The 57671-nt window shown below is 35.1% G+C and carries 45 protein-coding genes and 1 riboswitch (1 of these 46 running past the window's edge); of the genes, 20 read left to right on the top strand and 25 right to left on the bottom strand.

What is annotated here, in order from left to right:
- The 6 genes from L3049_RS20455 to glmM form a co-directional block, all read right to left on the bottom strand.
- Positions 1 to 303, bottom strand: partial view of a calcium/sodium antiporter gene (locus L3049_RS20455; RefSeq protein WP_275111700.1) — the beginning only. 633 nt of this gene lie to the left of the window's left edge; 303 of the gene's 936 nt are visible here — the first part of the coding sequence; it begins with the start codon at positions 301 to 303; its stop codon lies off the left edge, out of view.
- A gap of 57 nt (positions 304 to 360) precedes the next feature.
- A complete protein-coding gene (gene tatA, locus L3049_RS20450; RefSeq protein ID WP_275111699.1) occupies positions 361 to 588 on the bottom strand; it encodes a twin-arginine translocase TatA/TatE family subunit in 228 nt (75 codons plus the stop codon).
- 135 nt (positions 589 to 723) lie between these two features.
- Complete coding sequence (gene secDF, locus L3049_RS20445; protein ID WP_275111698.1) at positions 724 to 3708, bottom strand: protein translocase subunit SecDF; 2985 nt, start codon at positions 3706 to 3708, stop codon at positions 724 to 726.
- A gap of 126 nt (positions 3709 to 3834) precedes the next feature.
- Entirely contained in the window at positions 3835 to 4284 is a 450-nt protein-coding gene (locus tag L3049_RS20440) for a retropepsin-like aspartic protease (RefSeq protein ID WP_275111697.1), read from the bottom strand.
- Between the two features lie 168 nt (positions 4285 to 4452).
- Positions 4453 to 5391, bottom strand: coding sequence for a malate dehydrogenase (mdh, locus tag L3049_RS20435; RefSeq protein ID WP_275111696.1), 939 nt, complete (start codon positions 5389 to 5391; stop codon positions 4453 to 4455).
- Between the two features lie 433 nt (positions 5392 to 5824).
- Positions 5825 to 7213 carry a phosphoglucosamine mutase gene (gene glmM / locus L3049_RS20430; protein WP_275111695.1) on the bottom strand — a complete coding sequence of 463 codons (1389 nt, stop codon included), beginning with the start codon at positions 7211 to 7213 and terminating at the stop codon, positions 5825 to 5827.
- Between the two features lie 207 nt (positions 7214 to 7420).
- On the opposite strand from glmM, the gene L3049_RS20425 reads away from it, so the two are divergent.
- Positions 7421 to 8746 carry a pseudouridine synthase gene (locus L3049_RS20425; RefSeq protein ID WP_275111694.1) on the top strand — a complete coding sequence of 442 codons (1326 nt, stop codon included), beginning with the start codon at positions 7421 to 7423 and terminating at the stop codon, positions 8744 to 8746.
- A gap of 97 nt (positions 8747 to 8843) precedes the next feature.
- Here L3049_RS20425 and ribH read toward each other — a convergent pair whose 3' ends face one another.
- The 5 genes from ribH to L3049_RS20400 all read right to left on the bottom strand — a co-directional run bounded on the left by ribH (position 8844) and on the right by L3049_RS20400 (position 13112).
- The gene (gene ribH, locus L3049_RS20420) at positions 8844 to 9305 is read right to left on the bottom strand and encodes a 6,7-dimethyl-8-ribityllumazine synthase (protein WP_275111693.1); all 462 of its coding nucleotides are present in this window, start codon (positions 9303 to 9305) and stop codon (positions 8844 to 8846) included.
- A 75-nt stretch (positions 9306 to 9380) separates the two neighbouring features.
- On the bottom strand, positions 9381 to 10628 hold the full coding sequence (locus tag L3049_RS20415) for a bifunctional 3,4-dihydroxy-2-butanone-4-phosphate synthase/GTP cyclohydrolase II (RefSeq protein WP_275111692.1): 1248 nt from the start codon (positions 10626 to 10628) through the stop codon (positions 9381 to 9383).
- Between the two features lie 34 nt (positions 10629 to 10662).
- Positions 10663 to 11322 carry a riboflavin synthase gene (locus L3049_RS20410; protein ID WP_275111691.1) on the bottom strand — a complete coding sequence of 220 codons (660 nt, stop codon included), beginning with the start codon at positions 11320 to 11322 and terminating at the stop codon, positions 10663 to 10665.
- Between the two features lie 40 nt (positions 11323 to 11362).
- Entirely contained in the window at positions 11363 to 12469 is a 1107-nt protein-coding gene (gene ribD / locus L3049_RS20405; protein ID WP_275111690.1) for a bifunctional diaminohydroxyphosphoribosylaminopyrimidine deaminase/5-amino-6-(5-phosphoribosylamino)uracil reductase RibD, read from the bottom strand.
- A 113-nt stretch (positions 12470 to 12582) separates the two neighbouring features.
- Positions 12583 to 12697, bottom strand: a riboswitch (FMN riboswitch).
- A 169-nt stretch (positions 12698 to 12866) separates the two neighbouring features.
- Entirely contained in the window at positions 12867 to 13112 is a 246-nt protein-coding gene (locus L3049_RS20400) for a hypothetical protein (protein ID WP_275111689.1), read from the bottom strand.
- 213 nt (positions 13113 to 13325) lie between these two features.
- Here L3049_RS20400 and L3049_RS20395 point away from each other — a divergent pair, with 213 nt between their 5' ends.
- From L3049_RS20395 to L3049_RS20370, 6 genes are all read left to right on the top strand, one after another.
- Positions 13326 to 13661 (top strand): GTPase, encoded by a 336-nt coding sequence (locus L3049_RS20395; protein WP_275111688.1) that lies wholly within the window; start codon positions 13326 to 13328, stop codon positions 13659 to 13661.
- Between the two features lie 19 nt (positions 13662 to 13680).
- Entirely contained in the window at positions 13681 to 14202 is a 522-nt protein-coding gene (era, locus tag L3049_RS20390) for a GTPase Era (RefSeq protein ID WP_275111687.1), read from the top strand.
- 69 nt (positions 14203 to 14271) lie between these two features.
- Positions 14272 to 15579 (top strand): ribosome biogenesis GTPase Der, encoded by a 1308-nt coding sequence (gene der, locus L3049_RS20385; protein ID WP_275111686.1) that lies wholly within the window; start codon positions 14272 to 14274, stop codon positions 15577 to 15579.
- Positions 15580 to 15709: 130 nt separating this feature from the next.
- Positions 15710 to 16969, top strand: a complete 1260-nt coding sequence (locus L3049_RS20380) for a tetratricopeptide repeat protein (protein ID WP_275111685.1) — start codon at positions 15710 to 15712, stop codon at positions 16967 to 16969.
- Between the two features lie 225 nt (positions 16970 to 17194).
- Positions 17195 to 17923, top strand: coding sequence for a hemerythrin domain-containing protein (locus L3049_RS20375; RefSeq protein WP_275111684.1), 729 nt, complete (start codon positions 17195 to 17197; stop codon positions 17921 to 17923).
- A gap of 12 nt (positions 17924 to 17935) precedes the next feature.
- On the top strand, positions 17936 to 18529 hold the full coding sequence (locus tag L3049_RS20370; RefSeq protein WP_275111683.1) for a response regulator transcription factor: 594 nt from the start codon (positions 17936 to 17938) through the stop codon (positions 18527 to 18529).
- Here the strand turns inward: L3049_RS20370 and L3049_RS20365 are convergent, their stop codons facing one another.
- The 3 genes from L3049_RS20365 to rlmH form a co-directional block, all read right to left on the bottom strand.
- Complete coding sequence (locus tag L3049_RS20365; RefSeq protein ID WP_275111682.1) at positions 18530 to 19306, bottom strand: MBL fold metallo-hydrolase; 777 nt, start codon at positions 19304 to 19306, stop codon at positions 18530 to 18532.
- A gap of 10 nt (positions 19307 to 19316) precedes the next feature.
- Positions 19317 to 22982 carry an ATP-binding protein gene (locus L3049_RS20360; RefSeq protein ID WP_275111681.1) on the bottom strand — a complete coding sequence of 1222 codons (3666 nt, stop codon included), beginning with the start codon at positions 22980 to 22982 and terminating at the stop codon, positions 19317 to 19319.
- A gap of 130 nt (positions 22983 to 23112) precedes the next feature.
- Complete coding sequence (rlmH, locus tag L3049_RS20355; protein ID WP_275111680.1) at positions 23113 to 23586, bottom strand: 23S rRNA (pseudouridine(1915)-N(3))-methyltransferase RlmH; 474 nt, start codon at positions 23584 to 23586, stop codon at positions 23113 to 23115.
- Between the two features lie 278 nt (positions 23587 to 23864).
- Between rlmH and L3049_RS20350 the strand changes: the two genes are divergently transcribed.
- Positions 23865 to 24266: a DUF4783 domain-containing protein gene (locus tag L3049_RS20350; RefSeq protein ID WP_275111679.1), complete on the top strand. Its 402-nt coding sequence runs from the start codon at positions 23865 to 23867 to the stop codon at positions 24264 to 24266.
- 266 nt (positions 24267 to 24532) lie between these two features.
- Positions 24533 to 25858: an ammonium transporter gene (locus tag L3049_RS20345; RefSeq protein ID WP_275111678.1), complete on the top strand. Its 1326-nt coding sequence runs from the start codon at positions 24533 to 24535 to the stop codon at positions 25856 to 25858.
- Positions 25859 to 25961: 103 nt separating this feature from the next.
- On the opposite strand, the gene L3049_RS20340 is transcribed toward L3049_RS20345, so the two are convergent.
- The 4 genes from L3049_RS20340 to L3049_RS20325 form a co-directional block, all read right to left on the bottom strand.
- Positions 25962 to 27470: a glutamine synthetase family protein gene (locus L3049_RS20340; protein ID WP_275111677.1), complete on the bottom strand. Its 1509-nt coding sequence runs from the start codon at positions 27468 to 27470 to the stop codon at positions 25962 to 25964.
- Positions 27471 to 27986: 516 nt separating this feature from the next.
- On the bottom strand, positions 27987 to 28772 hold the full coding sequence (locus tag L3049_RS20335) for a DUF6515 family protein (protein ID WP_275111676.1): 786 nt from the start codon (positions 28770 to 28772) through the stop codon (positions 27987 to 27989).
- Positions 28773 to 28987: 215 nt separating this feature from the next.
- Entirely contained in the window at positions 28988 to 30316 is a 1329-nt protein-coding gene (locus L3049_RS20330) for an NAD(P)/FAD-dependent oxidoreductase (protein ID WP_275111675.1), read from the bottom strand.
- 240 nt (positions 30317 to 30556) lie between these two features.
- Positions 30557 to 30907, bottom strand: coding sequence for a RidA family protein (locus tag L3049_RS20325; RefSeq protein WP_275111674.1), 351 nt, complete (start codon positions 30905 to 30907; stop codon positions 30557 to 30559).
- Between the two features lie 110 nt (positions 30908 to 31017).
- On the opposite strand from L3049_RS20325, the gene L3049_RS20320 reads away from it, so the two are divergent.
- Positions 31018 to 31383, top strand: coding sequence for a hypothetical protein (locus L3049_RS20320; protein WP_275111673.1), 366 nt, complete (start codon positions 31018 to 31020; stop codon positions 31381 to 31383).
- Positions 31384 to 31454: 71 nt separating this feature from the next.
- Here the strand turns inward: L3049_RS20320 and L3049_RS20315 are convergent, their stop codons facing one another.
- A complete protein-coding gene (locus tag L3049_RS20315) occupies positions 31455 to 34076 on the bottom strand; it encodes a valine--tRNA ligase (protein ID WP_275111672.1) in 2622 nt (873 codons plus the stop codon).
- Positions 34077 to 34359: 283 nt separating this feature from the next.
- Here L3049_RS20315 and L3049_RS20310 point away from each other — a divergent pair, with 283 nt between their 5' ends.
- Positions 34360 to 35559: a pyridoxal phosphate-dependent aminotransferase gene (locus L3049_RS20310; RefSeq protein WP_275111671.1), complete on the top strand. Its 1200-nt coding sequence runs from the start codon at positions 34360 to 34362 to the stop codon at positions 35557 to 35559.
- 74 nt (positions 35560 to 35633) lie between these two features.
- On the opposite strand, the gene L3049_RS20305 is transcribed toward L3049_RS20310, so the two are convergent.
- The gene (locus L3049_RS20305; RefSeq protein ID WP_275111670.1) at positions 35634 to 36215 is read right to left on the bottom strand and encodes a thioredoxin family protein; all 582 of its coding nucleotides are present in this window, start codon (positions 36213 to 36215) and stop codon (positions 35634 to 35636) included.
- Between the two features lie 153 nt (positions 36216 to 36368).
- Positions 36369 to 37586, bottom strand: a complete 1218-nt coding sequence (locus L3049_RS20300; protein WP_275111669.1) for an exo-beta-N-acetylmuramidase NamZ family protein — start codon at positions 37584 to 37586, stop codon at positions 36369 to 36371.
- Between the two features lie 71 nt (positions 37587 to 37657).
- On the opposite strand from L3049_RS20300, the gene L3049_RS20295 reads away from it, so the two are divergent.
- Entirely contained in the window at positions 37658 to 38902 is a 1245-nt protein-coding gene (locus L3049_RS20295; RefSeq protein WP_275111668.1) for an ABC transporter permease, read from the top strand.
- Positions 38903 to 38946: 44 nt separating this feature from the next.
- Here the strand turns inward: L3049_RS20295 and L3049_RS20290 are convergent, their stop codons facing one another.
- On the bottom strand, positions 38947 to 41100 hold the full coding sequence (locus L3049_RS20290) for a glycoside hydrolase family 2 protein (RefSeq protein ID WP_275111667.1): 2154 nt from the start codon (positions 41098 to 41100) through the stop codon (positions 38947 to 38949).
- A gap of 137 nt (positions 41101 to 41237) precedes the next feature.
- Here L3049_RS20290 and L3049_RS20285 point away from each other — a divergent pair, with 137 nt between their 5' ends.
- A complete protein-coding gene (locus L3049_RS20285) occupies positions 41238 to 42428 on the top strand; it encodes a hypothetical protein (protein WP_275111666.1) in 1191 nt (396 codons plus the stop codon).
- Positions 42429 to 42431: 3 nt separating this feature from the next.
- Here L3049_RS20285 and L3049_RS20280 read toward each other — a convergent pair whose 3' ends face one another.
- On the bottom strand, positions 42432 to 45890 hold the full coding sequence (locus tag L3049_RS20280) for a DUF5752 family protein (RefSeq protein ID WP_275111665.1): 3459 nt from the start codon (positions 45888 to 45890) through the stop codon (positions 42432 to 42434).
- A 221-nt stretch (positions 45891 to 46111) separates the two neighbouring features.
- On the opposite strand from L3049_RS20280, the gene gdhA reads away from it, so the two are divergent.
- The 7 genes from gdhA to L3049_RS20245 all read left to right on the top strand — a co-directional run bounded on the left by gdhA (position 46112) and on the right by L3049_RS20245 (position 54037).
- Positions 46112 to 47467 (top strand): NADP-specific glutamate dehydrogenase, encoded by a 1356-nt coding sequence (gene gdhA, locus L3049_RS20275; protein WP_342753467.1) that lies wholly within the window; start codon positions 46112 to 46114, stop codon positions 47465 to 47467.
- Positions 47468 to 47608: 141 nt separating this feature from the next.
- Positions 47609 to 48508, top strand: coding sequence for a CPBP family intramembrane glutamic endopeptidase (locus L3049_RS20270; protein ID WP_275111664.1), 900 nt, complete (start codon positions 47609 to 47611; stop codon positions 48506 to 48508).
- Between the two features lie 5 nt (positions 48509 to 48513).
- The gene (gene blaOXA / locus L3049_RS20265) at positions 48514 to 49314 is read left to right on the top strand and encodes a class D beta-lactamase (protein ID WP_275111663.1); all 801 of its coding nucleotides are present in this window, start codon (positions 48514 to 48516) and stop codon (positions 49312 to 49314) included.
- A 16-nt stretch (positions 49315 to 49330) separates the two neighbouring features.
- Positions 49331 to 49804: a DUF2059 domain-containing protein gene (locus L3049_RS20260; protein WP_275111662.1), complete on the top strand. Its 474-nt coding sequence runs from the start codon at positions 49331 to 49333 to the stop codon at positions 49802 to 49804.
- A gap of 101 nt (positions 49805 to 49905) precedes the next feature.
- Positions 49906 to 51879 carry a Glu-tRNA(Gln) amidotransferase subunit GatE gene (gene gatE, locus L3049_RS20255; RefSeq protein ID WP_275111661.1) on the top strand — a complete coding sequence of 658 codons (1974 nt, stop codon included), beginning with the start codon at positions 49906 to 49908 and terminating at the stop codon, positions 51877 to 51879.
- Positions 51879 to 53261 (top strand): Glu-tRNA(Gln) amidotransferase subunit GatD, encoded by a 1383-nt coding sequence (gene gatD / locus L3049_RS20250; protein ID WP_275111660.1) that lies wholly within the window; start codon positions 51879 to 51881, stop codon positions 53259 to 53261. The genes gatE and gatD overlap by 1 nt, the downstream gene beginning before the upstream one ends.
- Positions 53262 to 53377: 116 nt before the next feature.
- Positions 53378 to 54037, top strand: coding sequence for an NUDIX hydrolase (locus L3049_RS20245; protein WP_275111659.1), 660 nt, complete (start codon positions 53378 to 53380; stop codon positions 54035 to 54037).
- Here L3049_RS20245 and L3049_RS20240 read toward each other — a convergent pair.
- Both L3049_RS20240 and L3049_RS20235 read right to left on the bottom strand, forming a co-directional pair.
- On the bottom strand, positions 54014 to 55441 hold the full coding sequence (locus L3049_RS20240) for an MltF family protein (protein WP_275111658.1): 1428 nt from the start codon (positions 55439 to 55441) through the stop codon (positions 54014 to 54016). The genes L3049_RS20245 and L3049_RS20240 overlap by 24 nt on opposite strands.
- 91 nt (positions 55442 to 55532) lie before the next feature.
- Positions 55533 to 57518: a putative porin gene (locus tag L3049_RS20235; protein WP_275111657.1), complete on the bottom strand. Its 1986-nt coding sequence runs from the start codon at positions 57516 to 57518 to the stop codon at positions 55533 to 55535.
- Positions 57519 to 57671 lie beyond the last annotated feature (153 nt).

Here is a 57671-nt window from a genome sequence, read left to right as displayed (position 1 = left end):
GAATTTTATGGAGTTACTTCGAACTGGTAAAGGCATTAAGATAGCCGTAAACCCGAGAACAAGAGCAATATTCGCGATATTAGAACCGATAACGTTGCCAATGGCAATATCAGGGCTACCATGTAGAGCAGCATCTAAACTCACAAAAAGTTCAGGTGCAGATGTTCCAAACGAAACTACTGTAACCCCAACAACTAGAGTTGAAATCTTAAAATGTGAAGACAGTGCTACACCACCTTTCACTAATAAATCTCCGCTATACAAAAGGATAACGAAACCTAAAAATAGATATAAATAGTCCATTGGAATAAAAAAAATTCCACACATTTCTGCTGGAATGATAAAACCTAAAAAATAGGATTATAACTTTTTGGTAAGGTCATCTTTAAAGTCTTTGATATTATCAAGAACTTCAGTTTCCTTTTTAATCTCGCTTTTGATATCATCGGTTGCACGCTTGAATTCTTTCATTCCCTTCCCAAGCCCTTTAGCTAATTCAGGAATCTTCTTTGATCCAAACAACAGCAAAACTACAACCAATACAATTACGATCTCGGCGCCACTTATAAATAATAGATTACTCTCCATTTGATTGATATTTTAAACAAATATACCGAAGAAAATTCAAATCAAGAATATAGATAAGCATTCCATTTGATAAAGAGCAAAAAAAATCCCTCGAATCAGTTGATTCGAGGGAAGATTTATATAATCGTTTTTAGATTACTTCTTTTTAGCAATTACTTTCTGAATACGTAGTTTCGTATCGTAAGCAATAGGTGTTGCAATAAATAGTGAAGAGTATGTACCAACTACAACACCGACAATTAATGCAAAAGTAAAGCCTTGGATTGATGTTCCTCCGAAGAAGAAGATTGCTAACAATACAACTAATGTAGAAAGAGAAGTACTAAATGTACGACGCAATGTACTATTCAATGCACTGTCGATAACCCCTTCCGGATCGCGCTTAGGATGTAATCCCAAGTACTCACGAATACGGTCAAATACAACCACGGTATCATTAATCGAATAACCAACTACAGTTAGAATCGCTGCAATAAAGGCTTGGTCAATCTCAAGTGAGAATGGTAAGAGACCTTTGAATATTGAGAAGATACCCAATACAATAATTGTATCGTGAGTTAGGGCTGCAACAGCACCTAAACCATATTGCCAGTTAGAGAAACGAACCATGATGTAAAGGAAGATCACGATTAATGCAAATAAGATAGACAAAACTGCTGACTGACGAATATCATCGGCAATAGTAGGACCTACTTTTTGTGACATCTTACGGTTATTCTCAAGGAATGATTCAAGAGTCGTTCCGGTTGGAAGATATTGCTTTAATCCTTCGAATAGTTTAGCTTCTACTTCATCATCAATTTCGATTCCTTCTTCGTCAATCTTGTACTTAGTAGAAATTTTAACTTGGTTATTACCACCAAATGTTTTCACCTCAGGAGCGTGTCCGTAAACAGCATCAAGAGACTTAGAAATTTCTCCAACAACTACCGGCTGATCGAAAGCTACAACGTAAGTTCTACCTCCTTTAAAGTCGATACCTTGATTTAAACCACGAGTTGATAAGGATCCAATTGAAACAACAATAGCAATAGCTGAAATCACATAGAATACTTTTCTTTTCTGGATGAAAGTAATTGCAGTATTACGCAACCAGTTATCAGTAAGCTTAGTCGTAAATGTAATATTGCTCTTACGCTTAAGGCGTCCTTCGAAGAATAAACGAGTAATGAAAATTGCTGCGAATAATGAAGAAATAATACCGATTACAAGTGTGGTAGCGAAACCTTTAATTGGACCTTCACCAAAAATGTAAAGAATAATACCCGTTAAAAGAGTTGTTAAGTTACCATCGATAATCGCAGAATAAGCGTTCTTATATCCATCAGAGATAGCTAAACCTAAACCTTTACCCGACTTCATCTCTTCTTGAATACGCTCGAAAATAAGTACGTTCGCATCGACCGACATACCAATGGTTAAGACGATACCCGCAATACCCGGTAGTGTTAATACTGCACCTAATGAAGCAAGGACTCCAAAGATGAAGAATAAGTTGGTGATCAAAGCGACGTTTGCTGTAAGACCAGCGCCCTTGCTATAGAAGAAGAACATGTAAACCAAGATCAATAAGAAGGCGATGATGAATGACCACATACCTTTTTCAATTGACTCTTGTCCCAATGATGGTCCAACAACTTCGTCGGCAATAATGTGTGCAGGAGCAGGCAACTTACCTGACTTAAGAATATTTGCAAGGTCTTTCGCTTCAGCAATAGTAAAACCACCACTAATAGAAGAAGAGCCACCTTTAATTTCTGATTGTACAGTTGGAGCAGAATAAACATAGCCGTCAAGAACAATAGCAATAGCTCTTTGCAGATTATCTTTAGTCATACGTGCCCAAATTTTAGCACCTTCACCGTTCATACTCATCGATACTTCAGCGCTTGCTGTTTGCTGGTCGATTTCTTCACGAGCCGAAGTTACCACATCACCATCAAGTGGTGCTTTACCATCGCGGCTTGTTACTTTAATAGCATATAACTCAAAGAAGTTTCCACCTTTGTCCATTGATTTAACATCCCATAATAACTTTAAGTTACGTGGGAGTATAGACTTAACGGCTGGCATTGCGAAAATATTATTTACGCGAGCTGTATCTTTAATATGAGACATTCCAACAACAGCTTTCGAAGATCCTCTTTGAGTAGGATTTAATTTCGAAAACAAAGGATATTTTTTTGCAATTTCTTTTGCATTCTGAAGATCTGATAAAGAATCTTGAGCACCTTCTTCAATTTTATCTAAAAGAGCAACATCTTCGTCAGCTTTAGCTTCTTTCTTAACTTCTTCAGCAACTTCTTCTTTTACATCTGAAGAAAGATCTGAAGCAGCGTTGATCCCAGCTAATTTTTCGTTCGCTACATTTAAGTATTGAGTTACTTCGCTAGCAGTATAGGTTTCCCAGAACTCAAGACTTGCAGTTCCCTGAAGTAACTTACGAACACGAGCAGCATCTTTAATACCTGGAAGTTCGATGATGATACGACCTGAAACATCAGCTTTCTGAATGTTAGGTTGTGCTACACCAAAACGGTCGATACGAGAGCGCAAGATGTTGAACGTATTGTCAATAGCTGATTCAGTTTCAGTCTTAAGAACCTCAAGAACCTCATCGTTAGTTGCACCAAAAGCAATTTTGTCTTTTAACTCAAGAGTTCCGAAAATATCTGGTGAAGATAACTGAGCGCTAGGGTTGATTTCGCTGAATGCTTTTCCAAAAAGTGTTACGAAGTCATCCTGAGAGTTAGCTTGCAACTGCTTAGCCTTTGCAATAGCAGCAACGAAAGTTTCGTCCTTACTATTGTTAGCCATAGCCTTAATGATGTCAACAACAGAAACCTCCATGGTAACGTTCATCCCACCCTTAAGGTCAAGCCCTAAGTTCATCTCAAGCTCTTTACACTCTTTGTAAGTATAACCTCTTAGTCCTAAGAAACTATACACTTTTTCTCCTCGAATTGAATCCAGGTAAGTTTGTTCTTTTTTGATATCGCCTGCACCAAACAGACGAGCATCTTTCTCAACTTTCTTTGTTACATAGGTAAAAGTCAATTGATACAAACTCACTAGGGCAAATACAATAGCGAGAAGTCTAATCGCTCCTTTATTTCGCATGTGTTTAGGTTTAATAAATTCTTATTATGTGATATTTTTAATTTTCACCTCAAATTAACGCACAAATATATTATTTTTTTTCAAATTACATTGTTCAATAATTCCTCGAGACACTTGAATTTTATGTCATTCAAGAAATTCAGGCATATTATTTTTCTCTAAAGAAAGTATTCGTCTTTCGTAATTGATAACTGCCTTGTACTTCAAAAGAAAGTCACTTCCCAATAAACCACAAATTTTGCGGTTGCAATGTTGCTGATACATTTCATTTATTCCAGACAAATCAATTAATGCACATTGTAAATCTTTCATAAAAAAACCTCCTAATTGGAATGAATCTATCTTAACCATTTCAGTATTTAGACTTCCCTCACCCAATCCTCGAGACTGCATTTCTGAATCTTGATCTTCAAGTACTGTATAGCTTGGTACAAAATTTCGATCCAAAACTGTTTTCGAAGCGCCAGTATCTATTACTAAATCTCCTTCTTCAAAACCATTCACCTTACACCTGATTAACAAGTGAAAACTCTGACTTTCAAGCTCTATTATTTCTATGGGAATCTCTAATTTCATCGACATTTTCTACAAAGGATAGCAAATATACCAAAAGAACAGATATTTATATCATAAACCCCTACTGAATATCACAATTCACTTTTTAACCAAGACTATTAATTCAAAAGCAAAAAAAAGCTTGTCTTCAAATGAAGACAAGCTTTGTATTTTAATTATGAGTTGTTCTTAGTTAAGAACGTTCATTTCATCAAGAACTTTCATTACTGATTTCACTGCAGTTGCAGATCCTTCAAGAAGTTCCTTTTCTTCCTTATTCAATTTTACTTCAATCACTTTTTCAATACCGTTCTTACCAAGAACTACAGGTACGCCTAAGTAGATATCATTCATGCCATACTCACCATTAAGAAGAGCACAAACAGGGAAAATTCTCTTTTGATCGCGAACAATAGCTTCAACCATTTGAGCAGCAGCAGCACCTGGTGCATACCAAGCAGAAGTTCCCATAAGATTTACTAGTTCTCCACCACCTTTTTTAGTTCTCTCGATAATAGCCTCTAACTTATCAGCTTCGATTAACTCAGTTACAGGAATTCCGGCAACAGTTGTGTAGCGAGGAAGTGGAACCATAGTATCACCGTGTCCACCCATCAATAACGCTTGAATATCCTTAGGAGAAACGTTTAATTCCTCTGCAAGGAAGGCACGGTAACGAGCTGTATCAAGCACACCAGCCATACCAAATACTTTATTCGATGCTTTTTTAGCAGTCAAGAAAGCTGCGTAAGTCATCACGTCAAGTGGGTTCGATACGATAATGATGATTGCGTCAGGAGAGTGCTTCACAACGTTCTCAGTAACCGATTTTACGATTCCTGCGTTGATAGAAATTAAGTCATCGCGACTCATACCCGGCTTACGTGGAAGACCTGAAGTAATCACAACAACTTCTGAACCAGCAGTAGCAGTATAATCATTAGTTACACCTTTTACGCGGGTATCGTAATAATTAATTGGAGCAGTTTGCCACATATCAAGAGCTTTACCTTCTGATAAACCATCTTTAATGTCAACCAAGATAACCTCGTTTGCCAATTCTTTTTGAGCGATGCAATTTGCACATGTTGCGCCAACATTACCTGCGCCTACAACAGTTATTTTCATAAGGCTTAATCTTTTATTATAATGTACGTATTTGTTTTCAATGAAGAATTTTTTCTCTAATTCGCTAGCAAATATATACACAATGCTAGAAAATGAATTACAAATAAACCTGCTTTTCAGCAGTAACTCTTAAATATATAAAAATTAAAATATAATTATCTAAACTCTGACATATTTAACTACTTCAAAATTGGGTATAAACACCCATACAGGGACTTCGCTTCAATACCGATATACAGATCTCTTATTCAGAAGCCACATTACACAAGGGAAACGCAATTTATTTTTAAAAATATAAATTCTATTTTTCTCAAAAAAAAACTTCATTTTTAGCAAAATGAATCTACGCAAACGATTACGGAATTATTTCTTTTATGCAAAAAAAAAGGTGCAAAAGAAAAACCTTCTGCACCCTTAAAAAACTATTTTTTTTCTACTTAATGATCTCTTTAATTTCCGAGATAATTTTCTCAGCTAGAGCGTTAGCTTTTGCTTCGTCTTTACTTTCAGAGTAGATTCGAATAATGGGTTCTGTATTCGATTTACGAAGATGAACCCATTCTTCAGCAAAGTCGATCTTCACACCATCAATATCATTGACTCTTTCGTTCTTGTACTTCTCTTTCATTGCAACCAAAATGGCATCAACATCAATTTCAGGAGTCAACTGAATTTTATTCTTAGAGATGAAATAGCTTGGATATTCAGCACGAAGTTCAGACACTTTTTTACCATTTTTAGCAAGCTGAGTTAGGAATAATGCAATTCCAACCAATGCGTCACGACCGTAGTGAGATTCCGGATAGATGATACCGCCGTTACCTTCACCACCAATAATTGCATTCTTAGCTTTCATTTCGGTAACCACATTTACTTCACCAACTGCTGAAGCTGTATATTCACCCTTGTGAGCATTTGTCACATCAGCCAAAGCACGGGTTGATGACATATTTGATACGGTGTTGCCAGGAGTGTTTGCCAATACGTAATCAGCTACAGCAACCAAAGTATATTCTTCGCCAAACATGCTACCATCTTCACAAACCATAGCCAAACGGTCTACGTCAGGATCTACTACAAATCCAACATCAGCTTTACCTGATTTCATGACATCGGCGATTGCCGTTAAGTGCTCAGGCAATGGCTCCGGGTTATGTGGGAAATGACCATTGGGTTCGCAGTAAAGTTCGATCACATTTTTAACGCCCAATGCTTTCAAAAGTTGAGGTAGTACAACACCACCTACAGAATTTACGGCATCGATAGCTACTGAGAAATTCGCTTTTTTGATGGCTTCAACATCAACCAATTTAAGATCTAAAACTTCTTGAATATGTCTTTCATTATAATCAGTTACATGAGTAACCTGTCCCAAATCGTCAACATCTGCAAAGTGAAAGTCTTCCTTATCAGCAATTGATAAAACGAGTTTTCCATCTTCATCGTTAAGAAATTCTCCTTTTTCGTTTAATAATTTAAGGGCATTCCATTGTTTTGGATTGTGACTTGCTGTTAGAATGATTCCACCATGAGCGTTTTCGTTTGTCACAGCAATTTCAGTTGTTGGCGTAGTAGCTAAGCCAATTTCAACCACATCAATACCTAATCCCATTAGTGTACCAACTACAATTCTGTCAACCATCTCACCCGAAATACGAGCATCGCGGCCAACAACAACTTTTACACGCTTGCCTGCGTGACGTCTGATTGCCCAAGTTCCGTATGCTGCTGTAAATTTTACAATGTCCAGAGGACTTAAGCCATCGCCAACTTGCCCGCCAATGGTACCTCTAATTCCTGATATCGATTTGATTAATGCCATATTTAAAGAATAATAGTGTGTATTTATCAAATTCGATATGCCGCCATGTAAAATAACAACATCATCTATTGTTTTAGATTTTGATCAAAAGTAATAAAACAAAACCTCTCCTCGCTCAAATAAATTGAAGTTTTTAAGCAGCTAACTAATATATTCTTTGATATTTAATACCTTTGCAGGTTCAGAACATTGATCAGCAATTCAGAAATGGAAGAAAAAAAATACGGTAAAGAAAGAAGAGACAGAGCTTCTTTTGGATCTAAAAAGGATAACGAAAGAAGGCCTGATGGCAGAAACCCTAGATTTAATAGGGATTCAGAATCACGCGATGATGATAAGGAAGGAAAATCAGAATTCCCTAGAAAACGTAGAGAGAGTTCGGACAAACCTTACCAAAGAGACGATTCAAGATCTAGATCTCCAAGAAAATTTGAAGATTCAGACCGAAGAACTAATCGTTCAGACGATTCAAGATCACCAAGAAGATCTGACGATGACCGATCAGGAAGAAATTCTGACAGAAGAAGAGGTCGTTCAGACGACTCTAGATCAAGATCGCCAAGAAGAGATGAAGATGACTTTTTTGGACAGGATTCTGATAAAAGAAGACACAGAAGAGATCAATCGAACCCTAGATTTAGAAAAGATTCCAATTCCGGTGATCGCAACAGAAGAAATTCTGACGAATCGAATGAAAATCAGGAAGAAAACAAAAAGCCATTTGATCGATTTGAAAACAAACCAAATCGTGAAACACTTCAGAAAAAGCATTACAGCAAGAAAAAACAACTTGCTCACGCAAAAATTTCAGGTCCTGAAGATGGCATTTTAAGATTAAATAAATTTATCTCAAACACAGGTGCATGCTCTAGAAGAGAAGCAGATATTCGCATTGCTGACGGCCGTATAACTGTTAACAATAGAATTGTTACTGAAGTTGGGACAAAAGTAAACATAAAGGATGTTGTTTGTATGGATGGCAAACAACTACAAGCCGAAGCAAAAGTTTATTTGGTTTTAAACAAGCCTAAAGATTTTGTGACGACACTTGATGATCCAATGGGAAGAAAAACCGTTTTGGATTTAATTAAACATGCTTGTGACGAAAGAGTTTATCCTGTAGGAAGACTGGATCGTATGACAACTGGTGTTTTGCTCTTCACCAACGATGGTGATTTAACAAAGCGTTTGACTCATCCTAGTTACAACAAGAAAAAGATTTATCACGTATTTCTTGACAGAGAGATTTCTCAAGAAGAATTGGATCAAGTATCTGCAGGTTTGGAATTAGAAGATGGTGAGATTAAAGCTGATGCAATTAGCTTTGCCGATTCGAAAGATAAAAAACAAGTTGGTATTGAGATTCACTCTGGAAGAAATAGAATTGTACGTCGAATTTTTGAACATTTAGGATATGAAGTTGAAAAATTAGATCGTGTATTTTTCGCAGGAATTACCAAGAAAAACATTCCTCGTGGAAAATGGAGATTCTTAAGCCAAAAAGAAGTTCAAATGCTTAAGATCTATTCATAATAGTATATTCAAGTTCTAGCATACAAAAAATCCCAGCATCACTGCTGGGATTTTTTTTGATTTTATATCTATGTGCAAATATGCATTTAAAATGACATTAGAATTGCTTCAATAAATTAGCCATTTCAATTGCAGAAGCTGCAGCTTCGAAACCTTTGTTTCCAGCTTTTGTTCCTGCACGCTCAATTGCTTGCTCTATGGTATCAGTTGTTAAAACACCAAAGATTACCGGTACTTCCTGATCTAATGATACAGAAGCCACACCTTTAGTTACCTCACCTGAAACATACTCGAAGTGTGGCGTAGATCCTTTAATAACAGCACCTAAACAGATAACCGCGTCATATTTTCCTGATTTAGCTAATTTTTTAGCAACCAATGGAATTTCGAATGCACCCGGCACCCAAGCAACATCAACATCATCTTCCGAAGCACCATGACGCTTAATTGCATCTAAAGCACCTTCCAGAAGTTTACCTCCAATAAATTCGTTGAATCGTCCAGCAACAATACCAAACTTTAAACCTTCAGCAATTAACTTTCCTTCAATTGTATTCATTTTCTTGTTTTTTATAGTATTCGAATATCTAGAAAATGTATCGGGATGTTAGGCATCCCAATACCATTCAACAAATTATTTTGCTCCTTTAATTTTTTTATCATCGTTCTGCATGTTCCATTTTACATCCTGATGTAAGATGTGTCCCATCTTTTCCATCTTAGTATGCATGTAAAATTCATTTTTTTCGTGGCAAGTCATTTCAATTTCTTCACGACCTACAACTTCAAGATTGTAACCTTTCAATCCAGCTATTTTTAGAGGATTGTTTGTCATTAATCTTAGTTTTTTAACGCCCAGGTCAGATAAAATAGCGGCACCAATACCATAATCACGAAGATCAGCCTTAAAACCTAAAGCCAAATTAGCTTCAACAGTATCCAAACCTTCATCTTGCAATTGGTAAGCCTTAAGCTTGTTCATCAAACCTATTCCACGTCCTTCCTGGCGCATATATAGTAATATACCTTTTCCTTCTTCCTCGATTCGACGTAAAGCTTCTTGTAGCTGATCTCCACAATCGCAACGCATAGATCCAAATGCATCACCTGTTAAGCACTCAGAGTGAACACGAACTAAGACTTCATCATCAAGACTAACATCTCCTTTTACCAGTGCAACATGATGTTCGCCATTTATTTTATTGATATAACCATGAGCTCTAAATTCACCATGCTTCGTTGGCATTGCCGTCTCGGTAATCTTTTCAATCATCGACTCAGTCTGACGACGATATTCAATCAAATCAGCAATAGTGATCATTTTCAAATCATGCTTTCTGATGTATTCATGAAGCTGAGGAACGCGAGCCATAGTACCATCATCATTCATAATTTCACAGATAACACCCGATGGATGTAAACCAGCCATACGAGCTAAATCTACAGCAGCTTCGGTGTGCCCAGCACGTACCAAAACACCATTTTTACGAGCTACCAATGGGAAAATATGTCCTGGACGCGTAAAATCTTCAGCCTTAGCCTTAGGATCAACAACCAATTTGATAGTATGTGCTCTTTCGTGAGCAGAAATACCCGTCGTACAATCTGCAGCATCAATACTTACAGTAAAAGCAGTTTGCTTTGCATCCGTATTCTTCTGCACCATCATGTCAATATTCAACTCATCCAAACGTTCTTGAATAATTGGCATACAAATTAAACCTCCAGCCTGACGGGCCATAAAATTAATCGCTTCAGGCGTCACCATTTCGGCTGCCATTAACAAGTCACCTTCATTCTCACGATCTTCATCATCAACCACCACAATCATTTTACCGGCTTTGATATCTTCAATCGCTTCTTCAATGGTATTAAATTTCATAGTTTTATGTATTGTTGTTTGTTTTGTTTTTTTATTAAGCAAAGCCATTTTCTTTCAAAAAATTCATCGAAATATCAGATTTTTCAGCCTTTGCTGATTCTTCATCCTTATGAAACATGAACTTCTCAATATACTTGGCAGTCATATCGCATTCTAAATTTACGAGGCTCCCGATTTTCTTCGAAACTAAAGTTGTATCATCCTGAGTCAAAGGAATAATTGAAACCTTAAATTGCTTATCATCCACATAAGCTACAGTCAAACTGATTCCATCAATAGCAATTGATCCCTTTTCAATCACATATTTTAGAATGTTTTTAGGAGCTGCAATACTCACCCAAATCGCATTATCATCCTTAGTTTGAGAAATAATCTCACCAAGCCCGTCAACGTGTCCGCTTACCATATGACCACCCATTCTATCACCAACGCGAAGTGCTCTTTCTAAGTTTACCCGAGCGCCCTCTTTTTGCTGATGAAAACTTGAACGATTCATTGTTTCCGGCATCACATCAGCAGAAAAACCATTTGAGTTAAAATCTACAACTGTCAGGCAGATACCATTAGTTGCAATACTATCGCCTAGCTTTACATCATCCATGATTTTATTGGCAGCAATACTCAATCGAATTGAGTTTCCGCCTTTTTTCATGGCTTTTATATGTCCTATTTCCTCTATTAGTCCTGTAAACATCTCTACAAATATCAGTTATCAGTAAACAGTTGTAACTATTTTACTTCTTTATAATTTTCCCGGTCAGCATCAGATCATTTCCAAGCTGTTCTATTTCTATATTCTCTAATTCGATAGCATCCTTCATCTTTTCAATTCCTTTTCCTCCTACCGGAGTTTTTGCTTCGTAACCTCCAATTATTTTGGGAGCAATATAAGCGTGTACTTCATCAACAACTTGGGATTCTAAAGCAGCATAATTAAGCGTTGCTCCGCCTTCCAAAAGAATACCATCAATTCCTTTTTCTCCAAGTTTTGCCATTAAATCTTTCAGCTCAACCCTTCCATTGCTGGATTTTATCTTCAAAACCTCATTCCCTAACGCTTCTATCGCCTCTAGTTTCTCTGAATCCGCAGCTTCTGTAACTGCCAAAACTGTCTTCGCAGCTTCACAAGAATTTAATATTTTTGAATCCAACGGAATTCTAGCTTTACTGTCCACTACAATTCGAATTGGATTTCTTCCTTTTTTATCTCCTGTCAATCGAGTTGTTAGAATGGGATTATCGGCAATCACAGTATCTACTCCAACCATAATCGCAATCAACTCATTTCTTAATTCATGAACTTTAGCTCTTGATAATTCATTAGAAACCCAACGTGAATCACCAGTGTAAGATGCAATTTTCCCATCCAGAGTCATCGCTGTTTTCATAACCATGTAAGGTGTTTTAGTTTGAATAAACTTCAAAAACACACGATTCATTTGTGCTAATTCTGCACTTAAAAAATCCGATTCAACTTCAATGCCATGTTCTTGTAATAGCTTAACTCCTCGACCAGAAACCAAAGGATTCGGATCTAACATGCCAATAACCACACGTGCAATTTTATTATCGACTATGGCTTGAGCACATGGTGGTGTTTTTCCATAGTGAGAACAAGGTTCTAGTGTCACATACATGGTAGCACCTTCAACTGGTTCTTTTGCAGAACGAAAAGCATTAACCTCAGCATGCGGACCACCATAAATCTCATGGTAACCTTCACTAATCACTTTATTATCCTTTACAATTACAGCACCTACCAAAGGGTTAGGGTTTACACCTCCGCAACCTTTTTTAGCCAAATTGTAAGCTAACTGCATGTATTTATAATCTTTACTCATTCGCATAAAAACAAAAAGCCCTGAACAGTTTAGTAAACTATTCAGGGCATCTATTATAGGTATAGCCAAATGGTGATAATCACCAATGACATGAATTAATCAAATTGAATGCTTGTTTTCTTCTTCCATCCAGACTTTACTGTCGGTACTGGAATCACACCAGTTCAATCTTTCGATTCGCGGACTATCACCGCCGGTCGGGAATTTCACCCTGCCCTGAAGAAACAATAAATATTTTAAACAGAGGTATTAGCTCTGATTCTGCTACAAATATAAAGTTTTAGGAATTAAAAACAAACCTAGTTCACAAGCCTATTTATAGAATTTAAAGATTCTTAACGAATCCTTTACCATCAAAAATAAATAGTAGACCTTTTTCGTAAAGAATAAAATTTATTTAGAGCCAAAAGAACAAACCGAAAAAAAGCAACATAACAAAAACTCCTGCATTTTGCAGCCAAAATATATAGGTAATCCGTTTAGCCAAAACGACTGTGTCAATATCTTTTTTTATAGCTCTTCTTAATCTCCTACTGTATGTTATATTAAATTTTCTTTTTAATCTAAACGCTTCAAACATCGCTAAACCATTCAAAACGGTTCCTATCAAAAATACGATAAGCAATATGTGGTTTGTTTCCATTTAAGCAATTTTTCATCATGATCATTCTAAATTAAGAATAATTAATCATAAAACCCCAGACTACGAATTAAACTTTGAGCTAAAAGATATCAATTTAAGCTATTTAAATCACTTTTTAAAAAATTCCATCTTAATGAACAGCAGACATTTTCGTAAATGGCATTTAAATTTCTATCTTTGCAAAAATTTTTAAATCACTAAATTGGAGTACATATGCCTCATAAATCAGGTTTTGTAAACATCATTGGTAATCCTAATGTTGGAAAATCGACCTTAATGAATAATTTGGTTGGAGAGCGAATTTCAATTATTACTTCGAAATCGCAAACGACCCGCCATAGAATCAAAGGAATCGTTAACGGAGACGATTTCCAGATTGTATATTCAGATACACCAGGTGTATTGAAGCCAAATTATAAGCTTCAGGAATCGATGATGAAGTATTCAACTTCGGCATTGGTTGATGCAGATATTATTCTTTATGTAACTGATGTTGTTGAGACCATCGACAAAAATGAAGAGTTTTTGAAAAAAGGTACAAAATACTGACATTCCGGTAATTTTGATCTTGAATAAGATTGACTTAACCAACCAAGATAAATTGGTTGAAATGGTAGAAGTTTGGAAAGAAAAGCTTCCAAAAGCTGAAATTTGCCCAATGTCAGCCAAAGAAAACTTTAATGTTTCCAATTTATTTAGTCGTATTTTAGAGTTGCTACCTGAAGCTCCTCCTTATTTCGCTAAAGATGAGGTGACAGATTTACCATCTCGTTTTTTCGTGACTGAGATTATCAGAGAAAAAGTTCTAATGAACTACGATAAGGAAGTACCTTATAGTGTTGAGGTGGAAGTTGAGGAGTATAAGGATGAGCCAAAGATCATTAGAATCATGGCTGTTATAAATGTTGAAAGAAGCTCACAAAAAGGAATTATTATTGGGCACAAAGGTGCTGCTTTGAAAAAAGTAGGAACGGATGCCCGAAAAGATATTGAAGCATTCTTTGGAAAGAAAGTATTCTTGCAACTCTATGTAAAAGTTGCTAAAGATTGGAGAAGTAAAGACTCAAAACTCAAAGGATTTGGATACTAGAATCCGTAAAGAGTTTGTTTGAAATTGAATAAATATTACACGCAGAGATTGCGTTAGAAAAATAAAATAATGGGCAATATAGTTGCAATTGTAGGTCGTCCAAATGTTGGAAAATCTACACTCTTTAATCGCTTGACAGGAACTCGTAAGGCGATTGTAAATGAAACTGCGGGTGTAACTCGTGATAGAAATTACGGTAAGGCCGACTGGAATGGAACAGAGTTTTCATTGATCGATACAGGTGGTTTTTCAGTTAACTCTGATGATATTTTTGAAGAAGAAATTCGTAAGCAGGTGATGTTGGCAATTGATGAGTCAGATGCCATTCTTTTCGTTTTGGATGTTCAGCATGGTTTAACAGATTTTGATCAGGCTGTAGCTAAAATTCTTCGTCGTACTAAGAAAAAAGTATATGTTGTAGCCAATAAGGCTGATAATAGTGAATTGATATATGCTGCGAATGAATTTTATTCATTGGGAATAGGTGATTTGGTTTACCCAATTTCTTCGGTCAATGGTTCGGGAACAGGTGATATGCTTGATGCACTAGTAGCTGATTTCATCGAGAAACCAGAAGAGGATGACATGGATTTACCTCGTATTGCCTTTGTAGGTCGTCCAAATGTTGGAAAATCATCAACTGTAAATGCTCTGTTAGGTGTTGATAGAAATATTGTAACCGATGTTGCGGGTACGACTCGTGATTCAATTCATACACGTTTCCAAGGATTTGGGCATGATTTTATCATGGTAGATACGGCTGGTGTTCGTAAGAAACCAAAGGTAAACGAAGATCTGGAGTTCTATTCTGTGATGCGTTCTATTCGTACGATTGAAAGTGCTGACGTTTGTGTTCTAATATTAGACGCAACCCGTGGTGTTGAAGCTCAGGATTTAGCTATTTACGATATGGTTATCAAGAACCGTAAAGGGTGTGTGGTGATGGTAAACAAGTGGGACCTTCTTTCTAAAGAAACCAATACGATGAAGGAATTTGAAGCTGATATTCGCAAGCGCTTAGCTCCTTTTAACGATGTGCCTATTGTCTTTACCTCTGCTGTTGAGAAAGTTCGTTTGATTAAGGTGCTTGAAAATGCCATTACGGTATACGAAAACCGTGTACGTAAGATAAAGACTTCGGAGTTGAATAAAGTGATGTTGAAAGCAATTGAGAATTTCAGACCACCAGCAGTCAAAGGAAAATTCATACAAATTAAGTATGTATCTCAATTACCAACTTTTGCTCCAACTTTTGCGTTCTATTGTAATCTTCCACAGTATATTCGCGATTCATATAAGCGTTATCTTGAAAATCAAATTCGTGATAACTGGGATTTTACCGGAGTTCCAATCCAAATTTTTGTAAGAAAGAAATAAATTGCTACAAGTAGCATTTCCATTGGCCGATTCAGAAATTCTGAATCGGCTTTTTTTGGCTTAGGATGAAAATAATTTTTGTAAACTAATATTTTAGTTACATTTATATTGTAATCCTAAAACCCAAAACATGAAACATATTATTCTGCTTTTATTATTTTGCACAGGAATGTGTGCTACTCAAAGTTTTTCTCAAAAAAACCAAAAGGTTGACCAACTCTTGTTTTCGGGACAGTATACCGAGGCAATACCACTTCTTGAACAAATGGTACAAAAGGACAATGCAAACAGCAAATTATATTTTCGTCTTGGTAAAGCCTATCAATTCCTAAATAAAAATAGTTTAGCAAAAGACAACTACCAAAAAGCTTACAAAATAGATCCAAATTCAACAGCCACTCTAATTAATTTAAGCGGCTGTCTTTACGCTCTTGGGAATTATCCTGATGCAGAGAAAATACTTATTGAAGCCAAATCTAAATCACCAAACAATTATCAAATAGGGATTCTCTTGGCTAAAACATTTGCCATTCAAAACAAACATCAAAAAAGTCTAGATATTTTTCTGGAATTGAATGAACGCGACACTTTAAACCCATATATATACAAACAAATAGGAAGTTTAAAAAAGAAAAAACTAGACTACATTGGCTCTTTAGCAGCCTATTTGAAGGCCCACGAACTAAATCCTAAGGATCTTTCAGTACTAACACATATCATTCAACTATTTTATGAAATGGCAGGCTATCAGCAAGCTCTTGAGATGGCCAATAAAGGTTTAGACACTTATCCGGGCAATAGTCTTCTACTAAAGAAAAAAGCTCAAGTATTAATTGGTTTGGAATGGTACGAAAATGCCTTAAGCATATTAAAAGATTTAAAACAAAACAAGCAACTATCTTTAGCAGAAAACAAACAGCTTGGAATTTGTTACATGCAAACCAAACAATACGAGCAAGCAATTAAATCTTTTTACGATTGTGGAGAAACTTTTGAAAAAGATCCAATGATTAATTTTTACAATGGTGTTTGTTATGCCCGATTAGAACAACACGAAAAAGGGATTACCTATCTTGAAAATGCGATATTCTATGTCACACCAACAATTGAAGCAGCAATGCATTTGTACTTGGCAAAATCGTACGGCACAACACGCCAATTCCAAAAGGCTATTGACGCATATAAAAAGCATTTAGAGTTAGATGACAAGGACCCCAATGTCTATTATGAAATTGCAACAACTTATGAAGAATTTGGTGATAATAAAGACAAAGCTTTAGCTTACTACACTATGTTCATCCAAAAATCAACCGACAAAGACGATGACAAATATGTATATGCAAAGTCTCGCATATTGCACATCAAAGAGAAAATTCATTTTCAAAAGTAAATACCAAGATATAGGTATTGCAGCACATATCAAGATACCTAATTTTGTATGCATAAAACATGCTCGAGATAACTGATCCCAAATGAAATTCAAAAATCTTTTGCCATAAGATTCTATTTTTAGTGTTATAACTCATTTGGTTTCAGTTTTCGATTGCATTCTACTTTACTTTCTTCGGAAATCTCCTACTTTTTATTAATTTAGATTGATTAAACGAAACAAGCTATGCATATTAAAAAAGAAATGAAGCTGGCGGATGTAATTCAGTTAAATTACATGCTAATTCCAGTAATACATCGTTTTGGAATAAATTTGGGTTTTGGCGACAAAACTGTTGCCGCAGTATGCGAAGAAAATGAAGTCGACTTAAACTTCTTCTTGCAGCTTGTTAATGCTTATCATGATAAAGATTATTTTCCGAAAGAGGAATTGCAATCAATTCCATCAAAAGATATCGTTACCTATCTGAAAATGACCCATTCAAGCTATTTGAATGAGAAGCTTTCAGAGATTGAAGATTTAATAGAAGCTTTGCAGCACACCGAAACTGAGGATGAGAAATATATCTTGCTGATTAGGAATTTTTATGAAGGTTATAAAAATGAATTAACTGAGCATATTATGCATGAAGAAGAAGTCGTTTTTCCTTATGTTTTGACTGTAGAGGAGATTTGCAAGGCAGGAGTTATTTCGGAAAAGAACCAGAAAATTTATGATTCTTTTTCTATCTTAAAATATCAAGATGCGCATGATGATGTTGAAGAAAAATTGATGGATTTAAAAACCATCATGATAAAATATCTGACACCTCCACTAAATACAAACTTGTACCATAAAATTATTCAAGATTTATTCAAGCTAGAAGAAGACTTAAATTATCATTCAAGAATTGAAGACAAGGTGCTAACACCAAAGGTTATATTAATGGAAAAATCGATCAAAAACCTACTTTAACTCTCTACCTAAATGGCTAGATCTACTATTTTAATTGCTGAAAATTCATTTTTGATTCGAAAGGGACTTCGATCGACTCTTCATAGCCTGGAGAATACGGAAATAGTCCAATCTATCGATAATAAGGATGACGTGTGCAAAATTGTAAATCAAATAAAACCTGACATTCTGATTATCAATCCAGAATTGCTACCAACGAATTGCCCCGACTTAAAGAGAAATTTTAAAAATGGAAATAAACTTTCCTTGATTTTAATATCAGATCAAAAAAATATAAAGGAAGAACTAAAGGCAGATGGTTACATCCATTATTTGGATGGAAAAAATACAATTCTTGATTTATTACAAGAAATCCTGAACGAAAAAAATCAAAATTCAATAACCGATAAAAATGCTGATGTCATTAGCGCAAGAGAAAAGAACATCCTAAAGCACATTGCCCTGGGATTAACAAACAAAGAGATTGCTGATCAATTATTCATCAGCATTCACACCGTGGTTACTCATCGCAAAAACATTACTCAAAAGTTGGGAATTAAATCGGTGTCTGGACTTACTGTGTATGCAATTTTACACAAGCTTATTTCCATGGATGAAGTAAAATAATTACAAGTCTATTTCTACTCCAGCCTCTAAATTAAGAGTCTTAAAATATTTTTTAAATTCATCTTGTACCGCAAAACTAGTACAATGGGTTGCCCCCAACAATTCAAGTTTTTCTTTCTGAAAAAACGCTACTGTTTTCTGAAAAACATCGTCTATCTTTTTCAAATGAAAACCACCCAAAACCGCATAAACTTTATTTTCTCCACAAACCTCTTTCGCATAAGAAACCGTATTGCATATTCCTGCATGAGCGCATCCACTTAAAACAATTAAGCCCTTTTCACTTTTAATTGCAACTGCAGAATCATCCATTACAAAATCGGGCGAACCATCACCTAAAGTAAATGTTGTTACCAGTGCTTCGAAGTTGTTTTTACGAGGTATTTCTCCCAAAAAGACCATCTTATCGTTTAGCCAATAAGGTTCCTTAGATTCTTTTAAATCAAATCTAGCTGAAATTTCATCTCTTGACATTCCCAAACCAACGGGAGTTTTACTTTCTTTTCTGAAACGTAGAGCAAATGAATTTGGATGTGTAATTAAAGACTTCCCAAAAATACTTTTCAGACCATCACCATGATCCCAATGCCCATGACTCAAAACTACCGTTTCTATTTTAGACAAATCGATATTCATCTTCTTGGCATTTTCCAGAAACAAACCATTTGGTCCCAAGTCAAATAGTATTTTCTTTTCAGAACCAAGTACTGCAGAAAAACCATGAACATGTGCAAATCCTTCTTTTGCAGTATTGTCAACCAATATTGAAATCTTCATATCTTAGATTCTATTTTTTAGGAATTCTTACAATGAAACAAGAACCTACGCCTTGCTCTGATTCTACAAAAATACTCCCCTTCGCATTTTCAATAATATTTTTCACGATTGACAAGCCAAGTCCCATTCCACTTGATTTTGTTGTGAAATTAGGTGAAAATAATTTTCCTCTTATTTCATCATTTATCCCAGAACCATTATCAATTACACTCACCTGATAATCCGATGTTCTTTCTTCTAGTTCCATTACAATCTGCCCATCGTTTCCTTCAGGAATTGACTGTATTGCATTATTTATGAGGTTTACAAAAACTCGAACAAACTGTTCTCGATCAACAAAAACGTTCGCTTCCTCTATCTTGTTCAAATCCAGTTTCAGATCAAAATCATCATTCTTGAAAAGATTAATAACATGCTGAAGAATTTCCACAAGATTTAAATCTTCATTCTTTGCCAATGGCATTTTTGCGAAATTAGAAAATGCTGTTGCAATAGATGATAATGCATTTATTTGTTCAATTAAAGTTTTACTTACCCGATTAAAATGAGTTTCCCAATTAGGTGTCTTTTCCTCGTAACGTTTCTGCAAAAACTGAATACTCAACTTCATTGGCGTTAAAGGATTCTTTATTTCATGTGCAATTTGTTTTGCCATCTCCCTCCATGCCGATTCCCTTTCCGAACGAGCCAAACGTTTCGCACTGTCTTCTAACTCTATCAACATTTGGTTATAATCTTTAACCAAACTGCCAATTTCATCATTTTTAGCATATTCAATCTGCTCTCCATACGAACCATAGCGTGTAGCCTTTATACGATTCTGAATCAATCGAAGCGGGTAAGTAATTTTATTTGAAATAATAACGGAAAGAAAAATAGCCAGTAAAATCATCAAGACATGAAGATTAACTCCTGCCAAAACCAGATTAAACATTTCTTTTTCCAGTTCCTGACTTTTTAGAAAATAAGGTAAGTTTACGTAAGCGATGGTTTTGTTATTATCATCAACAATAGATTCGTAAGCCGACAAATAAGACATTCTTCCTATTCTCTCTTTATGAATAAAATGAGTTCGTTCTTTAAAATAGAGCTGATAATAGGCAGCAAAATTCATTTTGCGCTCCTGCAGTTTTTCGTCAAAAATCTCAGGCCTAGAAGAAGATAATAAACTACCTGAAAGATCGTATAGATGGATATCTGCGAAAATTAAATTGGATAATTGCCTTAATCGATCGGTTAGTTCTTCTTCTGAAATTTTGCCCTTATTCTGCAATAGATCACCAACAACCTCTCTTTTAACAAGCTCCAATTTCTCCTGCAAATTTCTATTATTGGTATCCTTAGCCTGATTTATATTATAATAAACCGTTCCTCCACCAAGCAAAACAAAGAAGAGCATTAACAAGCCAATAATAGAATATTGAATTCGGTATTTAAAACTCAAATTAAACCGATGATGCAGTCTTATTTTTTCAAATGACCAAATCAAAAATCCAAAAAAGTAAAAAACAACAAAAATATACGGAATCGTAACCACTCTATCATACCATGATATCGATGGACAACTCACCACCACGGCATTATTATCAAATTTGTAAATCAAATGATCATAGTCATCAACTTGTTTCCAAAAAAGTTCCTTTGTACTTTCTCCAAAACCTGCACTACTCATGAAATAGTTAAATTTCCCCGAAGAGGTAATTAACTTTCCATCTTGATACTTCCCATAAGAATAATCGTTACTCAAAGGACGTAAATCAATCTTTTCATCAAGCAACAAATCAGGATAACCTAAACCTTCATCTCCAACCTTAGAATCGAGACGCAGATATATGTTTATTTTACCGAATCGAATGGTCGGTTTTGTAATCACCCCCAAATAAGAAACCATTCCATCGAATTCATTTAAATAGTAAAAATCACTATTCGGAATTGGCTCTCCATTTTTTGCAATCATCTCTTCAAAAAACTCAAAACAGTTTCTGACTTGATCATCAGGCTCTATAGTTAAGTCATCATACTGATTACAAATTGTAACTTGTAGATGATACTGCTCCCAAAATCCTTTAAAATATTTATTTTGGATGTAATTTTGAATCTCTAGCTCATGCTTAAAAGGTCTTTTACACATGAAGCTAAGAATCGAGTCTTGATCTATTCGTTTTTGAATATCCATTAAAAAGGATTCGGAAGTAGGCTCGTATTCCGTAGAAAGGTTCATTGCTGCCACTTGTCGATCTTGCTTCTCTTTCTCTCCCGAATGATAATTAATTCGGTTTGTAACAAATACAGAAACCCCTAACAAGAGAATAACATACAAAGAATATCTTCCCCCAGATTCTTTCTGATAATTTATCAAGCCCAAAACAAATACCAAAAGAACAGGAAATAGGCTAACAACAAAATCTATTTTGATTGGATTTAAGAAATAGATGAGTGCACTAAAAATGATTGAAATGGGAAGAACAATCGCTAAATATTTTTTTAAATTCCATTCATTCTTAGAGACTACAGCTATTACATTAGCGATTTGACCTAAAGAATAAAATAGAAATACTAAAACTAAAAAACCTACAAAAACGAAACCACCTTCATCTTGAAAAACAAACATTTGCAAGCTAAAACTAGAATCGAGCACTAAACTTTCAAATTGAATGGTAATAGCATAATAAAGGCTATAAAGAAAGATTAGATGTATGACTAACCAAATTATTATTCTTGCTGAGTTATTAGGCTTAAAGAAATCATTTTTCAGTAAAAATCTGGAATAAGTGTAAACAAACACAAATAAGAAAAGTGCATTTAAAACAAAATCACCAAGCGAAGGAAAAAAGAAAGAGCTCGCAAACAGAACTGGAGAAAAAATTTCCAAATTTGAGAAGACCTCTGGAACTCCCCACAACAACATAAAATACCTGCACAAGAGCAAACTTAAGCCCCATACAAAAAAACCTATAAAGCCTAATTTAGGATCTTTTATCTTGCGTAACAAAAGGCTTATAAAAAGTAGTCCCGATAAAATGGCCAAGAAGTAAAGAATTCCAATACCATTTTGTCCTGTTCGCTCTCCAAAATTACCTTGCGAATGGTATAATGAAAACAAATAATCGCCACTAACATTACTCACCTGTAAACCTTTTTCAGGATTTAAAGAAATGTCAATTTTATGTGGTATTTGAAGATCAGGGCCAAAATGATTTTTTAGAAATTTATTCTGAAAAGGATAGGTTTTTTTTAGCAATAAAAATCCATACAAATCAACAGAATCTAATTGTTGCTTTTGTTTGTAGTAATAACCATCCTGCAATTTAACAACCAAAGACTGGTCCTCATCCAAGTCTCTTTTCTCTGGCAATAAAAAAGAATTATCACTCCAAAAAATCAAACTATCTTGCTGGTATGCAATCAGAACAAATCCATCCTTTTTAAGATCTTTTTCGAACTCTGTGAAATTCTGATACTTACGAAGAACACCATTTTTATCTGCAATAGCACTCTTTAACTCCCCAAGATCTTTATGAAGTAGCTTTTCCTTTTTCTCAAATACTTGCTGCGTATGATTTGCCACTTTCAATAAGCGATCATTACTTCTAAAATAAAAATCGGCAGAAAAAGCCAACAGAAAAAATACTAACGAGAAAATCGCTAGAAAATATTTGGGCAATTTATTTTTCATCTGTTGATATATTAGGCATATATAATGACAGTCAAAGAAATGCGATGCATAAGCAGAATATTTATTATTTTGTATGCAGTACAAAATTCATGCTAAACACTTCACAAATTAGCATAATTAGTTTAAAGCATCAAACATGGTGATAAGGTTCACCTTTAATAATAGTCATAGCTCGATACAACTGCTCTGTAAAAATCATCCGAATCATTTGATGAGAAAAAGTCATTTTAGATAAGGACACCTTTCCCTGAGCTTTGCGATAAACATCATCGGAAAATCCGTAAGGTCCTCCAATCACAAAAACTAATTTTTTTGTACCTCCAATCATTTTTTGCTCAATAAACTTTGAGAAAGCAACAGAAGAAAATTCTTTTCCACCCTCATCGAGTAAAATAAGGTGATCACCTGCTTTTACTTTATCTAAAATTAATGCTCCCTCTTTTTGTTTTTGCTGATTTTCAGATAGATTTTTCGTATTTTTTATATCTGGAATGATATTTATTTCAAAAGGCAGATAATGAACCAAGCGTTTTTGATATTCTTCGATTCCATTTTTCACAAAATCCTTATCTGTTTTCCCAATTACCAAAAGAATTATTTTCATATCGTCACAATTTCATTTTTCATTCGCTAATATCTCACAACTAAACTACAGAGGCCTTATTGCTCCCCCTAATGCCTGTACAAATATAAACTTGATTTAGCTCATTAAAAAGAGATTTCTGAAGGTTTAAAACTACAATAATCAGCAATCTCTATCCATCATAAAGATCAATTATAGCAGTATAAATAAGAAGAGATTCATATTTTTTTTAACTTGCAGTATGTTTTTCGCACAGTATTTGTGTAAAGGTATATGATATTAAATTGAAATTTATTCATATGAGATTTATAAAATACATATTAACAGGAATATTCTTCCTATTCGTTTGCTCTTCAACTGTAAGTTCTCAAACTCAAAATGAGTTGCCAAGAGAATTAATTACTGCCTTTAAACAAGGCAATAGTATTAGTTTGTCGAATTTCTTCGGAAATCGAATTGAATTATCGATTGAAGACAAAGAAGCTATTTATAGCAAATCACAAGCAAAACAAATCATGGCAAAATTTTTCAGAGAATATCCTCCTACAGATTTTAAGAAAAAACATACAGGAGGAAAACCCGGAGCTAATTATGTCATTGGTGATTTAATAACTAAAAAAGGTAAATTCCGAGTCAACTTCTTAATAAAAAAGAACACTGGAAAATTTGTCATTCATCGGTTGAACATCGAAAAAAATTAAAAAGTAAGCTCCAATTTATGGAGCTTTTTTTATACCCTATTCTGCCAAATACATTTAAATCACAAAATAAATAAAATTCAAACAGTGCGCCTTAAATATGGGGTAGTCCACAATTAAAATGCATTAAAAACAAACTCAACCCCTATTCCAAATTAGGTTAGTTGTATTTTTTATTCTATTTTTGAAGCCAAGCGTATTATTTGACGGACTACAATCCATAATCACACCAAACGGATTTTGTACATTTTTTTAAAATGATTATTGTGATGAAGAACAATAGAAAGTGGCTTTATGCCTTCTTGCTACTTATTGTAGTGTCGATTATTGGAATTTTTATTCCAGGTGTGGAATTTGGAGTTAGTGATCCAAATATTGTTTCAGGTGATGTAGCATGGATGTTAACATCAACAGCTCTCGTTCTCTTAATGACTCCAGGGCTTGCCTTCTTCTATGGAGGAATGGTAGATCCTCGTAATATTATTTCAACAATACTTCAAAGTTTTGTTGCAATGGGTATTGTTAGCATGATTTGGGTTACCATTGGCTTTAGTCTTGCTTTCGGAGACAGTATTGGTCCTGAAGGTTTTGGTCTTGTCGGCAACCCTTTAACATATCTCATGTTTAAAAATGTTGGTGGTTCAACTCATCCAGAAATGGCCCCAACCATTCCATTTGCACTCTTTGCTTTGTTTCAGCTTAAGTTTGCCATCATCACTCCTGCATTAATTACTGGATCATTTGCAGGTAGAGTAAGATTTAGATCTTACATGATTTTCATAAGTCTTTTCACAATATTTATATATGCACCACTTGCACACTGGACTTGGCATCCAAATGGGTTTCTTCGCAACATGGGCGTTTTAGATTTTGCCGGTGGAACAGTAGTTCATATGTCGGCAGGTTTTGCAGCCTTGGCAGGAGCTATGTTTTTAGGAAAAAGAACAAAATCGAAATACAACGAGAAACGATCAAACATTCCATTTGTATTACTAGGCGCAGGAATGTTGTGGTTTGGTTGGTTCGGCTTTAATGCAGGATCTGCACTCGAAGCCTCATCAACTGCAGTTTTAGCATTGCTTAATACCAATACTGCATCAGCAGCAGCAATGTTAACTTGGATTTTCCTTGATGGCGCAAGAGGACACAAACCTTCTGGACTTGGAGCTGCAATTGGATTGGTTGTTGGGCTAGTTGCCATTACACCAGCAGCAGGATTTGTTACTGTTGGCGCATCCATTACCATTGGAGTTGTTGCATCAATTGTTAGTAATTATGCCATTACATTACAAGGAAAAACTTCTCTTGATGATACCTTAGATGTATTTCCTGCACACGGAATGGGTGGAATTACAGGAATGCTTTTAACTGCTGTTTTTGCACATGAAGTTGGACTTGTACACGGAGAAGTAAGAACTTTTCTAATGCATATTTTGGCATTAATCATTGTTGGCATATTTACATTTGGTGGTTCTTACTTACTTTACTGGATAACCAATAAATTTGTAAGCCTAAGAGTATCAGAATATTCAGAAAACAAAGGATTGGATGTCACTCAACATGACGAATCTTATTCTTTTGCATACAAAGAATAACAAAAAGGTCCCGCAACTCTCGTTGCGGGACCACCCCCATATAAAAATCTAATCTTATAGAATTCACTGGCAACCATCCCTTGCCAGCGCTTAATAACAATTGCTACATACAATGAATGTAAGTATCTACAATCTCCATTATCTTATCTACATTCCCAAGAATTCGATCATTTAACCCATTATCTTCATATAATTTTAAGTTTTTAACAACAGCATCTACAGATCCCTTTGGGAATACTCCATTGCGTTCAAAAACTTCTCTTTTTTCTAATAAACAATCTGCACTCTCCCAACAACAAGTTGGCAATTGCTTTAAGGCATCTAATTTTTCTTTGTAGTCCGGTGCAAAAATATCAACATCAGCATACAAATCTTCAGCCATCTGCAATGAGTTATCCATCTCTAAACCGTGCTGTCCTGCAACAATTAATCCAGCCATTAAAGAATAAATATCAGCCGAACCATCTGGCACTCTAAATTCGAATGTCTGCTTGCTCGAGAAATCTCTAGGATCAGCAGGCTCGCATGGATTTACACTCTTGATCATGTCAGAAGCGCCAACCCATCCTAATGGTACACGTACCAATACAGAGCGGTTACGATCACCCCAGCATACGTAAGTAGGAGCCTCTTGATGAGGAACCAAACGTAAGTATGAAGTTGGAATTGTGTTACCAAAAGCAGTTAATGGTCCGGCAAGATCCATAATTCCAGCAATACCTTTTTTAGCTGTATCGCTTAATTTGCCATTCTCAACACATAGGTTTTGACCATCTTTTTCAAGCATCATGTGAATATGAAGACCTGATCCGGCTTTACCTACAGTAATTTTTGGAGCCCAGCTTACTAGTGCTCCTTCGCGAGCTGCCAGCATACGAACAATCCACTTACCAATTAATAATTGATCAACAGCATCCTCTGCTTCAACTGGGATAAATTCAATTTCGTGTTGCTCGTAACCATCTTCGCGTAGAATGAAGTTACCAACCTCAGAATGACCATATTTAATTTTACCACCACACTGAGCAATAAGTACCATTGCCTCGCGACGTAGGTTCTCCCACTGAGTAAATGGCTGAGAATCATGATATCCTTTTTGATCTTCACCAGGATAAAGTTCTGCTTTAGTACTTTTGATATAGTACTCCAACTCACCCATTGCCTTAAAAGTCATTCCTGTTTTTTCTTTAAAACAGTTGTGTGCTTTTTTAAGAATATGCTCTGGTGCACTTTCTAAAGGCTCACCTTGAGCTGTATAGAAAGAACAAAGGATATCTAATGTTGGAACTTCTGAGAATGGATTCAGGAAAGCAGTTTTGAAACGTGGTATCACGTATAAGTCACTTGAGCCTGCCTCAATAAATGGGAAAAGGCTTGATCCATCAACACGCTCACCTGTACTTAGAATATTGTCTAAGTGGTTGCGATCAGTTATAATAAAGTTTAATGTCTTTAATTTACCGTCGTTAGCAACGTAACGAAAGTTGATCATCTGAATGCCATTTTCTTCGATGTAACGAATCAAATCCTCTTTTGTGAATTCATTTGGCATTTTCTGTAAGTACTGAACCAGTTTGTTTGGATCCATTAAATACTCATCCCTTGTCATCATTATGTCTGTTTTAAATTGTGTGTTGTTGTTTTAATAAGCTCTTGTAGGATAAAATAGCCTAGTTTCGATTGATTTTCCAAACAGAATAAGAAAAACAAAAGCACTCACTATAAACACAAATAAAACCAATAAAATCAACAGATACAGAGCTAAAAAGACATTTTTACCAGCTCTAAAAAAACTGTTCTACAACAGATTTACGTAAACGTTTTCGAAGCTAAAAAAGTCTTTTTTTTAGAACACCCCCTCAAAAGGATATACTGCCAGAAAATAAGCTCATTTTTTATTAGAACAAGTCCCATATTAAACCCAGTACAAAACCCACAATAAAATACTTAATTTAAAAACACCCCATTTTCAACCACCCAAGGCCTAAAACGTCATTTTTCACAAGGAAAGGGTGTAGTTTTGCATTTTTTTGAAGTCATTTTATGACTTTTGCACAACTACACCCCCTTATTTTTACTTTTTTAAAGTCATGTCATTTTACATACTGTTAAATTACATGCAATTTTATTAAAATCGGAAAGAAAGATGTAAACCAGAAGGTGCATTGACCAATCTAAACCCTTTTCTCTGCTTCACAAAACAAACCTCTCCATTTGTATAATAAACACCTCCACGGTGACTTACTTGATGACAATTATCTGGAACATATGAGAAATAAGTTGAACTTGGTGCTTCAACTAATACATATCCTACCTCAGGATAAAATCTATAATAATCTCCATTTAAATAATAATAGTCTCCATGACGGTGATTAATAATTACAGGCTCACTTGCAAATCGGATAACCACATTTCCATATCGATCATGGTGATAACAATTGTGCCCATGATTATTATAAAAATGCCTGTATCTAGAATGAGGTCGAATTTGCCTTTTGTGATTGTAATGACTGTATCGATCCCCACTATAATGATGACTTGAATGACCATACGACTTATGTCCATGGGAATTATGCCCGTAAGATTTATGCTTTTTGCTACGATACACATTTCGATCATTATGGCGATTCGAATGAGTCTTTGCATAGCGATCATGCTTCTTGTGCGAATCATATTTCTTATGCTTCTTACTTACACGATCTTTATTTTGATTCGAATGAGTTGAATAGTTACTTCGATTGTATTTCTCTTTTCTATCATACTTTCTCAATCGATCTGTCTTATTTCTTTCCTCATAACGAACTTTATTGTCCTTTTGAGATCTTCTTTGTGCATTTACATTTGATGTAGAAACCGCAATTGCCGAAACCAATACTATACTGGCTACCAACTTATATATCTTAGATGTTCTCATGGCGTTTATTTTAATGTGTTAAGCCAAATAAACCTTTAATCTAGGAGAGACTACAGCTATCTGCAACATTCTCAATATGGCTATTACTAATGTCATCCTATGGTAGGGATGAATCCTTAAAATCAAGTACCGGTATACTTTGACTGATTAGAAGCAAAGCCTGTGCCAAAAATTAAAAAAGCACCGATCTCAATGAAATCGGTGCTTTTAAAATTCTAATTTATTTCAACTTGATGTTTCTTTTTACTTGCCCTATCTGTAAAACTTCTCTTCTTAGGTCTTATCAGAACTCTTAAAGATTGATCAGAAGTGAAATAATTCCAAACCCAATTAATAAGAATAAAAAAACGGTTCTTTACACCAACTATAGCCATCAAGTGAACAAACAGCCAAAGTATCCAAGCAAAAAAACCTTGCATTTTTACTCCAGGCAAATCAGCTACAGCTAAATTTTTTCCGATGGTTGCCAATGAACCCCTATCCTGATAATGAAATGTCTTCCACTTTTCACCCTTCAACTTATTCTTCAGGTTTTTAGCTAGATTACTTGCTTGCTGCAAACCAACTTGAGCAACCTGAGGGTGTCCATTTTGGAAATCGCCTTCTTTTTGAATTGACAAATCTCCTATGGCGTAAACATTATTTAAGCCAGCCACCTTATTATACAGGTCAACTCGAATTCGACCACCTCGTGAAGCTGCAAATTCTGATATCCCTTTTATGGAACGTGCAGTTACACCCGCAGCCCAAACTAAAGTATAAGAATGAAATACTTCTCCGTCAGCAAGCTTAATTTTTAAACCATCATAATCAGCAACACGAGCTTCTGTTTTTACAATAACACCTAGCTTTTCTAAATATGCTTCTGCTTTTTTAGAAGCAACTTCAGACATGCCGTTCAACAAACGATCCGAAGCTTCAAACAAATACACATTCATTAAGCTGAAATCCAACTCAGGATAATCTTTGGGCAATATTTCCGATTTCATCTCAGCCAAAGCTCCAGCTAGCTCAACTCCTGTGGGTCCACCACCAACCAGAACAATATTCATATAATTCGCCGCTTTATCAGGATCCGATTCATTTAGCGCCTTTTCATAATTTCTAAGAATGGAGTTTCTAAGAAAGATTGCCTCAGAAACTGATTTCATAGGGATAGCAAACTCTTCAATATTCTTATTTCCAAAGTAATTTGTATCTACTCCTGTTGCCAAGACCAAATGATCATAGCTTAGCTTACCTAATGTGGTATAAATTTCCTGAACATTAGAATCCACTTCCAACAAATCAGCCATACGGAAATGCACATTACTCTTCTTCTGAAAAATCTTACGCAGAGGAAATGCAATAGAGCTGGGTTCCAAACCTGAAGTTGCCACCTGATAAAATAAAGGTTGAAATTGATGAAAATTATTTCTATCAATCAGCACTATCTGGTATTTTGTGTTAGCCAATTGTCGGGCTAGTTTTAAGCCTGCAAAACCACCACCAATAATCACTACTCGGGTTTTTCCATTTTCAGGAATGTGCTTAATCGTATCCATACTAATTCTTTTTTTACTTGAAAAGTTTACTTAAAATTATCTTAAGTCTCCCTATTCGGATTTAAGACTCTTTTATCTTTTGCAAATTAAAGAATTATTTCTTTATTATCCTAGCTCATGAATAAACACAACCGTTTTCATAAAAAAGTTTTATAGGTTGATAGATGAAATAGATACAAAAAAATCCGAAATGCATCTAAAATACATTTCGGATTTAACTTTATACTTTACTGTTACTCCTTACTTTTTCGCAGCAATTACCGACATCTCAACCAATAATTCCGGGCGCGCCATACGAGCTTCAACACAAGCGCGAGCTGGCTGAAAACCTTCTTCTACCCATGCGTCCCAAACTTCGTTCATAGCTGCAAAATCTTTCATGTCGCGAACATAGATTGTAACAGAAAGGATGTGTTTCTTATCAGAACCAACTTTCTCCAACAACTCTTCTACTTTCTCAAGAGTAGTGATTGTTTGTTCCTTTATATCGGTATTAGCATCCTTAGCTGTTTGACCACATAAATATATCGTATTGTTGTGTTCTACAATGCGGCTCATTCTCGGTGTCGAATCCATTCTAGTTATACTCATCGTGTTTATTGTTTTAAAGTTAATAGCAAGCGCGAAGGTAATAAATCATCATTTATACAAAGATTTATTAGTATCTTCATAAACGGTCATATTCAAAGAGATACAAAATCATGAAAATAATCACGTCTGTTCTGATCCTACTTCTTGGATTTTCATCCTGCAATGCCAGCAAAAATGACACACCAAAATGTGATATACAAAACCCATTTGAAGAGTATACCTGGCTAAAAGAAATAAAAGAGTCATTAAAAGATTCTGATGTTGAGAAGACGATTTATCAAGCTACTTATAACAAACAAATCGTTTTTTATTTAATGGTTACCGACCCAAGAGTTAGGTTGGCTTTTGGAGTAACTCTATGGGATAGCGACGGAAAAATTGTCAGAAAATTCAAATCTAACGAATCTGAGGATTACGAAAAGCTTGTCACAAATCGAATTGCCTTGTACAAGCATCTCCCCGATAAAAAAGAATAAACTTAAATTTATGATACAAGAAAAGCGTCACTCCTAAGAATGACGCTTTTATAATATATCTTATATGAGAATTACTTCATGCTAGCGATACGGTCTTCTAAAACTTTGATTTTAGCTTCTGCATCAGCCATTTTCTTTTTCTCAATCTCAATCACTTTTGCGGGTGCGTTATTTACAAAACGCTCATTGCTCATTTTCTTCTGAACTGACATCAAGAAACCTTGCGTATATTTCAACTCATCTTCCATCTTTTTAATCTCTTCTTCTACATTAACAAGATCTCCAAGAGGAATGAAATACTCAATTGCATTTACAATGAACGACATGGCACCAGCCATTTCACCATTTGCAGTTGAAATCTCTTTTAAGTTACACATTTTAGCAACCACACAATCGAAAGAAGCATCGTAATTGTCTCCTTTTGCTTTGTAGTTCATTTCCAAAACTTCCTTAAAGGCAATATTCTTTTGCTTACGGATGTTACGAACAGCTACAATTACTTCTTTCACCTGATCAAATTTTGCTAACAAGTCAGCATCATAAGAATCTGGTTTCGGCATAACTGATACCATGATACTATCCTCTTCAGAACGATCGGCTAGTAATTGCCAGATCTCCTCAGTTAAGAAAGGCATGAATGGGTGTAACAATTGCATCAACTTCTCGAAAAGAGCAACAGTTGAATCGAAAGTTTTCTTATCGATTGGCTGCTGATAAGCTGGCTTCACCATTTCTAAATACCATGATGAAAATTCATCGCGGAATAAAGTATAAACAGTCATTAAGGCCTCGCTAATACGATATTGTTTGAACTGCTCATCCAATTGCTCCATCGTGTTATTCAAACGAGCATGGAAAACTTCAGTTGCAATTCGTGCATATTCTGGTTGTTCGATATCTGCAACTTCCCATCCTTTAACCAAACGGAATGCATTCCAAATCTTAGTCGTAAAGTTACGTCCTTGCTCCGGTAAATTCTCGTTGAAAAGCAAGTCTCCTCCAGCAGGAGAACACAATAACATACCAACACGAACACCATCAGCACCATATTTCTCAATTAGATCTAATGGATCTGGAGAGTTACCCAATGATTTAGACATTTTACGACCTTGCTCATCGCGAACAATACCCGTCAAATAAACATTAGAAAATGGCTTTTCACCTTTGTATTCATATCCTGCAATTACCATACGAGCAATCCAGAAAAATAGAATATCTGGTCCTGATACCAAATCGTTAGTTGGATAATAGTATTTGATCTCCTCATTTTCAGGATTACGAATACCATCGAATACAGAAAGAGGCCACAACCAAGAAGAGAACCATGTATCTAGTACATCCTCATCCTGACGTAAATCTTCTGATTGATATGTCTTTCCTGTTTTAGCCGTAGCTGTAACAAGAGCTTCTTCAATTGTTTTGGCAACTACATAACCACCTTCTGGCAAGTAGTAAACCGGAATACGCTGTCCCCACCATAACTGACGAGAAATACACCAATCCTTAACATTTTCCATCCAATGACGGTAAGTGTTTTTGAACTTAGCCGGGTGCAATTGAATATCGTCATTCATGACATGCTCCAAAGCTGGCTCAGCCAATTCCTTCATATTAAGGAACCACTGCATACTCAACTTAGGCTCAATAACAGCATCGGTACGCTCAGAGAAACCAACTTTGTTCACATAGTCTTCAACCTTAACTAAGTTTCCTGCTTTCTCTAAGTCCGGAAGAATCAAATCACGAACTTCGAAACGATCTTTACCAATATAAAGCTGTGCCGCTTCACTCATGGTTCCATTATCGTTAAAGATATCGATAGACTCTAGGTTATGACGGTCACCAATTTCATAATCATGAATATCGTGAGCAGGCGTAATTTTCAAAGCACCTGTACCAAACTCCATATCTACGTATTCATCCTCGATAATAGGGATAGAACGATTTACCAATGGTACGATACAACGCTTACCTCTTAAATGAGCAAATCGTTCATCTTTTGGATTGATACAAACTGCTGTATCACCAAGAATTGTTTCAGGGCGAGTCGTCGCAATCGTAATATACTCCTCGCTACCTTCAACCTGATATCTTAAATAGTAAAGTTTTGATTGTAATTCTTTGTGGATTACCTCTTCGTCGGAAACAGCTGTTTGCGCCGATGGATCCCAGTTTACCATACGAACACCGCGATAAATCTTTTCTTTATTATAAAGATCAATAAATACATCGATTACTGAATCGTATAAAGACTCATCCATTGTAAAAGCAGTACGCTCCCAATCACAAGATGCACCTAATTTCTTAAGTTGCTCCAAGATGATTCCACCGTGCTTTTCTTTCCATTCCCAAGCATGTTTCATAAACTCATCGCGAGTAATATCTTCCTTAGAAATACCTTCTTCTCTCAGTTTATTTACAACTTTAGCTTCGGTAGCAATAGAAGCGTGATCGGTACCAGGCACCCAACAGACATTCTTTCCCTGCAATCTGGCTCTGCGGACCAATACATCTTGAATCGTATTGTTCAGCATATGCCCCATGTGTAAGACACCGGTGACGTTTGGTGGCGGTATTACAATTGTATACGCCTCTCTCTCGTCTGGTACAGAGTGGAAGAATCCTTTATCCATCCAATACTTATACCACTTGTCCTCCGATTCTGCAGGATTGTACTTTGTTGGGATTTCCATTTGTTAACTATATTTTATTAATTCTAGATTTTCAAAAAAATTTGGCTCAAAATTACGAAATTCTGTCGGATATTACTTCACTGAATGACAATAAAATGAGGGAACATGTAAATATGAGAATTTCAAAGATTAATAGATCAAAAATAAGCCTTGGGACTTCCTAAAGGTCAGTTTTTTAAAGCATTGTTGAAAAGCATTGAAAATCATTTTTTTTACTTGGATTTTTATCTATTTTTGGCGGAGAAGAAAACCTTATTCATAAAATATAAAAAACAATAAACAAATGCCACAAATTTCGGATAAAGGACGCTTGATGCCAGAATCGCCAATTCGTAAATTGGTTCCTTATGCAGAAGCTGCAAGAGCTGCAGGTAGAACTGTATTCCCATTGAATATTGGTCAGCCAGACATTAAAACCCCAGAGGTTGCAATGGATGCGATTAGAAATTGTACTGAGAAGGTGATTGAGTATTCTCACTCAGCAGGTAATGTTTCTTACCGTAAAAAATTGGCTAAATACTACCAAAACATTGGTATCAACATTAATGAAGAAGAAATGTTGATTACAACTGGTGGATCGGAAGCCATTACTTTCGCTATGATGTCTTGTATGAACCCTGGTGATGAGATTATCATTCCAGAGCCATTCTATGCCAACTACAACGGGTTTGCTATTGCTGCTGGTGTTGTTGTAAAGCCAATTACATCAAGCATTGAGAATGATTTTGCTTTACCTTCAATCGAAGAGTTCGAAAAGATAATGACACCTAAAACTAAGGGTATTGTTATTTGTAACCCTAACAATCCAACGGGATATTTATACTCAAAAGAAGAATTAGACTCATTACGCAAGCTCGTTCTTAAGCATGATTTATATTTATTCTCTGACGAAGTTTACCGTGAATTTTGTTACGATGGAGAAGAGCATTTCTCTGCAATGAATCTTGAAGGTATTGAGCAAAATGTCATTCTTATGGATTCTGTTTCTAAGCGTTACTCAGAGTGTGGTGTTCGTATTGGAGCTATGATTACAAAAAATAAAGACGTTATCAACACAGCTTTGAAATTTGCTCAAGCTCGTTTATGTCCTCCGGCTTTTGGTCAAATTGCTGCCGAGGCTTCTCTTGATACGCCAGCTGAATATTTCACAGAAGTATATAACGAGTACATTGATCGTCGTAACTTTACTGTTGAGGCATTGAATAATATGGACGGTGTTTACTGCCCAACTCCAAAAGGTGCTTTCTATACAGTAGTGAAACTTCCTATTGATGATGCTGATAAATTTGCACAGTGGATTCTTGAAGACTTCGAATACAAAAACCAAACTGTTATGGTTGCCCCTGCTACAGGATTTTATGCAACGCCAGGTTTGGGTAAAAACGAAGTTCGTATTGCTTACGTTCTTAAGAAAGAAGATTTAGCAAACGCTATGGAAACTTTAGCTGAAGCGCTTAAGGTTTACCCAGGAAGAACATTATAAGCTACAAGCTTATTCTATATAGCAAACGGCTCCAAATTTTGGGGCCGTTTTTATTTTATCTAAAAAGAAATATTTTAAACCAAGTCACAAGCATCGGCTGGCATCCAATGTTTGTCTTTCCCATCCCATTTTACATTACAGCCAATTGGATTAGTCAAAGGAACCGAAATTGGCTTTCCTCCCAAGTATTCATCTATGGCTCTTTCTAAGTCTCTAACTTCAACCTTTGAAGTGTCTTTAGGATTATCAACAGCTCTTCCTGTATAAATCAACTTTCTTCCTTCGTCAAAAAGATAAAAATGAGGTGTTTTTAAAGCTCCATATGCTTTTGCAACTTCCTGTGTTTCGTCATATAGATATACCCAAGGGAATTCATACTCTTCCATTCGGTCAACCATGTGATCGTAATCATCTTCCTCATAAGTGTTAGCCGAATTAGAGTTGATTGCTACAAACTCAACACCATGTGGAATATATTTATCAGCAATTGCACGTGTATCTTCATCAGAACCTATCACATAAGGACAATGGTTACAGGTGAAAAATACAACAAGTAGTTTTGATGATTTAAAATCGGAAAGTTTATATGATATGCCGTCGGTTGCAGGCAATTTAAAATTAGGAGCTTTGTCTGATAATTGTAAGGTAAATGCCATTTTCTTCAATTTATTATTAGTACTCTCCTTTAAATTTACCGATTATTTTGAAAAGTTCTAAATAAAATCCATTCAAATAATCAATAAAATGGCATTACAGGTCATCAAATTTTCAGCCTAGTCGAGAACGACTTTCCTTTTTACCAGATGTTTCTAATTCCTTTCATTTTCAAAATCAGAGTAAATCAGGTATTTACTTCGGATTTTTAAAAAGTTATGAATATCTGCATCCCAGCTTTTTCGAATTTCTTCTTCACTTAACGAATTCTCAATTTGTTTTCGCAATTTTTTTGTTCCTGCCAAATTCATAAAAAATGAATTAAAAAACTTTGGCTCCTTTTTAAGTTCACCATATGCTGTCAATAAAAATGACAAATCGATTTCTTTCCTATTGCGAAATTCTTGCGTGTTAATTGCCCTTAAATCATATCCCGTACATTCTTTTCCTTCAAATTTTGGGTATTTACTTGCTCCTGAAATACTTCTTGGCGTAAATTTATATTCTCCTTGAGTAAAAGATGGATGTCCGTACAATTGAAAAGGAGCATCTGTTCCTCTACCTGCACTTACTTCTGTACCTTCAAAAAAACACAAAGATGGATACAAGCTAACCGACAAATCGTTAGGTAAATTTGGCGATGGTTTAACTGGTAATGAATAGATCTTATTTCGATTCCAGTTCTGACAAGGAACAACTTTCAAATCGCACTGTATCTTATTTTTCAACCAATGTTCTCCATTAATCATCTTAGCATATTCTCCAATACTCATTCCGTATACAACAGGAACCGGATGCATGCCTACAAAAGAGCTATGTTCCATTTCCAATACTGGTCCATCTACATAATGTCCATTAGGATTTGGCCGATCCAACACAATTAGCGGAATGTTCTGCTCGGCACAAGCTTCCATTACGTAATGAAGAGTAGATATATAAGTATAAAAACGAACTCCTACATCTTGAATATCAAACAAAACCAGATTAACACCTTCCAAATCTTTTGCTGAGGGCTTGTAATGTTTTCCATACAAGGAAATAATAGACAAACCTGTTTTCACATCTTTTCCATTGGCTATTTTTTCGCCAGCATCTGCATTCCCTCGAAAACCGTGCTCTGGGCTAAAAATTTTTGCAATTTGCACATTCTTAGTCAGTAAAAAATCAACCAAATGTTCACCAGCTATTAAAGACGATTGATTAGCTACAATTGCGATATTTTTACTTTCCAAGGCAGGTAAATATTCTTGGTAATTGTCTGCCCCTACAATTAATTCCTCACTATTATTTTGTGCGCAAGCACTCATTCCAAACTGAATAATCAGGCATGAAATCAGTACATGAAATTGCATTATTTGTTTTATTTTTCTCATTTAATCTATTTTTCTCTTCTGTAATCTTGAAATTACTACTTTTGTATTAATCTAAAAAAAAGAACTTTAATTTGAATTTAGAACTCTTCATTGCCAAAAAAATTACTTATAAGAATAAATCTGATCGACAGATTTCTCGACCTATCATTAGTATTGCAACTCTTGGCATTGCATTAGGCTTAGCTGTTATGATTCTTGCTGTTGCTATTGTTACAGGTTTTAAAGCTGGAATTACAAACAAGGTTATTGGATTTGGCTCACATATCCAAATCACAAATTACGACAACAATTCCTCTTTTGAAACTCAACCAATTGAAAAAAGCACAGTTTCAATAGATCAAATTGAGAATATTTCTGGCATTAAGCATGTTCAGGCTTTTGCAACCAAACCAGGAATCCTAAAAACAAAATCGGAAATTCAAGGTGTTGTTTTAAATGGTGTAGGTCTTGATTACGATTGGGACTTTTTTAAAAAGCACATTGTAGAAGGAGATACAATTCAATTATCTGATGATGGAAAAAGTAACGACATTCTAATTTCAGAAAGATTATCTACTCTGCTCCATCTTAATTTAGGCGACAAAATATCTCTCCATTTTATTCAGAATCCTCCTCGCATGAGAAGGTTTACCATTACGGGAATCTACAATACGGGAATGCAGGAATTCGACCAATTGTTTTTGTTTTGCGATATCAAACACATTCAAAAACTTAATGATTGGACTGAGGATGAAATTAGTGGTTATGAAATTTTCATTGATGACTTTGATGATCTAGCCTATATAGAACATCAAGTAAAGGGTATTACAGCAAGTTCCTTTTCTGCAGATGGTGCCAGTTTAAAAGTGAGAAATATTGTTAGAAAATATCCTCAAATTTTTAGTTGGCTTGATATGTTAGACCTTAATGTATGGATTATTCTTAGCTTGATGATTTTAGTTGCCGGCTTTAACATGGTATCTGGCCTTTTAATTATTATTCTGGAAAAAACCAACATGATTGGAATTTTGAAAGCATTGGGAACTCCAAATTGGTCGATCCGTAAAATTTTCCTTTATCAATCTTCAATGCTAATCGGCAAAGGTATGCTTTGGGGAAATGTGATTGGAATTAGCATTTGCTTGCTTCAATATTGGTTCGAAATTATTCCATTAGATCCTGCGAACTATTACGTAGACACGGTTCCAATTAATCTTAACATTAGCCACCTTATACTTTTAAATATAGGTAGTTTAATTGCAACAGTATCTATGCTGTTAATTCCTTCCTATTTAATTACAAAAATAACTCCGGCTAAGGCAATTAAATTCGACTAAAAAGAAAGGACAGGTTGATTCACCCGCCCTTTGTATTCTATTTCTTATTTCTCTAAATCAGGTATTTTAACCAATTGAATGGTATCTCTTGCTACGATTTTATTGCCAAACCAACCTTCGGCATAAAGAGCATCCTTATCAACAGTTATTGAATCCCACTGAAAACGAGTATCACCTCTAGGACCAGCATTTTTCACTCTCGATCCGTATGAAACTTCTCGTTTTAAATCGTTGTAAAGCACAACCGAATCGCAATTGCTATACACCCAAACATCCTTGGCTCCAGGCTCGTCAAAACGATCGGTCCACGATTCCGAAACAATATAAAGCATAGGGCAATCGCTTGCTTTTCGATACATACTCTGGTACAAGTAATAAACATCCTTTTTGGTTTTATGATCGTGTAGTAGTAATCCTTTTTGATTCATATAAGGAATTGGGTTCATTCCACGGCCAATTCTTGGAGAAGCAAAATCGAAACCAACCCAAACAAATTGTCCTGGGAATTTTTCTTTATTCGACATTCCTTTTGAAATTTTGTACTCGTGCAGCAAACATCCATATTCCTGAGACCAAAATTCTACTTTCCCTGAAGAATAGTAATTCTTACTAACATCAAACTCCTCTTCACTATGTGTTGTATATTCAATATCAGCACCATATTCTCCAATCATTTGATTCGGATTATACAAATCGATTTCTCCCATATACCAGCCATTCCAGTCTTGAGGCGCATAAACATCAACAATTTCTTGATTCGATTTGTATTTGAAATTGCAACCTGTTGTTGGTCGATTTGGGTCAATTCCTTTTGCGATAGCAACTAATTCTTTGTACAGTTTATTCGATCCGGCCTCGTTTGCTCCCGAACGATCGGACTCATTCCCAACTCCCCAAACAATTACAGACGGATTGTTATAATACTGCTCAATCATTTCCTTCATCTGCTGCTTGCAGTTGGCCGTAAATGCAGGATCATCAGAAACACTTCCCGTTAACGGAATTTCCAACCAAAGCATTATGCCCAACTCATCACAAGCTTTTGCAAATTCTCTATCGCAAGGATAATGTGCATGACGAATCGCATTAAAACCGGCATCCTTAATAATTTGAACATCGGCATAATGTTGTTCATTTGGCAAAGCATAACCCAAGCCTTCCATGTCCTGATGACGATTCACACCACGCAACATCATTGACTCTCCATTCAAGCTAAAGCCTTCATTATTTGCCAAAGTGTAATATCTAAATCCAAAACTACTTTCAAAATTATCTACTTCCTTTCCATCATAACTGATTGTAGAAACAACTTTATAGAGTTTAGGATTATCTATACTCCAAAGTTTCACATCACCAAGGGCTGATTCCGATTGTTTAAAGCTTACTTCGGCGCCAGCTTCAATGCTTTTGCTTATTTTTTTATCAGCTATTAATTTTCCTTCCGGAGAATAAATTTTAGAATTTAATTTTACTTTTTTTGTTTGTTTCGAATAGTTTTTCACTTTGGTATTAATCGATAAAACGCTTGGCGCTTGTCCACCACAAACGGGTGTATTAAAAACCTTTTCAATCTTTACAGGGTCTGTAATGTTAATCCAAACATCACGATAAATACCTCCATAAACTGCATAATCAAAACTAAATGGGAAGGAACCTTTTTCATCGAACATCCATGGTGCAATTCCCGAATTGTTAGAATTATCGACTCTTACTGCCAACACATTTTCTTTCCCAAACTTTATAAAATCAGTAATATCAATTGAGAAAGCTGTATATCCTCCTTGATGAGTTCCTGCTTTTTTTCCATTTACCCAAACCTGAGCTTCTAAAGATACTGCCTCGAATTCGACAAATATTCGTTTCCCGACCTGCTTTTCATTAATACTAAAATTTGTACGATACCATGCTGGACCTTTATACATAGTTCGAACATCGTTTTCAAAATCGAAACGTCCTTCTAATACGTCATTGTTTACTCCATCAATTCCTCCATTAAAATCGTGAGGAATACTTACACTAAGCCACTCATTATCTTTAAAAGAAGTTTTGTGTGCATTCTTAACATCCTCTTTTATAAATTTCCATTCATTCTTATTGATCGAATAGGTAATTCTCTTTTCGGCAGCAGCTGTAAAACTGGATAAAAAGTAAATTCCAATAAACAGAACAAGGAAGTAATGCAATTTTTGCTTTAACATGATATGATATTTTTAGTTTTGTTATATCTTTCGGTTTGAAACAATAATACGATTGAAATTTTATTCTTAAAAGTTAAAAACGGTAACTAGTTACCGTAACCACTTCCTTCAAACCTCTACATATCTGACAAGTAGCAATGAAAATAACGGAATCAGAAAAGAAAAAAATTATTGAACAAATCGTTAAGAGTAAGGTATTTTCAAGATCAGAAATGCTTCGAGAACTTTTACATTATCTATTTGAATCACATAAAAAAGAGGTTCATGTGAAAGCAATTAATATTGCTATTGATTTGTTCAAGAGGAAAGGTGACCTAAAAGAAAATGATGAAACAATTGCTCGTGTTTACGTTCATAAACTAAGAGCCAAACTTGATGATTACTACAAAAAAGAAGGCCAAAACGAAAAAATAATTATTGAAATCCCCAAAGGGAAATACGATCTCAATTTTCGTTTGCCTGAGTCTAAAACAAATACGACAAACACAAGCTCACTTAAATTATTTATTGTCAGCATAAGCGCCCTACTTCTCCTCAACTTGTTGATATTTTGGCAAATTGGAATTTTTAATACTGAAAAATCAGCAAATTCAATTTGGAATGAATATGTCACAGATGAAGGCGATGTTAACCTTATGCTTGCCAATCCATTTTTTTACACCGTTCGAAATCTAGAGAATGATTCAACTTTTGTTGTGCGAGATTTCAATATCAATTCGGAAGTAGAATTAACAAATACACCCAGTTTATTCTCTAAAAATCAATATGATATCAATAAAAGTGACATTTCATATTTCGCCAACAACAACATCAACTCCTTACCACTTTTATTCAAAGCATTATCTAAAAGCAATAACGAAATTCAATTGAAATCTGGAGAAGATATCAATATCGAGAATATAAAAAACAACAACACAATTGCCCTTACTTCCTTGAAATCAATTGGATTATTCCATGAATTTTTAGCCAAAACTTCAATCAGGATACCTAATAAAAATGGTCTCAGCTTGGCACTGATAAATGAAAGAGATACAATTAAATACACTGCTGTAAAATCCTACAATGACTTTTACACGGATTACGCTTTTTTCGTAAAAATTCCTACCCCAAAAGGAAAAACCTTATCCATTATCTCAGACTCTCATTCAATAGGCAACAAAGGCTTAATGGAATTAGTTACCAATAAAAATGCCGAAGAAACAATTCTAAAACAATACCCAGAATACGAAGGGAATTTCCCAAAATATTTTGAATTACTGGTAAAGGTTTCTGGATATCATGAGCAAAATTTAAGTGCAGAAATAATTCATTTTAAATCGCTCAAATAAACATTACTTTTCCCAACTGACAACAGCCATTCTTTTTTTGCCATCTAATTTAATCGTTAAAGGCTTTTTAAAGCGAACATGCCGTACTGCACCATATTCAGCTACTAATTCTTGATCTTTCAATATTTGATAGTCGATAAAAGAAGTCTCGGAGTGATGATGCACAGAACTATAGCCAATGTTCATCGAGGTTACATTGTGGAAGAAATGCGAACCAGAAGACGCCTCTAAAGGATAATCCTCAAAGCTGGTTTCAACAATCAATTTAGAGAATGAAATATCATTCCATTTCACAGGAATACCAATCCATCTATCTCGTGTTCCCCAACGACCTGGTCCAATCAAAACGAACCTTTTCCTTTCCTGTCTCATTTCCTCATTAATCTTAGAAATAGTAGAAGCAATATCCGGAGTCATGTCTTTCTTAAATAATTCTGGTACAATATAAATTACATCCACGATATCATCCACCAAACCATTACCCATGCTCATTTCGGAAATCATCAAAACTTTCTTTCGGTCAATCTCACTCAGATCAATATGATACTCATCCACATTCCCGATTAAAGGTTTTATTTGCAACAAATAAAAAGAAGCTTTTCCATCTTTGTCCTTCGATAAATCAACCGCAAACTCAATTTCAATAGGAGATCCCATTGCTTCCTTTATGATATCCAAAACCAATTCGATGGTTTTCGCCAAAGGAATGTAATTGTATTTTAAGATATTGGCAAAATTGATGATTCTTGGCCCCATTGTATCTAAACCCGGACTAATGGTATCGTTTAGAGCATTGTAAACAGATGCACAATGCATTAAATTTCCATGATCTTCTGCATCGTCTATATCCAAACGAATTAAACCTGCAGTTTCCCCTTCCAAAAGGTTTAAATCTGGTTTATTAAGATTGACGGCATAAAATTCTACCTGCGAGTTTTTAAATTGATCTTTAGCAGAATTATTTTCGATGGTTGGAAAAACTGGTGAAAATCGAAATGCTTTCTCCCCATCAACAACATATTTACCCAAACCAACACCCAAAACCGCATAGCCTTCCTCAGGTTTCATATGACCATATGGATAGTAATTATACGATTGTGCTACGCCAGATATGTGAGGGTAAAAAGTAGATTCATATTGATTTCCAACCACCTCCTGAATCACAATTGCCATTTTCTCTTCTTCTATTTTATAATTCATGGCAAAGACATTCGATTTCGATTCATCCGAAAATATTGAAGCATAAACCAATTTAATTGCATCGGTAACTTGTCGAACACGAGTATCTAAATCAGTATGATTGTTAGGAACCAAATAAGTCTGAAAAACACCTGCAACTGGCTGTAATAAAGAATCCTCGAACAAACCCGATGAACGAATGGCCAATGGTTGCTCAAAATTCATCAATAATATTCTAATTTTATGAACCAATCTATGAGTCAATTCCGAATCAATAAACATTCGTTGAATCTCATCAAAATTCGTCACCTCTTTCATTCTTTCGAGCAAATTATTTCGATCTAAAAAAGACTCATATTCATCTACACCAATTACTGCAGTCATTGGCGCTTTAATGTTAATTCCAGGCACAAACCGACTTAAATTCAAATTAAATAGCATCGAATTTATAAAAGCCAAGCCTCTACCTTTTCCTCCCAAAGAGCCTGTCGATAAAGTGACTATATTATTCGAATTCAAAGCAAAATCTGCATCAAACTCAACAACTTTTCCCTTATTTTTCTCGTTTCGATAATTCTGAATTACATTAATTAAATAATCCCTAAGATCTTCGGCAGATTTAAAATCACTAATCCGATAAGGGGCAATCATTTTTGCAATTCGAATTTCACCACGCGCCATTAACCAAAGAGAAAAGTGATTTTTTGTAGCATGATAAACCAAGGATTCTCCTGGAATATGAAATAGATATTCTTCAAATTCTTTTAATGATTTAGCAGTAGCAATCTCTTTTCCCGCAGCATCTTTATAAATGAAATCTCCAAAGCCTAAAAACTGGCGAATAAACAAGCGAATATCACCACGTAGCGTTTCCGAATTCTTATTAATAAAACTGCATTTCATGGTAAAAGCATGAGCCGCATTGGTAACATCCGACGATTGTAAAATTACAGGTAAATTTGGATACTCCCCCTTTATTTCTTTCACCAGATTAATTCCTGCGTCATCCATAAAAATACCATCCTTCTTAAATTTCACATCAGAAATTAAGCAGAGTAAATATTCTCTATATCGATAATAGATATTCATTGCCTCTTCGTAGTTAGAGGCTAATAATATTTTTGGGCGAGCTCTTAATCGAAGAATTTTATATTGAGCATCTGTACTTACATCTTGAATAATCCGTTGGGTTTGTGCCAGTACACTTTGATAAAGCATCGGCATGTAGCGAGAATAATACTTGGCAGAATCTTCTACAAGCAAAATCACTCGAGCCAATCCAATTTTAGTATCATTTTCTACATTAACCTTATCCTCTAAACTCTTAATCATAGCGAAGAAAACCTGTGATTCTCCATTCCATACAAATATTTTATCTACACTTACCAACTCCGACCTCTGTTCCTCGAACAAAGCAATGTCCGCATCATTATTCAGTAATAAAAAAATTGAGATGTATGGGAATTCTTTTTTTATTCGCTCACTTAATTCAATAGGCGTTTTCTTATCTACACCAACCATTAAAATAATCATATCAAAATGTCGCGAATGCAATAACTCCATTGACTCTTCTAGAGTAGAAACACCTGTAACCCTTGGCATAGAGGTCAAATTCAGTTGATGATATTCACTGGAAATTTGCTCCGAAAATCTTCCTTCTCGCTCTATGCAGTATGCATCGTATAAATTGGCTACCAGTAAAATCTCTTTAACCTTAAAAGGCATTAGATCATGGTAAATATCCCGGTCTGAATTATTCTTATTTAAAAAATTCTGTAATAATTTCCGATTGGTCACCGGTACATATGGCCCAATTGTTTCCTTTTTATCAGGATCTTTTCTTCTCGTTTGTGTCAGAAGATGCTTTCCCGTTTCACTATTTATATAGCCAACAATGATATGGGTAATATTTTCTATTAAATGCCTTTCTTCCTTCAAAAAAGGTCCTTCATCTAATGTTGGGAATTTTTTAACGTAACAAACCTCAATTCGCCCACTTCGATTATCTATTGTCAAAAATTCCTGCGTAAGTGTCCATTGCGATAAGCGAAAACCCGAACTAAGATATTCTTGTCCTTCAAAAACAATACGGGCTACAGTAAATTCAGGATATTGCCATGCTTTTGGAAGTATAAAACAAATTTGCTGCAAGGTATCTTCTATTGACTTTCCTTCCTTTATTATACTTGTTGTTTGATTGATCGCAGAAAGCTCCTTTAAACGTTCAATATTTTCCGCAATTATTCTACTTATTCCATGATCATTACCAGTTTCTGATTCCATAGATATTGGGTTTACTTACGTAGATACAATAAAAATAGTATGCCATTTGCTCTTAATCAGCTATTGTTCATAGGCTCTCTTAAATTTAATGAATTTAATTGAGATCCAACCACTTGACCTTGAGTAGATTCTTTTTTACCTTTAATAGAGCTACTCGTTTCCCAAAATGCGATTGGCTAGATCACACAAAATAAATCATGTCTAACTTAAACATTATCATCATGACAACAATGTTAAAAGCTCCTTCAAGCAAGGAATTTATGGACAATTTGAAAAGTAGAACTCCGGGGGAAATAGAGTTCCATCAAGCGGTTCATGAAGTTGTTGAATCATTACTTCCATTTTTGGAAGAAAATCCAAGGTACAAAACAGCAAAAATTCTGGAAAGAATATCCGAACCAGAAAGAATCTTAATCTTCAGGGTTCCTTGGGTTGATGACAAGGGAGAAATTCAAGTAAACCGAGGCTATCGTATTGAAATGAACAGTGCAATTGGCCCATACAAAGGTGGTTTACGCTTCCATCCTACTGTAAATTTAGGTATCCTAAAATTTCTTGCATTCGAACAGGTATTCAAAAACAGCTTAACTACACTACCGATGGGTGGTGGAAAAGGCGGATCAGACTTTGATCCAAAACAAAAATCGGATGGTGAAGTAATGAGGTTTTGCCAAAGTTTCATGACCGAACTTTGTAAACACATTGGTCCAAATACGGATGTGCCTGCAGGAGATATTGGAGTTGGTGGTAGAGAAATTGGATTCATGTTTGGACAGTACAAACGTCTAAAAAATGAATTTACAGGAGTTTTAACAGGGAAAGGAGCTGAATGGGGAGGAAGTTTAATTCGTCCGGAAGCAACCGGCTATGGTAATGTGTATTTTGCTCAGGAAATGCTTAAGTCAAAAAATGACAGTTTAAAAGGAAAAACAGTTTGTGTTTCAGGTTCTGGTAATGTTGCTCAATTCACAGTAGAAAAAGTAAATGAACTAGGTGGAAAAGTGGTTACATTATCCGATTCTTCTGGTTTCATACACGATCCAGATGGTATTGATGGAGAAAAACTCACCTATGTGATGAGATTAAAGAACATCAAACGAGGCCGAATCGAAGAATATGCTAAGAAATTCAAAGTTGGTTATTATCCGAACGAAAAACCTTGGGGCGTACCTTGTGATGTAGCTTTGCCTAGTGCTACTCAAAATGAAATTAACAAAAAAGATGCACAAACATTAATAGAAAATGGCTGTATTTGTGTTTCGGAAGGGGCTAATATGCCTTCAACTCCCGAAGCTGTAGATGTCTATTTAGAAAATGAAATTCTATATGGACCAGGGAAAGCCGCTAATGCTGGTGGTGTTGCAGTTTCTGGCTTAGAAATGTCTCAAAATGCAATGCGAATCAGTTGGTCACGAGAAGAAGTCGACAACCACTTAAAACGCATCATGAAAGACATCCATACAGCTTGTGTTAAGTATGGTAAATCGTCTAATGGTTATGTGAATTACGTTAATGGTGCAAATATTGGTGGTTTTGTTAAAGTTGCCAACGCTATGATTGCACAAGGAGTTGTATAACTATTTATACAAATAAGGACAATGCTTACCCTTTGCAGGGTAAGCATTTTTCGTGTCATAAAAATAGTTCGAATTTCAATTTATTCTTTCATAATAACTAGCTTTTGTTAACTTTATGAGCTGCTAACCAAAAACTCAAAAATGTCAGAACTAACTAAAAGCCCTGCAATTAAACAAGGATGGCTACGTGCACTCTTAATTGTTATTCCATTCATAATTTTTACTGGAATTTTTCAAGCTATCGGAATGTATGTCTGGTCCATAATATCTAACCAAGATTTTTTGGAGTTGGCACAAAACATGGCTAATGCTTCGGCCTCTTCTTTTGCTGTCCTTCAAATTTTCGGAACAGTTGGAACCATTCTACTCGTTTGGATTTTCACTCGTTTCATCGATCGTGAAAATTTTGTTGATATCGGCTTTTCAATTAAAAAAAGATCTAAAGATATCCTTTACGGATTACTAGCTGGTGTATTCATGATGGGTATTGGCAGTTTACTACTATATTTTTCTGGTAATCTAACTTACGACACCATTAATTTTAATTTGATTGGATTATTACAAGCTGTTCTATTGTTCATTTTTGTTTCAATAAATGAAGAAGTATTCGTTCGCGGTTACATCCTTAGAAATATGATGGGATCAATGAACAAGTACATTGCTTTAGTAATTTCATCTGTACTGTTCATGGCTCTTCACCTTTTGAATCCAAACCTCTCTTTAGTTGCGATTATTAATCTATTTCTTGCTGGAATTTTATTGGGAATTGGATATATTTTTACGAAAAACCTATGGTTCCCACTTGCCTTACATTTTAGTTGGAATTTCTTTCAAGGACCTATTTTTGGGTTCGAAGTTAGTGGAACCAACACCGATTCTCTTATTTCTCATACCATACAGGGAAGTGAATTATTAACTGGGGGGAAATTTGGATTAGAAGGTTCCCTTTTAGCCACTGGTCTTTGCTCAATAGCAATAATTATATTCTGGATGGTTTATAAAAAACAAGATATCGTTTCAGCAAATTCAGAAACAATTTAAGTCAAATGAAACCAATTCTATATCTTTTTTTATTCGGATTTCTTGTCTCCTGTTCTCTCGAACCAAAATCCATTCTAGAAGACTTTTCATCCTCTGATTTGGAAAGCATTTTCAAATCGGAAATGGCAGATGGCTGTTTTGTCATATCTGATTTAAAGGCAGATAAAAAATTGACCTACAATTCGGCTCGATTAGATTCAAGCTTTCTTCCTGCTTCTACTTTCAAGATTATCAACTCGATGATTGCCTTGGAAACAGGAGCAATTAAAGATGAAAATGATATGATCACATGGGATGGAAAAAAACGTTTTGTGAAAGAGTGGAATCAGGATCATAATCTAAAATCAGCAATAAAATATTCTGTTGTTTGGTTCTATCAAGAATTAGCTCGCCGAATTGGGAAAGAGAAAATGCAACATTGGGTAGATACATCACAATACGGAAATCAAAACATTGGAGGTGAAATAGACTACTTCTGGCTCAATGGCGACATTCGAATTAGTGCAAATCAACAAATTGATTTTTTACAAAAATTGTACTTAAACAAACTTCCTTTTTCGAAGAAAAATCAAGAAATTGCAAAAAATATAATGATTGTTGACCAAACTCCTAATTATACCATTCATGCAAAAACAGGTTGGGCAATGCGGATCAATAAGCAAATTGGATGGTATGTTGGTTATCTTGAAAAAGGAGAAAATGTTTATTTCTTTGCCATTAATATGGATATTAAAAATAAAGAAGATGCCGCCAAACGAAAAATCATCGTTTCTAAAATTCTTAAGCAGCTTCAGTTAACTAAATAACAGCAATTTAAAGACTATGAAAAATATAATATTACTCTTCGTTTTAATCCTTTCAGCATCAACATTTGCTACTGCAGGACAAGATTCAAATAAGTACGAAGAAGATTTAAAATATCTTTTTCAGATTAACGGATCGCAAGCAAGCTATCAAGAATCTATTAAAGCCATGATTGTTCAGCTAAGACAACATGAATCTGATGTTCCTGCCGAATATTGGGATAAGGCTGAAGTTGAATTTGTGAATACTTCCGTTGATGATTTGATTAAAATGCTTCTTCCAATTTACAGGCAGAATCTTTCTCACGAGGATGTATTGGCTATGATTAATTTTTATGAATCAGTCGCTGGAAAAAGAATTGCTCAAAAACTACCAAAAATCACCACAGAAAGTATGCAGGCAGGAATGTCTTGGGGACAATCGATTGGTGAAAAGATAAGAGCTGATATTGAAAATAAGGGATTTAAAATCAGATTGCCATTTACACCATAAATATTTACTTAAAGGCTTCAATTAAAGAGTAAATATGAATTAAATCATTTCTTAACTAACAGGTAATTAGTATTTTTTGGGGTTCTAAAACCCAAAACCCAATGAATACGAAATTCACACCTAAAAAGAACTTTCAACAGACTAAGAAAAAAATTGGCTATGTCCCCCGAAAAAAAGCCACATCAGAAGATTATCTTCGTATTGGTTTCATGTCTGGATTAGAAGTTCATCAGCAACTTGACACCAAAGAAAAGCTATTTTGCCATTGCCCGTGTGGCGTTTTTCATAAGAATGAAGACTATGATGCTGAAATAATTCGGCACATGCGGCCTGCAATGAGTGAACTTGGAGGCTATGATGGTACAGCTTTAATGGAGTTCAAAACTCGAAAAAACATCATCTATCAACTCAATAACGAAACGGCTTGCACCTACGAAATTGATGATACTCCTCCTTTTAGAATTAATCCGGAAGCACTCGGAATCGCCCTTCGAATTTCGCTCTTGTGCAAATTAAATATTGTTGGTGAAGTACACATTACCAGAAAACAATATTTAGATGGCAGTATCCCTACAGGTTTTCAACGTACTGCAATTCTCGGCGTAAATGGTCAAATTCAACTAAGTAACAAAAAGGTTAATTTAATACAGTTGAGTATCGAAGAAGACTCATGCCGAGAAATTTCTGATATTGGACACGAACGTGTTTATAAGACCGATCGGTTAGGTACTCCCTTAATTGAAACCGTAACGGCTCCAGAGCTAAATACGCCCGATGAATTAAGAGAAGCTGCAGAATACATCCGATTTTTAAATCGAAGCACAGGCCTCGTAAAAACGGGAATGGGAGCAGGCCGAGAAGATGTTAACGTTAGTTGCAAAGGCGGATCAAGAGTAGAAATAAAAGGCGTTGCCCACAACAAATGGATTCCAGAACTTTCTCATAACGAAGCCTTCCGACAGTGGGCTTTATTGCATATTAAAGAAACACTCACTGAAAGAATTCAAAAAGAAGATTGGGAAATTAAAACCGAAGAACTTGAATATTTAGAATACAAATTTACTTATTCACCATTAGTCGAATGCAAAGAAAAGCGTTTGCAAATAATTGCCATCAACCTTCCTGAATTCAAAGGAATTTTATCTCATTTTACCCAACCTAATCAAAATTTTTCTGATGAATTAGCCCAGCGCTTAAAAGTAATTGCATGTATTGAACATCCAAATCTAGTTCATTCAGAACAAGAAGAAGAGCTACTGTCAAATCAAGATCTTGAATTAATACGTAAGAAGTTAAATGCGAAATCAAATGATGCACAAATAATCATTTGGGGCAAAAATGACGATATTCCTACTGCAATTGAGACCATCGCCGAACGTTGTAAAATGGTTTTCGATGGTGTTCCTAACGAAACACGTAAATCATTTAGTGACGGAACTACAATTTTTGAAAGAGTTCTTCCAGGTGCCGATCGAATGTATCCTGATACGGATTCTGCACCAATTCCATTATCTGATGAGTACATTACAGAACTTGGAAAAGAGCTACCAAATGATATTTATGAAAGAATAAGTCAAATGAATAAGTGGGGAGTACCTGTCGATACCTACCATTTTATTTTCAGTAAAGACTTGTATCCAATCATAAAAGAAATTTGTGATCGTTTTCAATTTAATCCTAAAAGTACCGCTATTTTCTTTGGACATACCTATAAAAACATCATCGGCAAAAATAAAGCACATCCTGAATTTAATTACCGAAAACTAATCGGTCTTTTTAAATTTATTTATGAACAAGAATTGCATCCAAATATAGCGCGATATCTATTCCCTATTCTTTACCAACATCCAAGTATGGAATTTAAATCTATGCTTACAAGTCTAAAATTCAAGAAAAGAAGCATGGGAGAATTAATTGCTCCTATCGATTTTTTGCAAGAAAAATTCAAAGATCTGCATTCCGACGAAAATATGGAAAATGCTGCTCATTGGATCATGGGACAATTGCACAGACAAGCAATTGGTAATATTGAATTAAGAGAATTAAGAGAAAACATTGACAAAAAATTGAAGTAATGGAAGATATTTTTCAAGGATATAAAGGAATGGCTCTTGAAACGCTAAAAAAATACCATGTACGCGTTTGGGGAAAAACACATATCGTTACTACAAGAGGAGAATTCGACGGAACAATACTTCCACGTGCAGAAAATGATGACGATCAGCATATTGTTTTAAAAATTATTACGGGCTACAATATTGGTGTGGATATTATTACCATTACCGACATGAAGGAAACGGGCTACAAAAAGGCTAATTATAAGATTCCTGAGAAAGAGTTTCCTTTTACCGAAGGTTTACCTGCTGTGAAACTTTTTGGTACAGGTGGTACCATTGCCTCCCGTCTGGACTATAGAACCGGAGCGGTAATTCCTGCTTTCTCGCCAGGAGAATTGTATGGAGCCGTGCCTGAACTGGCTGACATCTGTAATTTAACCACAGAGAAAGTTTTTGCTGTGTTTAGTGAAAATATGGGGCCTCCACAGTATTTACAATTGGCTAAGGCTATTGGTAAAGAGATTGAGAATGGTGTAGATGGTATTGTTATTGGTCATGGTACCGATACCATGCATCACACGGGTGCTGCTCTTACTTTTATGGTTCAGAATTCACCTGTACCAATTGTTATTGTAGGCTCGCAACGTTCATCAGATCGACCAAGCTCTGATGCAGCTCTTAACCTGATGCATGCCATGTATGCTGCTGGTAATTCGGATATTGCCGAGGTAATGGTTTGTATGTTTGGACCAACCTCAGATGAATATGGATTCTTGCATCGAGGGACAAGAGTTCGTAAAATGCACTCTAGTTACCGCTCTACCTTCAGAACACTTGGAGATACTCCATTAGCTACGGTAACAAGAAAGGGCGTTAAAGCTATTAAAAAGCAGTACAATCATCGTCGAAAAGATCGAAATGTAAAAATTCTGCCTTACTTCGAAGAAAAAGTTACCATTCTTTATTATTACCCTAACATGCAACCAGACATTATTGATGCTCTTGTAGATTGTGGTTACAAAGGAATTATAATCGCTGGGACAGGACTTGGTCATGTCAACAAACCAGTATATCCAGCAATTAAACGTGCTATCGAAAAAGGTGTTAATATATTCATGACGGTACAAACCCTCTGGGGTTACACTCATATGTTTGTATATGATACTGGAAGAGACTTATTATCAATGGGCGTAATTCCTCTTGATAATATGCTTCCCGAAGCCGCCTATATTAAATTAGGTTGGACTTTAGGACAAACAACTAATAGAGAAGAAGTGATTGATTTAATGCAACATTCAATCAACGATGAAATCACAAAAAGAGAGCCATACAATGGTTACCTACTTTACCAAGGAGGTGTTCCTGAGGTAGAACAGTTTGTGAAAAATTTTAGAAAGTAAACAAAACCCCAGTTAACGCTGGGGTTTTCTATTATTATAAATAAAAGTTTAATAATTTTTTCATATCAAGAGGAAACTTTATTCTTATCTTTAAGTACGATAAGAAAAAAGCTTTTATGAGTATATTAGAAACAACATTTGATCTTGAACAATTTACCAAAACATTAAATGCAGAGCTTAACAATGGTTTGCCCGGTTTTGCTGCTCAAAAAATAATGTCACCATCAATTCGAGATCATGCTTTAAAAACCAGCGATCCTACCATTGCAAAGGATAGCAGTGTTTTACTTCTCTTCTATCCAAAAAATGGTCAATTATATCTTCCCTTTATGAAACGAACTACTGGAAATACTAGTCACAGTGGACAAATAAGTTTACCAGGTGGAAAATATGAAGAAAGTGATGAAAATAGAACCATTACAGCCATTCGCGAAACCAACGAAGAGTTAGGTGTAGAATGTAAAAAAATTAAAATTCTTGGTTTTCTAACTGAACTTTACATTCCGGTGAGCAATTTTATGGTTCTACCAGTTTTAGGCTATTGTGAAAAAAGACCTGACTTCAAATTGAGTGAGTTCGAGGTTGAAGAAATTATTGAAATGCCAGTTTCCCAATTATTTTCAGACGAAAACATAGGCGAATACACGATTAAAAAGAATGGTATTGATATTATAGCACCTTACTTTAATGCTAAGGGCCACAAAATTTGGGGAGCAACCGCTATGATCCTATCAGAATTAAGAGAAATATTTTTACGAGCCAGTCTCATCAAATAAAACAATATTCTGATAGTGATTGTATCGCTCTAATATTTTAATTACATATTGGTACGGCTCAGCACCACGACAATACCCATACTTCACAACAGGATCATTAAAAAATTCAGGTTTAGATTTATTTAGCAGATAGTAATCCACACTACCTTTCCACTGATCAGGATTTTTTCCGTTTTTAACGGCTAAACGTCTTGCATCCAAAACATGTCCTAAACCAACATTATAAGAGGCAAGCATAAACTTTAAGCGGTCTGTTTTATCCACTAAAGTTTCCTCTAGTCTCTTTTCCAGATACTTTAAATGCTTCACACCAGCTTCAACATTATCAATTGGAGAAGAAAGAGAATCTACATCGTATCTGTAAGCTGTTTCAGGCATTAATTGCATTAAACCAAATGCACCAACCCAAGAACGAGCTTTAGGATCAAAATTAGACTCTTGAGCAACAAGGGCAGATAATAATCTCCAATCCCAACCAACAATTTTGGACTTTTCTCTCAACAAATCATCATACTCAGAAATTTTCCCACTTTTCACAGTAAAAAACTCACTTTGCAACATTTCTTCAATTCTGCTACTTTTGAAATATCGACGGTATATTCTCTTATACTCTTTTGTTTTTTGAAACTCAATTAACCACAAATTAATATCATGTGTAAGATGATCAGTTCCTTTACGCAAAGCCCAAGCCAGGTTCTGTGGAAAACTAACTGCAGTAGTAATATCTAAATTTGGATAATATGTCGAATTCACCAAGGCAACATTTTCATCTGCAATGGTATAATCTATTTCACCATCAGCGACCTTAGAAATTAATTCCTCTACTTCTAACTTATCGACTGGAATCAATTCAATTGGTGTGTCCATATTATCAGACAAATCTATCAAATGCTCCTGAAATGAAGATCCAGCTGGAACATGAATAGTCTTCCCATCTAAATCACCCTTATTAGCAATATAACTGCTCGAGTCTTCGGTAATTTTTCGTTGAATAATTACTTGTGGAGATTGACTATGAGGTACGGTAAAATTAAATTTACCAATTCGATCGCTTGTAACCGCCAAATTCATTCCTAACAAATCTACTTCACCATTTTCTAAAGCATTAAAAGAAGAAACTAGATCATTATTAACACTTAGTTCTAACTTTACACCCAAATGTTTAGCCAATGCTCTCAACATTTCATATTGAAAGCCCATGGTTCTACCTTTGTAAATAAAGTAATTGGTCGAATTATAATCAGTTACAACACGTAATTTCCCCCGAAGCTTAACATGCTTTAGCTCCACCACGGGTTTGTCTTCTACTTGCAATCGTACAACCTTACGGTTCTGATTACAGGTTTGAAGAAAAACCATGAAAATCACAGGTATAATTAATTTTAAATATTTTAGTCCAGACATAAAATTTTCCCTTCCTAATTAAAAATTAGAAAAAATAGGATCGCAAACCAAGTTATATTTGACTCTTATACTTGGCTTTGTTTAGTAAATCTTAATTGTAAAAGGTCCAAATTAAGCCATATTTAAACATAGCAGGATTGAGAGGGTAGTTTTGAGCGGTAAAATAATTTTTATTCCCCATTGAAGCATTTAAATGTTCGTACATGATAAATATACGAGTACGCTTGATTCTAAAATTAAAATACAAATCCACTTTAGGATAATCACCTAGCTTTTTCTCCTCTTGAAGGAAAAACTGACCAGTTGATGGCATATAATTTGGAGCGTAAAAAGAAGTATTGTAATAAACAGAAAAACCTGCTTGAATATCTAAGGCACCATTAAAAAATGTGTTTGAATAATAATTATTACTGTAGACAGAAAGATCAGGCAAAGGCAAAATTTCATCCTCAGAAGTATTTTGACCAACTAACTTTTGTTGTAGATAAAAGTTTCCAAGCTTAAATCTTTTTTCTAAATATCCGGTTAAAACCGTAATTCCTTTATTAGTCTGTTCGGGTGTTGCATTTAAGCCAAAGTAGGTATAATTATCGATTTGGTTAATTTGCCCACCTATTTTTAGTTTCCTTTTCTCATTAAAATACTCAAATCCAAGCTCTAATTCGGTAGTTTTATCCAAATTCAAATTCCATTGCTGATGATTCCCATAATACTCAGACAAAAAGAAATTTGGAGTTTTAGACTCCAGTTTTCCAACAAGAGAAATACCATGTGGAATGGAATCTTTTTTCCCAATCCACTTCGTTAACTCATACTTCAATTTTAAGTCATTCTGTCGATATCCTTCGAAAACAAAATTTCCAGTTGCTTTCCAATTCAAAGATGGTCCAGCAGTACTATACAAACTAGCCAAAAGCTGATTGTTATGAATTTCTGTTTTTTTCTGTTTAAATGAATAATCATTTTCAACTAATCTTGAAGTAAAATTTCCAAGATCACTTATCAGGCCGAACCTTGCACCCAAACGAATCCACTTATTTTTATTTTCATTAAAAACAATTTGAAAGGTGTTTCTCAAATTAGAATAATCTACCTTATCAAAAGTCTCATCAGCATCAAAATAAGAAGTAGAATAGAAATCATCATTTAAGATATTCTCTTTAAACCTCCATGAATTTGATTCATACTTCATATTATAAACAATATCTATTGGATAAGTATATGAGGTATCTTGATCATTTATAATTTCATTCTCTTCACCTAAACCGTACGAATGGTTCATGTAAAAATTCATATTTGATAGTTTACTTTTAGAATCATCTAAAGAAACTTGTATATTTTCAGCATTATCATCTGTCTCTGTCAACAAAGTATCTCCCGCAATACCACCATTCTCTTGATTGTTAATTGTATTTTGATTGAGTACAAAATCAAGTGAATATCTTTCTTTGGTATAATTAGAAAAAATACTAAAGTCATACAGTTTTGTTTTCTGATTCTGGTATTGACCATCACTAGAAATCAAATTATAACTGATTCCAACATTCCAATTAGGTTTGATATTTTGAGTGTGTAATACCTTTAAGAAATTTTCTGATCTTCCTTTCGGACCACCAGTTTCATAAGCAATACTTGTATATGGAGTTGTCGTATTAAAATGGACAAAATCCTCAGGCATCAACATATATGCTCGAAAAGTAGAGAAAAAGAAAAAATCTTGATCCTTCATCCTATCTCTATAAATATTAGATTGATATGGCGAACCTAAATTTCCTAAATATGCATTAGAAATACTTCTCTTAAAAATAGGATTGTAATTGTGTTGTAATCCCAAAAGAGTATCCAAGCTAACCGAATCTCTTTTTGTTCCAAGGTTAGTCAGTTTCCAGGTTTTAATATGTGATTTAACACTATTATAACCTAAGCTATCCATTTCATTTCCATCCTTCTTACCCAATTCACGATTATCCCGAGAACCTCCCCTAAGTGCATCACCAGGGCCACCGTCGTATACTTGAGAAAAAGAACTCAAGCCAACGCCTAATAAAAGTAGTAAAAGTACGAACGATTGTTTCATAGCCAACAAAGATAAACAAACTGTTATTAAGTTGAATGGATTGTCTGAAAATATAGGTTAAAAAACCTTAGCAAGAGTTAAAGGAAGCTATAATAAAGATGAAGGAAACTCTAAACGAATCCTTTATATGTAGAAGAAAAATTAATGTACAAT

The organism is Labilibaculum sp. DW002, from assembly GCF_029029525.1.
Taxonomy (GTDB): Bacteria; Bacteroidota; Bacteroidia; order Bacteroidales; family Marinifilaceae; genus Paralabilibaculum; species Paralabilibaculum antarcticum.
This window is presented reverse-complemented; position numbering and strand designations above follow the sequence as displayed.

Coding starts and splice junctions, on each gene's coding strand:
- L3049_RS20425 (WP_275111694.1), top strand. CDS start 7,421: ATGGAAGAAAAAAAATACGGTAAAGAAAGAAGAGACAGAGCTTCTTTT.
- mdh (WP_275111696.1), bottom strand. CDS start 5,391: ATGAAAATAACTGTTGTAGGCGCAGGTAATGTTGGCGCAACATGTGCA.
- L3049_RS20320 (WP_275111673.1), top strand. CDS start 31,018: ATGAAAATAATCACGTCTGTTCTGATCCTACTTCTTGGATTTTCATCC.
- tatA (WP_275111699.1), bottom strand. CDS start 588: ATGGAGAGTAATCTATTATTTATAAGTGGCGCCGAGATCGTAATTGTA.
- L3049_RS20280 (WP_275111665.1), bottom strand. CDS start 45,890: ATGGAATCAGAAACTGGTAATGATCATGGAATAAGTAGAATAATTGCG.
- L3049_RS20360 (WP_275111681.1), bottom strand. CDS start 22,982: ATGAAAAATAAATTGCCCAAATATTTTCTAGCGATTTTCTCGTTAGTA.
- L3049_RS20345 (WP_275111678.1), top strand. CDS start 24,533: ATGAAGAACAATAGAAAGTGGCTTTATGCCTTCTTGCTACTTATTGTA.
- L3049_RS20410 (WP_275111691.1), bottom strand. CDS start 11,322: ATGTTTACAGGACTAATAGAGGAAATAGGACATATAAAAGCCATGAAA.
- L3049_RS20395 (WP_275111688.1), top strand. CDS start 13,326: ATGCCTCATAAATCAGGTTTTGTAAACATCATTGGTAATCCTAATGTT.
- L3049_RS20305 (WP_275111670.1), bottom strand. CDS start 36,215: ATGGCATTTACCTTACAATTATCAGACAAAGCTCCTAATTTTAAATTG.
- L3049_RS20365 (WP_275111682.1), bottom strand. CDS start 19,306: ATGAAGATTTCAATATTGGTTGACAATACTGCAAAAGAAGGATTTGCA.
- L3049_RS20415 (WP_275111692.1), bottom strand. CDS start 10,628: ATGAAATTTAATACCATTGAAGAAGCGATTGAAGATATCAAAGCCGGT.
- rlmH (WP_275111680.1), bottom strand. CDS start 23,586: ATGAAAATAATTCTTTTGGTAATTGGGAAAACAGATAAGGATTTTGTG.
- glmM (WP_275111695.1), bottom strand. CDS start 7,213: ATGGCATTAATCAAATCGATATCAGGAATTAGAGGTACCATTGGCGGG.
- der (WP_275111686.1), top strand. CDS start 14,272: ATGGGCAATATAGTTGCAATTGTAGGTCGTCCAAATGTTGGAAAATCT.
- L3049_RS20290 (WP_275111667.1), bottom strand. CDS start 41,100: ATGTTAAAGCAAAAATTGCATTACTTCCTTGTTCTGTTTATTGGAATT.
- L3049_RS20240 (WP_275111658.1), bottom strand. CDS start 55,441: ATGTCTGGACTAAAATATTTAAAATTAATTATACCTGTGATTTTCATG.
- L3049_RS20270 (WP_275111664.1), top strand. CDS start 47,609: ATGTCAGAACTAACTAAAAGCCCTGCAATTAAACAAGGATGGCTACGT.
- L3049_RS20400 (WP_275111689.1), bottom strand. CDS start 13,112: ATGGAAACAAACCACATATTGCTTATCGTATTTTTGATAGGAACCGTT.
- gatE (WP_275111661.1), top strand. CDS start 49,906: ATGAATACGAAATTCACACCTAAAAAGAACTTTCAACAGACTAAGAAA.
- ribH (WP_275111693.1), bottom strand. CDS start 9,305: ATGAATACAATTGAAGGAAAGTTAATTGCTGAAGGTTTAAAGTTTGGT.
- blaOXA (WP_275111663.1), top strand. CDS start 48,514: ATGAAACCAATTCTATATCTTTTTTTATTCGGATTTCTTGTCTCCTGT.
- L3049_RS20235 (WP_275111657.1), bottom strand. CDS start 57,518: ATGAAACAATCGTTCGTACTTTTACTACTTTTATTAGGCGTTGGCTTG.
- L3049_RS20245 (WP_275111659.1), top strand. CDS start 53,378: ATGAGTATATTAGAAACAACATTTGATCTTGAACAATTTACCAAAACA.
- gdhA (WP_342753467.1), top strand. CDS start 46,112: ATGACAACAATGTTAAAAGCTCCTTCAAGCAAGGAATTTATGGACAAT.
- L3049_RS20330 (WP_275111675.1), bottom strand. CDS start 30,316: ATGGATACGATTAAGCACATTCCTGAAAATGGAAAAACCCGAGTAGTG.
- L3049_RS20285 (WP_275111666.1), top strand. CDS start 41,238: ATGAAAATAACGGAATCAGAAAAGAAAAAAATTATTGAACAAATCGTT.
- L3049_RS20310 (WP_275111671.1), top strand. CDS start 34,360: ATGCCACAAATTTCGGATAAAGGACGCTTGATGCCAGAATCGCCAATT.
- secDF (WP_275111698.1), bottom strand. CDS start 3,708: ATGCGAAATAAAGGAGCGATTAGACTTCTCGCTATTGTATTTGCCCTA.
- L3049_RS20380 (WP_275111685.1), top strand. CDS start 15,710: ATGAAACATATTATTCTGCTTTTATTATTTTGCACAGGAATGTGTGCT.
- L3049_RS20335 (WP_275111676.1), bottom strand. CDS start 28,772: ATGAGAACATCTAAGATATATAAGTTGGTAGCCAGTATAGTATTGGTT.
- L3049_RS20300 (WP_275111669.1), bottom strand. CDS start 37,586: ATGAGAAAAATAAAACAAATAATGCAATTTCATGTACTGATTTCATGC.
- L3049_RS20375 (WP_275111684.1), top strand. CDS start 17,195: ATGCATATTAAAAAAGAAATGAAGCTGGCGGATGTAATTCAGTTAAAT.
- L3049_RS20370 (WP_275111683.1), top strand. CDS start 17,936: ATGGCTAGATCTACTATTTTAATTGCTGAAAATTCATTTTTGATTCGA.
- L3049_RS20325 (WP_275111674.1), bottom strand. CDS start 30,907: ATGAGTATAACTAGAATGGATTCGACACCGAGAATGAGCCGCATTGTA.
- L3049_RS20350 (WP_275111679.1), top strand. CDS start 23,865: ATGAGATTTATAAAATACATATTAACAGGAATATTCTTCCTATTCGTT.
- L3049_RS20315 (WP_275111672.1), bottom strand. CDS start 34,076: ATGGAAATCCCAACAAAGTACAATCCTGCAGAATCGGAGGACAAGTGG.
- L3049_RS20440 (WP_275111697.1), bottom strand. CDS start 4,284: ATGAAATTAGAGATTCCCATAGAAATAATAGAGCTTGAAAGTCAGAGT.
- ribD (WP_275111690.1), bottom strand. CDS start 12,469: ATGAGTAAAGATTATAAATACATGCAGTTAGCTTACAATTTGGCTAAA.
- gatD (WP_275111660.1), top strand. CDS start 51,879: ATGGAAGATATTTTTCAAGGATATAAAGGAATGGCTCTTGAAACGCTA.
- L3049_RS20340 (WP_275111677.1), bottom strand. CDS start 27,470: ATGATGACAAGGGATGAGTATTTAATGGATCCAAACAAACTGGTTCAG.
- L3049_RS20260 (WP_275111662.1), top strand. CDS start 49,331: ATGAAAAATATAATATTACTCTTCGTTTTAATCCTTTCAGCATCAACA.